A 57,671-nucleotide genomic window follows, 5' to 3' on the forward strand; every position below is an offset into this window, starting at 1 on the left:
CGACAAGGTCTGAGGCTGCCCGTCGGCGCCCTGTGTGCCATAGAGCAGATGCGGCCGGCCATTCTTGAGCGCCATGCCGGGATTGAGCGTGTAGAACGGCCGCTTTCCGGGTTCGAGCCGGTTCGGGCTTGCCGGATCGAGACTGAAGGCCGCTCCACGGTTTTGCCAGAGAATGCCGGTATCGCCGACGACGACGCCGCTGCCCCAGTCGAAATAGATGCTCTGCAACAGGGAGGCGCAACGCCCTTCCGCATCGACGGCACCCAGAAAGGCGGTGTCGCCCTGACGATGGACATGAGGCCAGGCCATAGCCTTGCCCGGATCGATCGATTTTGCCTTCCGCGACAGGATTTCATCATCTAGCAGCGCGGTCATCGCGGAATCTGTTGAGAAATCCGGATCGCCGATGCGATGCCGATCGAGAAAGGCCTGTTTCACCGCTTCCACAAGATGATGATAGTAGGCGGCACCGGAAGGCGGCAGATCGCCGATGGCAAGGTTCCCCAATACGCCCATGATGCCAAGCGTCGTCACGCCTTGCGTCGGCGGCGGTGGAGCAAAGAGATCCAGCCCCCGATAGGGCAGAGTTATGGGTGCCGCCTCACGCGTCTGCGTCCGGGCAAGATCGGTAGATGTCAACGGCGAGCCGACATCCGCCAATCCCCCTGCAATACGGTGGGCGATTTCACCCTCGTAAAAATCCCTCGCCCCATTCTTGGCAAGTGATCGAATCGTCCGGGCAAGCGCCGGCTGGCGCTGCTCCCCCTCGCCACGGAAAGTCTCGGCAAAACCCGGCCAGTTTCCGAGCTCGGTGCGCCGGAAATCATGCCAGAAGCTCTGGGACCGGCTCACGACAAAGCCGCCTTCGGCGATCTCGATCGCCTCGTCAAGAAGTGATGCGAGCTTCTCCTTTCCTTGCCAGTGGCTGGAGGAATGAGTGAGCACCTTCTCCCAGCTATCGGCAAGGCAAGCTGTCGTAAGCGTGGACTTTGGGCCGCGCAGCGGAATTTCGGTTATGTCGCTTACGGCCTCAGCAGCCTGCCCGATTCCCAGAAACGTGCGAACGTCACCGGACGCATCAGACACCATCCAGACAGCATCGCCCCCCAGCCCGCAGAAATGCGGATAGAGCACGGAGAGCGCCGCACCCGCGGCAACCAGCGCCTCGATGGCGTTGCCGCCACGACGCAGCACCGCCGCGCCGGCCTCCGTCGCGCGCCAATGCGGCGACGTCACCATGGCGGTGCGCGAAACCGCATTGGTGGTTGCGCCCTGCCTCACCTGCGCGGACATCAGCGCACCACGGCGCCATCCTGCGCCACAAGCCGGCCTTCTTTGAAGACCTTGCGGCCCTTCGGAATGGCAACGATAGCTTCCGGCACATGCTCTGCCGCGAGCGTCACGAAATCGGCCTTGGCGCCGAGAGCGATACCATAGCCTTCAAGACGCAGAGCCTTGGCGCCAGCCGCCGTCACCACGTCGAATGCAGCACTCAGCTCCTCGTCCGTATAAAAGCCAGACCGGTAGCCGATCATCATGGCACGGCCGAGCATGTCGCCATCGCCATAGGGCCACCAGCTGTCGCGGATATTGTCGCTGCCGCTGAACACGGTCACGCCCGCCTTGCGCAAAAGCGCCACGGGCGGGAAATTGTGATTGCCCGGCGCATTTGTCATGATCGAAACGCCGCTTTCGGCGATCAACGCCGCAATCTTCTTCGCCGCCTCCGGTGCAAGGTCGCCAAGACCATAGGCATGACTGACCGCGACATGCCCCTGCATGCCGAGCGCCGTCGTACGGGCGCAGATGTCCTCGATGGTGAAAGCGCCGAGCGATCCCGCGTCATGCAGATGGATATCGATATCGACGCCGCGCTTCTCGGCAATGCCGAAGACGACATCGAGATGACCCTTCACGTCCCGGTCGAAGCTGCCGGGATCGAGACCGCCAACCACATCCGCACCCAGCGCAATTGCCTCGTCCATCAGTTCCGGTGTGCCGGGACTTTTCAGGATGCCGCTCTGGGGAAAGGCCACGAGCTGGATGTCGATGAGACCCTTGTATTCCTCGCGCACTTTCAGGATCGTCTCCAGCGACGTCAATCCGACGGAACCATCGACCATCACATGGCTGCGCATCTGCAGCGTACCGTTCGACACGCAAAGCTCGAGCTGGCTGCGCGCACGCTCAATCATCGGTGCCGCCTGCGCCATGTTCTGAGCCTGAAATGCAACGCGCTCATGCACGTCGAAACCATTGGTGCAGGGTTTGTGAGGTATCCACTTGTCGCCGTAGAAGCTCGTATCGAGATGGATATGGCCTTCGACAAAACTCGCAACGAGCAGCGCCTCGGCGATATCGACGACCGGTGCGGTCGCGGGCTTGGCACCGGCAGGCTCGATCGACGCGATGCGGCCTCCCGAGACGCCTATGTCGCAAAGCCTGCCATCGGCCAGCTTGGCATTGGTAAAAACTGTATCGATCGTGCTCACCGGTTTCTCCATCTCTTGTCGTCATGCTGAAGGATGGCCGCTCCGTTGAGAGCGGCCATCCCAATTCTCTTTAGTTCTGGGGCAATGTGCCCTGAACGCCTTCCATCAGCCAAGTCATGCTCTTGATATCGGCATCGGCAAGCGACTGGCCAGCAGCGACCTTCACCGCGCCCGACTGGTCCTTGATCTCGCCGGTGAAGGGCTTGAGCTTGCCGCTGATGATGTCGGCTTCAGCTGCCTTCATCTCGGCCGCGACGGATTCCGGCAGTTCCGGGCTGCTTGTCGTCATCTTGACGAAGCCACCGTCACCGAGGCCGAGCCAGCGGCTCTCCGGCTTCCAGCTGTCGGCCATGACAGCCTTGGCCGCATTGATGTGAGCGGAGCTCCAATCGAGTTCGAAGGAAACCAGTTGCTTCTTCTTCACATAGGCCGAGAAGTCGCCGGTGCTGCCAATCGACCAGACGCCCTTCTCCTCGGCGGCCAAGCCCTGGACCGGCGTGTTCGGGCTGCCCGAAAGCACGTCCGCGCCCTGTGCGACGAGAGCCGCAACCGCATCCTTCTCCTTGCCGGGATCGACCCAGGCGTTGGCCCAGACGACCTTCAGCACCACATCCGGGTTGACGCTGCGGGCGCCGAGCAGGAAGGCGTTGAGGCTGTAGATAACCTGCGGAACCGGGAATGCACCGACCCAGCCGAGAACATTGGTCTTGGTCATACGGCCAGCCGCGATGCCAGTGAGATAGGTGCCTTCATAGTGGCGCGCTTCGAAGACGCCGAGATTGTCGCCCGCATCGATACCGGCGCAGCACTCGAAATGCGAATTCGGCAGCATCGGTGCCAGCTTCTTCAGCGAGGCATATTGCGAGAAGGTGGTGCCGAAGATCAGCTTGTGGCCCTGGGTGGAAAGCTGGCGGAACAGGCGCTCGCAATCCTGGATCTGGGCGATATTTTCCAGAACCGTAACCTTCACCTTGTCCGGAAACTCTTTTTCGAGCGCCCGCCAGGCATTGGCCTGGAAATACTCCCAGCCCGTATCGGAGATCGCGCCCATGTGGATCACGCCCACCTTCAGCACTTCATCGGCAGCAAGCAGCATCTTCGTGCCGCCGGCCATGACGAGCGATGCGGCTGCGCTGGTCTTCAGGAAATCACGTCTGGAAAAATTGCTCATTTCAGTTCCTCTCTTTTTGATTTCGTTATCGATCCGGCAAGCCGGGGCATCAGCCTTCCGCGGTGAAAGGCTTTCCAAGGGAAGCGGGAATGTTGAGGCGCATCAGCGCCGCATTGCGGGAAATCAGCACCAGCACGATGATGGTGACGAGATAGGGCAAGGCGGACATGAGTTCGGAAGGCAGGCCAATGCCGGCACTCTGGGCAAAAAGCTGCGCGATGGTCGCACCGCCAAACAGGTAGGCACCGAGAAAACAACGCACCGGTCGCCATGTCGCAAAGACCACCAGCGCCACGGCAATCCAGCCGCGGCCGGCGATCAGGCCTTCGGTCCAGAGCGAGGTGTAGACGATCGAGATATAGGCGCCGGCAACGCCCGCCATCGCGCCACCGAACAGGGTCGCGAGATAGCGGATCGCGCTGACGCGATAGCCGAGCGCATGGGCCGACAGCGGGGCTTCGCCGACAGCCTTGAGGATAAGGCCTGCGCGGCTGCGCTGCAGGAAGAACCAGACCCCGGCAAACAGCACCCAGGAGAGCCACACCAGCGGATGAAGCTGGCCGAGCACGCTTCCAAGCAGCGGAATGCGCGCCGCATAGGCTGTGAGCACAGACGGCTCCATGACGATCGCCATGCCGACATAGGACTTGCCGAGATAGGAGCCGAGGCTGGTGCCGAAGATCGTCAGCGCCAGGCCGACCGCCACCTGATTTGCCCGGAAGCTGACCGCCAGAACGGCAAACATCAGGGCAAGCAGCATCGCCGCCAGCATGGCCGCGATGATCGCGAGGAAGAGGCTGCCAGTGGTCATCATCACGATGAAGGCAACGACCGCGCCGATCACCATCATGCCCTCGACACCCATGTTGAGAACACCGGAGCGCTCGGCCACAAGTTCACCAAGGGCCGAATAGACCAGAGGCGTTCCGGCGACCAGAGTTGCGATCAGGATGGGGAGAAACTGGTTCATCATGCGGATGCACCTTCCTTGATCGGGCCACGCAGACGGATGCGGTATTGAACGAGGACATCAGTAGTAAGCAGGAAGAACAGGAGCGTGCTCTGCAGCAGGCCGGTGATCGAGGACGGCATGCCGAGCGACATCTGCGCGAGATCGCCGGCCAGATAGAGCAACGCCATCAGCAGGCCGGAAAGCAGAATGCCGATCGGGTTCAGCCGCCCGAGGAAGGCGACGATGATCGCCGAATAGCCGTAGCCCGGAGACGCCGTCGGGAAGATCTGCGCCAGCGGCCCGGCGATCTCGCCAACACCGGAGATACCGGCCACGGCGCCGCTCACCAGCATGCCGATCCAGACCGCGCGACTGATGCTGAAACCTGCATAACGGGCCGCCCCTTCCGAAAGCCCAGTAACCTTCAACTGGAAACCCGCGAAGGAGCGGCTGGCGAAGATCCAGCCCAGCACCACCGCAACAACGGCGAAGATAATGCTGGCATTGGCGCGCGTGCCTTCGATCAGTGTCGGAAAGAGCGCGGCCGGCGCCAGCGGCTCGGACTGGGGAAAGTTGAAGCCTGCGGGATCGCGCCAGGCACCGAAGATCAGCCAGGAGAGCCAGAGCGCCGCCACATAGTTCAGCATCAGGCTGACGAGGATTTCATTGGCGTTGAACCGTACCCGCAGCCAGGCCGGGATCGCGGCCCAGACCATGCCGCCGACAGCACCGGCAATGACCATCGCGGGTAGAACCCAGCCGCTGCCGCTTGGACCATAGTGAAGCGCAACATAGCCGGAAAAGATGACGCCGACCGTCAGCTGCCCCTCGGCGCCGACATTCCAGATACCGGCGCGAAAGCCGATGGCGAGGCCGATGGCGATCAGCACGAGTGGTGCGGCCTTGATCAGCAATTCGCCCAAACCGTAGAGATCGACCAGCGGGGCCGTCAGGAACGTCACCAGCGAGGCAAGCGGATCGAGCCCGGCGGAGGCGAAGATGATCATCGCGACGATCGCCGTCAGCGAAAGCGAGATCAGCGGCGAGCACCAGACCATGATGCGGGAAGGTTTCGAACGCAGCTCAAAGCGCATGGGCCATCTCCTGTGTCGTGCCCTCTTCGACCTTCAGTTCGCCGCCCGCCATGGCGATACCGATTGCATCCCGGTTCGCCGCTTCGCGCGATACGGCTTCGGTGAGACGCCCGCCGGCGATGACGGCGATGCGGTCGGCAATCTCGAACAATTCGTCCAGCTCCTCCGAAATCACGACGATCGCCGCACCCCGGTCGCGCAGGTCGAGCAGCGCCTGACGGATGACGATCGCAGCACCGACATCCACGCCCCATGTGGGCTGCGAGACGACGAGCACGCCGGGCTCCTGCAGGATTTCCCGTCCGATGATGAACTTCTGGAGGTTGCCGCCGGACAGGCTGCCTGCCTGCGCCTGCGGACCGGAGCATCGGACATCGAAAGCCTTGATGCAGCGCTCCGCAAAAGCCGTGACGCCACGAAAGCTGATCATGCCCTTCTCCACCGCACCCTTGCGATTGGCGGTGAGCAGCACGTTTTCGGACAATGGCAGGGATGGTACAGAGCCCTGGTGCAGCCGGTCTTCCGGCACCGAGCAGAGGCCAAGCGCCCGGCGACGCAATGGATCGAGGTGACCGACAGGCCTGCCATCTATGCGGATCGTCTGGCGCTGCGACAGCGTTGCCTCCCCCGAAAGGGCCGCCAGCAGTTCCGCCTGCCCGTTGCCCGACACACCGGCGATACCGAGGATTTCACCGCCACGCACCGAAAGGTTGATATCCCGTAGGGTCGTACCGAAGGGATCGTCGGTCGGCAGGTCGAGCTTCTCGACCTCCAGTCGGACTGGCTGCCCCTTCATCTGCCGGCGTTGGCGGACTGCGGCCAGATCGTTACCGGTCATCAGCCGCGCCATAGAGGCCGGGCTTTCCTGCCGGGGATCGCAAACCCCGGTCACCTTGCCGCCGCGCAGGATGGTGGCGCTGTGGCACAGCGCCTGGATCTCGTTGAGCTTGTGGCTGATATAGAGAATGCTGCATCCATCTGCCGCGATCTGGCGCAGGGTGACGAACAATGTCTCCACCGCCTGCGGCGTCAAAACCGATGTCGGCTCATCGAGGATCAGCAGTTGCGGATGCTGCAGCAGCGCCCGCACGATCTCGACCCGCTGCCGTTCGCCGACTGACATGGTGTAGATATGCCGGCGCGGATCGATCGGAAGGCCGTAACGCTCGGCCATGGCGCTGATATCACGAGAAAGCGCATCAAGCCGCGGCTTGTCCGGCATGGCAAGCGCGATGTTTTCAGCGACAGTCAACGTATCGAACAGGGCGAAATGCTGGAACACCATGCCGATGCCGAGCCGCTGCGCATCCGCAGGTGAAGCGATTTCCACTTCACGTCCATTCCAAAGCATATCGCCGGCATCGGGCCGAACCATACCGTAGATGATCTTCATCAGCGTCGACTTGCCCGCGCCGTTTTCACCGACGACGGCATGGATCTCGCCGGGTGCAACCCTGAGCTCCACACCATCATTGGCAATCACGGACGGATAGGCCTTGCGGATTCCGCGAAGCTCAAGGCGATATTCTGACGGTGCTGCTGCGCTTGATGACATGGGCAAATTCTTGGCTACATGATCTTGATAATCATGTATGCAAGACAGATGCCACGACGTATCGCAATACATCGAACCGATCACAAGATACAGCTAAACGGTAGGAATCATTCAATAAAAATCTCGATCACGGCCAACACGACGCAGGAAACTACTCGCAGCGTCTCCGCCATTGCGGCGACAACGTCTACATAAGATGCAAATTCTTGTATACGTGATCGAAAAAGCGGCAGATCAGCCGCGGCTGGTGTAGCGCGACAGGATCGTACCCAGTTCCGGCTCCACCGCGAGGTCTTCCTCGATTAGGGCGCGGCTTTCCACGGAGGAGAGATGCTCGTCCATAAGATGCTCGGCAACGGCGAGGTCGCCGGATTTCAGCGCACCGATCAGGGACGAATGCTCGCTGATCGCGCATTCACTGGAATGCGGACGGCTATACATGGCAAGGATAAGCGAGCAGCGGGATACAAGTTCGGACAGATAGCGTTCCAGCAGCGCATTGCCGGAAAGCTCGGCAAGCTTCAGATGGAACTCTCCGGCTAGGCGTGTAGAGAGACGCACGTCACCTTTTGCATGGGCCGCCTCTTCTTCCTGCACGTGCTCGCGCAGGATCTTTTCGATCACAGGGCTCCAGCGCTTCATGACGCTTTTCATCACCTCACGCTCAAGCGCACGACGAACAGCGAATGCGTCGCGAGCCTCTTCAAGGCTCGGCTGGGCAACGGTCGCCGTCCGCTTGTGGTAGGTATCGACAAGGCCCTGAGCCTGAAGCTTTGATAGCACGACACGCACGAGGGTGCGGCTCATCGAGAAATGCTGCCCGATATCGTCCTCCGGCAGCTTGGTACCGGCTTTCAATGCCTGCTCAATAATGGCCTGACGCAGGGTCCGGTGGGCAATTTCTACGCGGTCGGAATTTGACGACATTCTGCGGGTGCCTGCTTACGTATACATTGCCACGGTTCTATCCCGCCTTGACGTATACAGCAACCGCCCCCCTCGGCGCATGTCTGGCAAAGGCATATCGCAGCCAAAGCTTATATGTAGCATCCCTGCCACGCCGACGCAGATGTTGCCGCAGCTTTCCACAGTATGACGCGGATGTGATCACCGGCCGCTTGTCAGTATCGGCACTCTCTTCCTAGACCGGCAAGACCGGCACATCGCCGGACGCCTTTTGAAAGATACCGACGAAATGCCTCCAGAATACAGTCTTTCGCGAAGGACCTTCATCCTTGGCGCAGCCTCCATGACCACCCTGCTTGCCGGATGCTCCACCGTGCCCGGCGGCCGGTCCACGCCGGTGCCTACCCGCATCAGCCGCCCCGTCATTCCGCCGACGCAGGAAGAGCTCGTGTCGATGTATGGTCCGATTGAGGATGGCGGCTTCCTCATTCCGGCGATTCCCTTCGAGAAGATCGATCCGCGCTTCTATCGCCAGCGCGTCATCGACCCGACCGGTGAAACGCCGGGCTCGATCGTTGTCGATACTCCTTCGCGCTTCCTCTATGTTGTCGAACCGGGTGGCACGGCCATGCGTTACGGTGTCGGTATCGGCCGCGACGGTTTCGCCTGGCAGGGCGAAGGCGTGATCCACTGGCGACAGGCATGGCCGCGCTGGAAGCCGCCGAATGAGATGGTCGCCCGCCAGCCGAACCTCGAGCGCTACTCCATCGTCAATGGCGGCATGGAGCCGGGCCTCAAGAACCCGCTCGGCGCCCGTGCGCTCTACATCTTTCAGAATGGCCAGGACACGCTCTACCGACTGCACGGTTCGCCCGAGTGGAATTCCATCGGCAAGGCCGTGTCGTCAGGCTGCGTGCGCCTGATGAACCAGGACGTCATCGATCTCTATGATCGCGTGCCCTACAAGGCCCGCATCGTGGTGCGCCAGTAACGGGTGATAGGTATCAGACGCCTCCTCCATCTCGCAGGGAAGCCCTTGCGAGATGACGTTTCATCACGGCAGCTTGGAAAGATGCTCGTGAATGGCGAGCCAGCTGCCGTCTTCTGAACGTTCGAAGACGATCGTCTCGCGTTCAACTGACGTTACCGGCTCCCCGTTGAATTCCACCGTCGTTTCAACGCGATGCGAGAAGATCGCGACGTCACCGGCGAGGCGCACCGCGCGCTCGCTTGAGCGGCAGTCTTTCACACGAAAGCCATCGCGCTCCTCCCAGAGCCTCCATTCTGCGCGGTAGTCGGCGCGGCTCATGAGAACATGGTCGAGATTGTGGAAGATGAAGCTCGCATCCGGCGCGAAGGCGGCGAAGTAAGCATCCGTATCATGTCGGCCAAAAGCCTCGACCAACTGGTCGGCCGCAGCCAACACGCTCGACAGTTCGGTATCCATAGTTCCTCCCGGAGTATTTTTAGAAATTAGGTGTGCTGATCAGCGACGCCAGCGGTTTGTTCTGGCGCGCGACGTCATCCTTCAATCGCTCCAGCTGCATCGCCTCGTCGCGCACGAACTCCGTGAACATCATGTTCAGGTTGTTGAAGAACATCGCGCCAACGGCGACCGTATCGATACCCATGAGAACCGCACCCCGTTGCTGCAGCTTCTGCACCAGCGTCGAGACCTGCGTGCAAAGCCTGCGGTCGAGATCGGTATAGCGCTTGGAAAACGGTGTTTCGGGCTGCTGGATCGAAAGCGCCATGGCGGTGCGCCACATCTCCTTGCTGAGATAGACGAGAGAATGGTCGTAATACTGGTTGATGAGCGCCGTGAGTGCCGCCAGCACGCCGGCGGGAGGATTGGCGACGATCGGCTCGCCGGCCTCCAGCACCTCCTCCACCTCCATGGCGACCGTCGCAAGCAGCATGTCGCCCTTGTTCTGGTAATAATTATAGAAAGTGCCGACAGAAACCTCGGCGCGCTCGGCGATATCCTCGATCCGCGCAGCATCGTAGCCAACCTCCCGGAACAGCGTCGTCGCCGCCTCCAGGATGCGTCTGTTCTTGTCGGCCTTCTGTTTTGCGCGCAGCCCCGTCACCCGCGTTTTCCTTTTTCTGAATGCCTTCAGTTTTCATATTGACTTAAAAAATGAATTCACTCAATCTTTTTTCCAAGGCGCCAAAACGAGCGTTCAAACCAGAGGGCTAAAAATGAGCACATCGATTGCAAGCGGCGCGGCGCGCCGATTTTTCACATCCGTCGCAACCATCGCCCTGACGGCAATCACCGCCGGACAGGCCAACGCCACTGAAGAGCTGAACGCACTCGTCTGGTGCGACCATACCGATCCGGCCCTCATCGAGCCGTTCGAGAAGGCAAACGACGTCAAGGTCAATCTCAAGGAATACGAAGGCACCGGCGCCGGTATCTCGATCCTGGAACAGTCGCAACCGGGCGATTGGGACGTCATGGTCATCGACGCCGTGGACGTTCACCGGCTGATCGACATGGACGTGCTCGGCGAAATGCCCGCCAGCGCCCTGCCCAACGCCGATCTCTTCCCCGAACTGGTGATGGAAGCCAACAATGGCAAGGACGGCAAGACCTACGCCGTCACCGAAAAATTCGGCTACAACACCATCTCCTACGACAAGACCAAGGTCGACCCGAAGGACATGGAAGACCTCTCGGTCATCTGGTCGGACAAGTACAAGGGCCGCATCGCGCTCTATGACTATTACCTGCCGATGATCGGCCTCGTGCAGCTTGGTCTCGGCAAGAAGACCGCCGATCTCTCCGATGCCGACATGCCGGCGATCGAGGAGAAGCTCTCGGCAATGAAGGCGGCTTCCAAGCAGGTGAGCGACGTTGTTTCCTCCCAGACAGCGCTGGCAACCGGCGAAGTCGATATCCTCGTCGGCGGCGGCGAATGGATCACAGCCTCGCTCGCCAAGGACAAGCCCAACCTCGACTGGACAGTTCCAAAACAGGGCGCCGTGCGTTGGGCGCAGTCGATCAGCGTCATGAAGGAAAGCAAGAACCCCGAGCTGGCGCTGAAGTTCGTGCAATATATCCTGAGCCCCGAAGGCCAGGCGCGGCTTGCGACCTCTTCCTGCTACTGGGGCATGCCGACCAACCAGAAGGCCGGCGACCACCTCGATGCCGAGCAGAAGAAGGCCCTGCGCTGGGACGACCAGGCCGGTTACCTGAAGAATACCCAGCTCTACCCGATCCCGACAGCCGAACTCGACAAGAAGATGCAGGACGCCTGGACGAACATGATGCAGCAGTAGGAAAAGTTCCCTGCTCTTGAATGCGCACAATGGAGCCGCTGGCTCCCTCTTCTCCCCAGCGGGGAGAAGGTGGCGCTTAGCGCCGGAAGAGGGGGCGGCTGGCTCTGAACAAGTGGAGATACCCCTCATCGCCTTGCAAGCTCGGCACTTCTCCCCGCTGGGGAGAAGAGGGGGCAAGCGTCGATTTTCTTTATCCCAACTGCTTACTCTTTCCGTCAAACCAAAGACGACCGATCATCCCTCTTCCAACAACCCCGTTGAACGCCCATGACCACGATCACGCTTGAAGACAAGGAACGCCGCAGGGCGTGGGGTTTCGTCGCCCCGGCGCTGCTGTGGACGCTTGCCTTCTTCGTCGTGCCGTTCCTTTACATGGCCGCCCTCAGCCTCTGGTCGCGCCAGGGCCGCGATATCGTCCACGTCTGGAACTTCGACAATTATCTCCGCTTCTTCAGCGAAAATGCGCTGCTGCGTGGGTTGACTAATTCGCTCGAAATCACCCTGACCGTCACCATCCTCTCAGTGCTTCTCGCCTACCCGCTCGCCTGGATCATCGCCGAGCGTGTACCGAAGCGCCTCCAGCGCATGGCGCTGATCCTCGCCATCCTGCCCTTCTGGACCTCCTATGTGGTGCGCTCCTATTCCTGGCTGCTGGTGCTTTCCAAGGGTGGCGTCATCAATCAGGCGCTGATGGGCATCGGCCTGATCACTGAACCGCTGGAGATCGCCAGCAACCGCACCGCGACGGTCATCGGCTTCGTGCACTTCTTCGTCATGCTGCTGACGCTGACGATCTATTCGAACCTCGTCCAGCTCTCGCCGAACTATCGCCGCGCCGCAGCGGACCTCGGCGCCAACGCCTTCCAGACCTTCTGGCACGTGATCCTGCCGCTGACGCTGCCCGGCATAATGACCGGCGCCTTCCTGACCTTCGTGCTCTGCATCGGCGACTACATCACGCCGCAGATTCTCGGCGGCAACAACGAGCTGGTGCTGCCGCAGATCATCATGCTGCAGATCGGCCGGCGGGCAGATTTCCCGATGGCAGCGGCACTGTCGATCATCCTCATGCTGGCCGTCACCGCCGCCTATGTGCTCTGCGCCCGCTGGCTGCGGATAGAGAGGGCCTGATGCGCGATCTTCTTTCCCGCTCGTTCGGCTGGGGCTATCTCATCATCATCTATGGCTTCATCTTCCTGCCCGTCGCCGTGCTCGTACTATTTTCCTTTCAGGACGGCCGCCTGCCCGTTCCCCCCTTCAACGGATTTTCGCTGCAATGGTACGAGGCCGTGTTTGCCGATCGCAAGCTGATGGCGGCGCTCGGCAATTCCTTCCTGGTCGCCACTGGCTCTTCCACCGTCGCCTGCCTGCTCGGCTTTCTCGCAGCCTACGCCTTGGCACGTTACAAGCTTCCGGGCTCGGCCCTGCAGCGTGGTCTCCTCATCGCACCGATGACGGTCAGCTACCTGATCATCGCGCTCGGCCTGCTCGCCGTCCTCAATGCCGTGAAAGTGCCGCTCTCGCTCTGGACGGTCGGCATCGGCCATGTGGTGATCAACCTGCCGCTCTGCTTTGCCATCATCTATGCCTCGATGGGCGATCATCACATCAACATCGAGCGCGCGGCGCGCGATCTGGGCGCCAACGATCTGAAGGTCATGGCGCTGGTGACGGCACCGATGTTGATGCCCTCCATCCTTGCCGCCTTCTTCCTGTCCGTCACCTTCAGCTGGGACGAATTCATCATAGCTTTCCTGCTGTCGCGCTTCGACGTAACCTTGCCTGTTGAGATCTGGAGCATGCTGCGCTCCGGCCTCAATCCCAAAACCAACGCCATCGGCTCGCTGGTCTTCCTCGGCTCGGTCGCTGTATTGCTGGTGCTCGAACTCACCCTCTTTGGCAGGAACCGCAAGACATGACTGCATCCGTATCCGTCAGGGGCGCCACCAGAACCTTCGGTAGCTTCACGGCGTTGGACAACGTGTCGCTCGATATCGAAGCCGGCGAGTTCATCGTGCTGCTCGGCCCTTCCGGCTGCGGCAAGACTACGCTGCTTTCCATTCTCGGCGGGTTCTTGACACCTTCGTCCGGTTCGATCTCAATCGGCGGCAAGGACATGACAGGCGTGCAACCGGCTAAACGCCCGACCACCACCATGTTTCAGGACTACGCGCTCTTTCCGCATATGCGACTTGCCGACAATGTCGGCTTCGGGTTGCGCATGCGCGGCATGGGAAAGAATGAGCGGGAAGAAAAAGCACTCGGTTTTCTCGATCTGGTGGGCCTCAAGGCATCCGCCAACAGGAAGCCGCACGAGCTTTCCGGCGGCCAGCGCCAGCGCGTGGCACTCGCCCGCGCACTCGCAGTCGATCCGGATGTCCTCCTGCTCGACGAGCCGCTCGGTGCGCTGGATCTCAAGCTCCGCCGACAGATGCAGGACGAGTTAAAAGCCATCCAGAAGCGCGTCGGCACCACCTTTGTGCATGTGACCCACGATCAGGAAGAGGCGATGGCCATCGCCGATCGCATCGTCGTCATGAACCAGGGCAGGATCGAGGATTTCGGCCCGCCGGCCGATATCTACATGCGGCCGAAGTCGCTGTTCTCGGCAGGCTTCATGGGCGAGGTTAATCTGCTGCCCGGCCATGTTCTGGAGGTTGCCACCGACGGCGTGAAGATCGAAACGGCAACCGGCACGGCCGCATTGCCACTCTCACGCTTCACGCACGGCAAACCGAAAGCGGGTGACAAGGTCGTCATCTGCGTCCGCCCTGAACACATCCATCTAGCAACGCAAGAATCGAGCATTCGCCTCGGTGAGGCCGAAGTGACAGGCAGTGCCTTCTTCGGCACACATTTCCGTTGCCACCTGTCGCCCCTCGCCGCCCGCGATCTCTCGCTGATCGCCCACATGCCACAGTCGGCGCCCATAGCTCCCGGCGACAGGATCACGCTCGCGCTCGACCCCGCCGGCCTCACCGTTTTGCCCGCGGCCTAGGAGATCCGAACATGCAGCGTATCGCGCCCGCAGACTGGTATGCCGTCAAGCGTCTCGGCGACGATGTGACCTTCATCAGCGAGCCACATATCAAGGAGTTTTACCGCTGCAACATCTGGCACGTGCGTGGGCGTGACGCGGACATGCTTGTCGATAGCGGCATGGGTGTCGTCTCCCTGCGGCAATGGGTGCCGCTCGTCACCGAACGCCCCCTGACAGCCGTCGCCAGCCACACCCATTTCGACCATATCGGCTGCCACCACGAATTCGAATGCCGCGCCGTGCATGCGGAGGAAGCCGAACTGATGGCAGCGCCGACGCGGCTCAACACGCTTGCCGATCCCTACGTCACCGATGACATCTTCGACAGCCTGCCGCCGGAACCGTATTGCTCGGCCTGCTACGCCGTGAAGAAGGCGCCGGCAACGCGCATCCTTGTCGATGGTGACGTCATCGATTTGGGGGACCGTCATTTCGAGGTGATCCACACGCCCGGCCACTCCCCCGGTGGCATTGCCCTTTACGAGAAGGCGACGCAGATCCTGTTTTCAGGCGATATTCTCTATGACGGCCCGCTGATTGAAGACACCTATCACTCCGATGCCGAAGACTACCTGGCGTCGATGAAGCGTCTGCTCGACTATCCGGTCCGCATCGTCCACGGCGGCCATTTCCCGAGTTTCGATGGCGAGCGGTATCGCCACGTCATCCGCAACTGGATCGAGGAAAAGCAGAAGGCGTTCTAACAGGGACCAACATTTCAACCGGGCTTTCGATCCGGCAAGCCCGCCTTCCATCGATAGGGTCCTGGCAGCAGTGCCACCTTATACCAAGTCTGGATGATAGGAATCATCCGGACTTGGTATTGCGAGCCATTGTCCGCAACATCCCTGCATTACCGTCTTCTAACAAGATATCGCCAACTGCACATTTTGCGGCTACGGTCGAAAACGGGCAGTCGGGGCGGTTGCCGTGCAAGTTACTCTTGTAATCGATACGCCACTGCGGGGCATTCGGAATTGAGAAACATCCCGGTCAATCTCCGCTTCTTCGCCAATGTCGGGCTGTTGCTCTCCGTTCAGGTGTTCGCAAGAGCGCTCAATTTCCTCTACATCCTCTATCTGGCGAAATACGTGGGAGCCGAAGATTTCGGCTATCTCAATTTTGTTCTGTCCGTTGTCATTATTTTCGACGCGCTGGCCGACATCGGCCTGGGGCGATTTCTTCTTCGGGAGGCGTCCGTCGATATCAAGCGCGGGCAGGATTACGCGGCGGCATTCCTGCCGTTCAGGCTGGCAGCAGCAGCGGTTGCAAATCTCGCGGTCGTCCTGCTTTTCCTTGGTTTCGGATTCACAACGCCCGTTCCGCAGCTGGTCCTGGTGACAGGTTGCGGCCTCTATCTCACCGCGCTCGCCTCGGTGCTCGAAGCGCTGCTGCAGAGCCAAAGCCGATTTTCAACGATCGCGCTGGCACACCTGTCGCTCTCCGTCGCGCAGGTGGGTTTTGGCTTGTCGGCTATGGCTTCCGGAGGTGGCGTAATAAGCGTGGCCGCCGTCTTCGTTGCAGCCAATATCGCCTATGTCGCCGTTCTCTATACCGGCCTGCGCAAAGCCGGCATTGCGTTGCGTATGCGCCGCGACCTTGCGCTATGCCTCTCGGTTATTCCGCGGGCGCTCCCCTACGCGCTGGTTTTTGGCCTGTTCATCATTTCAGCGCGCGTGGAACTGATCGTGCTCGGCTGGTTCCATGCCGGCCCGGAACTCGGCGTCTATGGAGTGGCCGCCCGGATGATGGATGCCGCCGTGATCGCGCCGCTTGCCGTTGGGTCGGTACTCGCCCCGCGCTTCATCCAGTTCCACAGGGAAGAGGGTACCCAGCTCGCAGATCTCTATGCCTGGGCCTTCCGCCTCGTCCTGCTCGGCGGGTTTCTGGGAGCAGTCCTGAGCGTGGAATTCGCTGCGCCGATCATGTCGATCTTGCTGTCGCGCAGTTTCGAAGGTGTAGAGAAGCTGATCGTTATTCTGTTTGCCGCCTACCCGTTTGTGGCGATCTACTATCTCAATCTCGCTTTGCTGCTCGGAGCAGGTGAACAGCGGCACACTGTTGCCGTCGTGCTTTCGCTCGTGACGAGCCAATCCTTGCTCGGCCTCTCCATCATCCCCGTCCATGGCGCCACCGGCGCCGCCACCGCATTTTGCCTGTCCTCGATCTGCGCGGCTGTTGTCTCCACCGCCATGATCCGCCGGAAATATGCAAGCAATGCGCCACTTCTGCGCGCGGCGGCCCCTGCCGTTCTCGGCGCCGCTCCCTGTCTATGGCTGACCTTCGAAAACGGGCTGGCGGTCGATATTGCAAGGGATGGACTGGGCCTTCTTCTCTATGCAGCAATCAGCTTGGGATTGATGCGCGTGCTCAAGCTCAGAAACCCGATTTGAGCCGTAGCGTGGCCTCGGAGGGCGGCTCGATCGTGGCAATCGCGGATGTCGTCTCTTGCCGCTGGCGCAGCAGGTTCAACGCCAGCGTGGCGATTGCAGCGAGAACCAGGGAAACCACCAGGGCTGCAATGGCCCAGATCAACCGGCTCGCACCAAGTGGGCGGATAGGCTGGCTCGGGGCGTCGATCGTCTGCACATGCACGATCGTCTCGTGAGCAAGCATATTCTGCCGGTCACTCGCCACTTTTCGATAGGTCTGATAGGCCTGCGTGGCGAGCTCGATATTGCGCTGAATGCGGTTGTTGGATTGCTCCGCGCCAAGCAACACCTGCAACCGGGTGTGCGAGGCCTTGATCGCTGCGCCAACAGCCGCATTTTCCTCGACCATCGCCTTCTTCGTTTCAGAGATCTGGCGATCCAGCTCCTGCACCGTCCTGTGTTCGGGCGTAAAGGAAGCCAGAGCCTTCGCCCGTTCTTCATTGAGCGTATAAAGACGCGAACGCAGTTGCGTCAGTTGCTCGCCAGCACCCGCGATATCGCTTTGACCGGTGGGGGGGGCGGTCGCTGTTTCACCCAGGCCAGCGTCTGTGCGCATTGCCGTCAGCCGGTCGATCCGGTCAATCAGCATCTGCTTTTCCCGCGCCAGATCGGCGATGTCATGGGTTTGGTCAAACGCGCGCGCTTCCGCCTCCGCCTTCTCCAACGCTTCCGCCGCCTGCGTCACCTGATCCGAAAAGAGCACATACTCACTTCTGATGCCGTCCAGCGTTTTGGATTTCTCATTGAAAAGCTCCAGCAATGTGCTCAGAGCAAGTGACGGGATGGCGGGGGTGCGCCACCGCAGGCTCACGACGATGACCTGGGATTGGCGGACGGGAAAGACGCGGATCGAGTTGCTGAGCTGTTCGATCAACGCATCACGTTCGCCGACCGGCTGCACAAGGCCCAGCGTAGCCAACGCATTGCCGACGCCGCGACTGACGGTTTCCAACGTCTGAACGGCAGCGCGCACGATTGGATTTTTCGGCGGCGGGGCACGGAATGTGTCCATGCCGAGACGATCCACCAGTTCGACCACCAGATCGCGCGACGTCAGAAGCTCGATCTGCGACGTTACGGCCTCAACGGCCTGAACCTGCGGACCTGTCGCGGGAACTTCCGCCTGCGACAGCGATACACCCAGCCCCTCCATGTTCACCATCAGCTTGGCGGAGGATTCAAATGTCGGCCGCTTCAGATAAACAGCACCCACCCCCCCGATGAAAAGGACCAGGAAAAAGATCGTGAAAAGACGACGCTGCTGAAGAAGTATGGAATAGGCATCGAATACAGTACGCATGCTCGGCCTCAACGTTAACGCTCTGCGTCCTGAAATCAGTTTATTCGAAAATTCTATTTTAAAAATATCAAAACAACCACAAATCGCATTATATTATATAGCTCACGTGCCGTCACGCTGAGCGGCGGCAATGGCCGGAGGCAGGAAGACCACATCGATATTGCTGTCTCGGGAGAAGTCTATCTCCCACTCAACCAGCGTGTTCTTCTGCTCATCCCAGGCGAAGGTCCTGTAGGAAAGGCGGATGAAAATCTCTGCCAGCTCGATCGGCTTCGCCCCCATCGCCGCCAGCCGCTCCGGGTTGATTTCGCAGCACACCACCGGCATGACCTGTGCCAGAAACGCGCTCGCGCCCTTCAGGACCAGCAGCTCCGCACCTTCCACGTCCAGCTTGACGAGACTGACGTCGGGGCATCCATGCGACCGCCAGACATCATCAAGACGCCGCATCTCCACGCTGGTGACCTCGGTATCGTCGCCATGGGCCGCAAGCGATCCCGAACCGACATCGTGCGGGAGATGCATGTCGACCCGACCTTCTCGATCGCCCAGGGCAAATGCGCAAATACCGATGACGCAACCGGACAGCGCTGCGTTGGCTTGGAGGCTGCTGATATTGTCGGGGATCGGTTCGAAAGCAAAGACCTGCCCGTGCGGGCCTGCCCTTTCTGCCATGCGCAGCGACCACAAGCCCTGGTTGGCACCGATGTCGTAGCAGACAGAGCCGGGACCAACGAAACTGTCGATGGCAAATCGAACCGATGGCTCATACGCTTCGCGAAAAAGGAAGATGCTTGTGCGGATACCGTGATCACCGGATCTGGCGTGAAGCCTCATCCGGCTGGACACATGCACCGGAACAGTGCCGTAGCCGTTCATGCCCCGAAGAATTTTCCAGCGAACAAGCCGCCACAGAAGCAGAGGCAGGGGTATGGTCGGCGCCTGAACCGAGATTTCGCGCAACTGTCGACGATAGTCTCCCAACAAGGCCATCCTCTTTCAACCCGCCGCTTTGTCATTATGCCAAAGCCGCTTGGACGCCAGCCCCCTATAGAAATAGGAGGCATGGCAGATCGCAAAAATCCGATCGGCAGCAAGACGGCGCTCACAGAAGGCAGCGAGCGGCCGATACAGGAAACGACCGGCCAGAGGATGCAGCAGAATGCTCAGCATTTTGGCGAGCAGTGGCCGATGTTCGTAACGATCGGCGTTGATCATGCGCCGGAAGTTGGTCGGGCTTACCTTGGCCAAGGCTTCCGTGGAACGGCCAAGAGCGACCATGCGGCTCAGCGACGACGATAGCGAAACGGGATGAAAATGTTTGGCCCGCGCTTGTGCATTGTAGCGCAGTTCAAAACCCCATTGCGCCAGGCGCAATCCCCACTCGGAATCCTCGCAGAACCGCAACTCTTCGCAAAACCGTTCACCGGTTCGCTCGAGGAAGGCGCGCTTCACGGAAACATTGCAGGTGTAAAGGCAGCCATAGTCCAGCACCTGGCCGTGAACCATCCTGCCATAAGCAAACTGCGTGCCTTCTGTTTCCAGCCAACGCATAAGCGGTGTTGATCCAAGCTCTTCAGACCATTCCACCCGCCCCAAGACTCCGGCACGTTCATCTGGATAGACTTCCCTGTGCCACACAAGATGCTGTTCGAGAAAATCGCGTTCCGGAAAAATGTCGTCGCCCACAAAGACGAGAATGCTCCCCCGCGCCAGCATCATCGCCCGATTTCTGGCCACCGACGGCCCGGCATTGTCGGCCAGCCGGCTGTAAATCAAAGCGAAGGCGCATTGCGTGGCAAAGTCTGTGACCGCCGCCTCGCTGCCATCCGTCGAACCGTCATCCGACACGATGATCTCGTATTGCGCGCTGGCAAGGGTCTGATTGCGGTAGAGATCGAGGGTACGCAGCAGCACGTCCCGCCGGTTATGGGTCGGCATAATCACGGAAATCGTGGGAACAGACATGCTCATGCTCTTCGACACTCGCGCTGAAAACACTTCCGAAGCAGGCATTTGACCGCCGCCACCTCAATTAAAATTAGCTTAGACTCATAAAGCTGTTGTGCAAAATGAAAAGTGCAGGCATTGTAGAAACATTCAGAAACATTGAACAGCGCCTGGATAAACTTTCTCGGAAAGCAACGTACACGTGCTCGTGTGTACGCTCCCAAGAGGCGTGGCCAAATATCAAAATATAGGAATTTCTTAGTCAGCTTTATTCGCAAAAAATCTAACAGTCTCACCAGAGTAACCATCATGGCACCGACGCAGAGTAATTCCGTCACCTTGGGGTTTGTCGCGATCCTTTGCGATATAGTCTATCTGCTTACCGCACTCGTCGTCGCGGATGCGATCGCTCAGATTGCATTCTCGAGCGCGCCTGAAAGCATTCCCCCTGCGTTGAACCTCCTTGTCGTCGGGTGCGCCATCATATGGGCCTATGCGATGGGGCTTTATCGCCTGGAGAGGCTTGTGGCGCGCGAGATGATCGTTCCGCTCCTTGTCGCTTTCACACTCGTTACCCTCTGCGCGATCGTCATCATGTCACTCGCCGGTTTTCGCGAGACGCTGCAGGGACGCTGGCTGAGCGCCCTGCCGCTCGCTTTCACGATGATGTTCATCGGGCGGCTCGCGGCGGCATCGATATTTCACCTTGATGAGGCGGCGGCGGTCAGGGCCAAAGAAAATAGACAGGTGCGCCTAGAAGCACTGCGGGCGAACAATCTTGGCTCTGCCTTCTGCAATGAACGCAGCCTGTTCAGCAACACCGTGAAACGATGCATGGACATCGTGCTCTGCACACTCTTGCTGGCCTTTACCTTACCCGTCACTCTGCTTGCTGCACTGGCAATCCTGATCGAGGATGGCCGTCCGATCTTTTATCGGCAAGAGCGGGTGGGCCGTAACGGCAAGCCGTTTCTCCTCTACAAATTTCGCAGCATGTATGTCTCCGCCGAGGCCGATGGCATTGCACGCTGGGCGCAGGTCCATGATTGCCGCGTCACGATGGTAGGGAAATTTCTACGACGCAGCCGGATTGATGAATTTCCGCAGTTCATAAATGTTTTGCTTGGCGACATGAGCCTTGTTGGCCCCCGCCCGGAGCGCCCAACCATTGCGGCAATGCTGGAAAGCGAGATCCAGAATTACCGCTATCGCTACCGCGTCAAGCCCGGAATAACTGGCTGGGCGCAGGTCAACTATCCCTATGGCGCTTCACTGCAGGATGCCCAGGAAAAGACGAAATACGATTTCTTTTATCTGGAACATGGCAGCATCATTCTCGATACGAGAATCCTGCTTCAGACAGTGCGTGTCATCCTTATGGGCGAAGGCGCCCGCTAACGCCGAGATCTCAGGCGAAGGCGAAAACCGCAACGGCAAGCCAGAAAAGCGCGGACAATCCGAGAACCACGAAAGCACAACGGCGGACCGTCCAGCGCTCCATTGCAGGAGGCATGCCGCCAATGTCGATCGCGTGGTTAGCCGTTTCTTTCATTGCAACTCCAGTCCCATGTTAAGCCCTCAGGTCTTAACGGACCATGAATCTCGTTTGTAAGCGCCACAATCAACACCAGCATGCCGATCGAATCTCTTTGTTACATTGATAACAGCGCTGACGCCTCCTGCGCAAACACGAGGTCTCAGGAGAGATGTTATTTCCACGACATTAGTTCCGGAAAGCGCCGCCCGGGCGACAAATTTTCAATGATTGATGGTGGCATGACTGGCTTACGCGGGCCTGACCGTTTTGAAATCGCCTCGCCGCACCACATCACGCTCAAGGATCAGTGCGAAGGGAAAAAGTACGCCAATGAAGAGGCTGGTCGAGGTAAAGTGGGTATAGGCGGTAATCGTCAGGCCGTTGACGAGGTATGCGAGGCCGCCGAGCCCGACCGCAATCGCTAGATTGCGTGTAAGAGGCTCCGTGGCTCTTAGCGCGGTTACGATCACCAATCGGAAGAAGGCAAGGACCAGAAGGACAGCGCACGAAAACCCGAGAACGCCCATCTCCGCAAGCATCTGGAGATAGGTATTCTCCGCCACCCGAATGTTTTCCACGGCGTCATCTCCAAACTCGAAAAAAGGCCCTATCTCATGCTGCCGGGCCGCTTCGATGTAATATTCCGGAAAATTGCCAATGCCGACGCCATTGATCGGATGATCGGTAAACACAGCGAACGCCGTCTGCCAAAGCTTGAAGCGCAACGTCACGTTATCGACATCCCCGAGACGGTCGCTGATGCCTGCCCCGAGAAACGGCCAGGCTGCGGCTGTCAATAGAACCCCCGCCGCCATCAACATCACAAGAGCGCGTCGCAGCGACCGATAGCTCAGGCCGATTATGACGGAGCAGATAAACAGCGCAAGCAAGGGCCCGCGAGAAAAGGTGAGCGCGGCACCGAGAGCGCAGAGACCACCACCCAATGCATAGAACAGTCGCTGCCAGGAATGAGTGCTCGTCGCCATCCGGATGACAGCATAGGGAAAGATCATCCCGAGACACGTGGCATATTCGATCGGCTGCGTGAAAACGCTGAAGGCGCGATAGGCAAGCGCGGACCCTAGCTCTTCGGCCTTGAAATAAACGACGTCGGTTTGCCCATCGTAGAACTCCAGCAACGGATTGTATCCCAGCACCGACTCCAGCAGTGCGTAGAGCGCGCAGGCGGAGCATGCGGCGAGCAGACAGCGAAATATCCGATCCACATCACGCATATTCGACAATCGGAACAGAAAAACCCAGAGGATCGCGCCGGGGATCACGAAAACCTTGACCCACATGCTGATGCCCTCCGCCGCAGTGCGCTCGTCGATCAGCGAGAGCAGGGCTACAGCGGCAAACAAAAGGAACAACTTTAGGAGAGTTGGCCCGAACGAACCAAGAGACCGGCCCTTTTCGCCCGTCAGCCATGCGAGTATCGACGTCGAGACAATCACCGCAAGCATGGCAGCAGCAACCGGCATTGGCGGAATGGGACCTATCGGCGGCAAACGAGCGTAAAGCGGAAATGCAACCAGAAAAAACACAAAAATGCCCACAGATGCAACCGGAAACTGCAACGAGAGAAACGCAAATGTGCCCCCCGCCAGAAGAGCGACCAACAGCGCCGGTGCCGCAAGAGCGGTGAAGCCGAAAACGGTCAGAAAAACCAAAATGGCGACAAACATGATCGCCGTGAGTGAGCGCCCCATGCGCTGGCGCGACGGGCCTTCAACCCCGGCGATAACAGGGCCTTCATCCCCCTCGCCCATGCAGCTTCACCTCAGTTTGTGGTTTCCTATCCATGTTGCTGCCGAAGTACCATAGGATCCCGCAAGGAAGGCCGCTCCAGCAGGCGTCGGCTCTCTACGACGAACGACATGCCATGCCAGCCGATTGGCAGATAGGGCAGGAAACTGAAATCCCTCATCTCCTCGATAAACTCGAGCAGGGCCAGCCTTTCGCCCGATATCGTATCCTCGGAGGTGCAAAAATAGTCATCGAAGGCTATCACCATGCCGTGCCTGAGGCGGGGGGCGATAAAGCGCAGGACATCGATCGTCGAGCTGTAGAGATCACAATCGATATAAACCAGAGAGAGCTGATCGGGGCGGCCGGGCGCACTCATCGCCGTGGCTTTCAGCGTATCGCCGTAAAAGCCCTTTACGGTCGTGAAATCCCGCTCGGTCATTCCCGCACTTCTGCAAACCGCGCGAAAGTCATCCAAGGACATGCTCATATCGCCTTCCACCCACATGGGATGGGAATCCTCGCTTCCGGCTTGCGGCGGCAATCCCTGAAAGGAATCGAAGGCCCAGAAATGCGCTGAATGTCCGTTCTGACGCGCGGCTTGAAAGGCAAGGCTGAAAGTCATGGCCCCGCAACAGCCGAACTCGGCATAACCGCCGGAAATCCCGTTGAATTGCAGCCCCCGGAAAGCCTTCTGAAAGAACTCACTTCGGCCGCGACGCTCCTGATAGGCACTGTCCCTGCGCCAGGCGTGGATGGCATTTGACCGCAGAATACGCAGCTTGACCGGTACCAGCCTCTTCAACTGCTGTGAAAAGCCCATGAAACGCACCACCATAACAAAAACATACAAAATGTTACGCGCGAAATTATGTACGCGGCCCAATTATTTTACAAAGCCGCGCGTCAGACAACACAAGATAAATCTATACATCGAATAAAATATTGTCAAACAAACTTAGATAAACTATGATGAATGGTAGAATTTCTTATATATACGACAGGAAAATGAAAAGACATAGAAATATACAAATCACGCATACGTGAAGACTTCAGATAAATCATACTTGAAAATTATCTGTATATTTCATATTCATTTAATATAAAATTCTGATCGTCTGATGAGCGGGGAACAGCGGGCGGTGAAACATTCAATAGGTGCTGCATTTTTCCTTTTGAGTCTGATCTTGAGCGCGGGAGATGGTCTTTGCGCCGAGGTTGGCGTCGCGGGTGTGCCCAAGTATATCGGTGCATCCAGAGACTACGAAACCATGTTTGCCCAATTGAGCGCGGCGGGTATCGATATTTTCTTTCCGGTATTCCAGTACCAGGAGGCGCCAGCGCCCGCGACGCTCGGTCACGAGGCGGATTTCGTCCCCCCTTGCGAACGCACCTCTCCCGCATTTGCCGCCCTGCGGCGTCACAAGATACGGCTTGTTGTGCCCGGCGGGCTGATTTATCCAACCTCCGGAGCGTTTCCGAGCATTGAACTCGATCCGCTCAATGCGCTTCTCGCCTGCGCGGGACGCGAAGCAATCTACGGCGTGCTTGGCTTCGACGAACCCGCGCTGAACGGAATAGGCCTCGACGCATCACGCAAGCTGTACGAGCGTGTAAAGGAGATCGATCCATCCCTTCCGGTTCTGATGGTACAATCGCCGATGGTCATCGAGCCCGGAAGGCAGGACAGCGATGCGGCCCGCACCCAATACATGGAGCAGGTGCGCCAGCAGAGTGAGTATGCCGATATCGTCGGTTTCAGCCTCTACGCCATTCCCGCCGCCATCGCCAAGCTCGGCAGCCCCGGACATGGCGACGAGATCGTCGATTATCCCACTGCCATCGACGGTTACATGGGCTGGCTTTCTGATAACCTGCCCGGAAAGCAGACAATGGCGGTGTTGCAATCCTTTGCCTATGCCGACCAGTTCGAGCACGCTTATCTGACCCAGGTCGCGCCCCCGGAAATGATTGCCGAAGCCCGTGATCCGACAAAACAGGAACTGAAGACCATGGCACAGATCAGCATCGATCGCGGCGCGCAGCTGATCATCTGGTATGGCTCCGCCTTTAAAGCAGATCCTGCGAGCCCGTTATGGGACGACGTATTGACGGTGAGCAAGGCGCTGCCGCGTTGACAGATCGACCGGCGAAAAGCCTCACGAGAGTGGAACCGGACGGAAGCGAGGGATAAAATGGTTCAGTCAGGACCGCGACGAAAGCAAGAAAGACAGCAAAGGAGCCTGTTACGACGCTTTGCGACGCTCATTCTGCTTCTCCTCGCAATGGCTGTCCCTCACGGTGGTCTCGCGGCTGCCGAGCCCTACAAACTTGCCGCTGGCGACCAAATCCGCGTGGTCATTCCCGAGGCGCCTGATCTGTCGGGAACCTATGTCCTTGGCGAAGATGGTGGCGCAGCGATACCCATCGGAGCGCCGCTCATACTCGAAGGCATGTCGATTGCGCAGGCGGGAGACGCGATACGCCGCGCGCTGGAAAAAACCCTCGTGAGCCCCACCGTGATGGTCGAGCTTGCACAGCTGCGGCCATTCTTCATCCTCGGTGATGTCAACAATGCCGGCCCCTACCCCGCCCGGTTCCGACTGACGGTAGTGAAGGCCGTCGCGATTGCCGGAGGCTTCAAGGGGCAAAGCGACCCCTATACCGCGACTGTCACCGGTATTCGCGCCTCCGAAACCATGCAGGTCGGCGCCCGGCAGCTCCTGGAAGCCCGTGTCGAATACGCCCGCTTGCAGGCCGAGCTCTCGGGCGCAGAAACCTTCGATGCATCCTCGGTATCGGCGACTGGCGCCAACGCCCAGGATCTTGCGGCGGTCGTCACGCGGGAAACAGACATTTTCGAAACCCGAAAGGTTGGCCTGCAGCGCCAGATCGAGTTTCTGGCCAAGGAAGCGGGTATCCGCAACGATGAAATTGCCGCGCTCACGGCGCGCATCAAGGCAACGGATGCACAGCTCGAGGCATTGAAAACCGAGATCGGCAGCACGGAGGAGCTGGTAAAGAAAGAGCTGATGCTGCGCCAGATGATATTCCAGCTGAGGCGGGAAGAAGGCCAGGTGCTCAGCACCAACCTGCAGACGGCAGTTTTGCTCAACCAGGCCCGCCAGGCCAAGACCCAGCTCGAAATCCAGATGATGAATATTTCTCGAGACCGCAAGCTGGAGGTTCTCGACCGGATCAAGGAAGTCAACGCGACGATCGAGCGACTGGGACGACAACTGTCTGCAGATCGGGCCGTCATTGTCGAGTCAGAATCGAGCACATCTCCGAGGCAACAAAGCGATGTGCTGACCACCTACAGGATCACACGCGAAGACGGCACGGTGCTCGATAACATCAGCAGCGAGACGGAACCAGTGCTGCCCGGAGACGTGGTGGAGGTTCGCCGAAAGCTGGCCGATATGCCTCAGAACTGATGAACCAGAAACGATGAGCAGGTGAGAATGTCTGTCGATCTTCACAAGCAAAAGGCTCCGCTCTCCGGACATGGCTTCCGGTGGGATACATCCCTTGTACCGGTGGCAGCCAGTCAGACACATTTTCACCTTCTCTCGATCGTCAACACCGAGATTTCCCGACGAAATCCCTCCGCTGGAGAAATCATCCGGGTACTGGATGTCGGCTGTGGTGACGGGATGCTGCTGATCTATCTATCAGGAGCGCTGCAGGCATGCTGGCCTTCGCTCACCTTCGAACTCTATGGCTTCGATGTTGGCGATCATGGCCTGCAGGCCCCGAGTTTCTTCCGCAACGCGCTGGCCCGCCTCGATGCCGCCGCCCCTTCCGGCCGATGGCGCGAGAGGCTTGCCTTGATCTCCGAGAACGACCCGTGGCCCTACGAAGCAGGTTTCTTCGATGTCGTCGTTTCGAACCAGGTGCTCGAACATGTGCGAAATCAGACACTGTTCTTCTCGGAACTTGGCCGTGTGCTGCACGACCAGGGCTTTTCCGCGCATCTCTATCCGTCCGGCCACTGCCTGGTCGAGCCGCATCTGCATGTGCCGTTTGCACACTGGATCCGCGATGTTGAGCTCCTCGGCGCGTGGCTTCGGCTCTGGAGCAAGATCGGCTTCTCCAATTACCGAGGCTGGGCGCGGACACGCCGCAACATGAAGCCAGCGCTGGACGATAAGCTCGACACCTATGTTCGCGAACACACCAATTTCCTTGCCCACCTCACAAATTACAAGACACAGGGCGAGATGCACGTCCTTGCCAAGGCAAGCGGCCAAGGCTCGTCCTTCTGCTACACCCCCCACTACTACACTGGCAAATTGCGAAGCATCCTCGGGCGCGAGCAAATAGCCCGCTATCCTGCGGGATCACCCTTCGTGGCGATGCTCTCAAACGTCCTGCTTCGTTATGTCTCGAGCGTCACGCTGCTGACATCAAGCGACCCAAACCGCCAGTCTGCTGAAGTACCCGCAGCAGCCAGCAGCCAGTCATCGCGACAGCGTTCCGCATGAAAGGAGAGGATGCCATGTTGACGCCGCTCCCAGGAAACGCAGCGTTCCCCGTTCCCAATGCCATGAGCGTCGATGTCGAAGACTATTTTCATGCGGCAGCCCTCGGCGCCGCTGCTCCCAGGGATCGCTGGGACACCATGGAATCCCGCGTTGAGGCCAGTACGAACAGGACGCTTGCGCTTTTCGACGAGGCGGGAGTTAAGGCAACGTTCTTCACCCTTGGCTGCGTTGCGGAACAGTTTCCCGGGCTTGTACGAAGCATCTCGGATGCCGGCCACGAAATTGCCAGCCATGGTTATCGACACCACCGCGTCGGAGAACAATCGAAGCCGGAATTTGCAAAGGACGTGAAGGATACGAAAAGCCTGCTCGAAGACATCTGCGGAAAAGCTGTCATCGGCTACCGGGCTCCCAATTTTTCCATCGGCGGCGAAACCTGGTGGGCCTATGAACAGCTCTCGCAGGCGGGATATAGATACAGTTCGAGCGTCAATCCGGTTCCCCACGATCATTATGGCGTGCCATCGGCGCCCCGCCTGCCGTTTCGCCCCGGAGTCGAGGGGATTGTGGAACTGCCGCTGACCAGCCTTCTCGTCGCCGGTCGACGCTTCCACGCTTCGGGAGGTGGGTACTTTCGCCTGATGCCCTACGCGCTCTATTCGCTGATGTTACGGCATATCATCCGCACCGAAAGCCAGCCGGCGCATTTCTACTTCCACCCATGGGAGATCGACCCGGGTCAACCACGACTTTCGGTAAAGGCCCGGTCGCGATTTCGCCACTATGTCAATCTTTCGGCGATGGAAGCGAAACTGCGGCGGCTGCTTGCGGATTTCTCCTGGGCACGGGTGGATGAAGTCTACGCGCGGGAAATCAACACGGACACTGCAAACCGCGTCTGCATCGAATGGAACGCCGCATGACCATCAGAACCGCATATCGCGTTTGAGGAAGGAGACCACCTTGGGGCCGGCACTTTCCGCAGCCCGGATCGGCTTGAAACGGTCATTGAAGACCGTTCTTGGCTTGCCCGGTCTCTTTCTTGGCCGCAAGGAGCCGTGCCTGCGCGTGCTCTTCTATCACCGGATAAATCCCTACCCTTCCGAAGGGCTCGGTCCGGTCTCCCGCGAAATCACCGTTCGTCCCGAAGAGTTTGCGTGGCAGATGGAATACCTCGCCGGGCATGGCTTCCACGTGGTGAACTTCGAGGAGTTCGAGGAGCTGCGTGCAAAACGCAAACAGCTGCAACAGAATTGCGTTCTTATCACCTTTGACGATGGCTACGAGGACAACCTGCTCTATGCCGCACCTGTCTTGAAAAAGCATGGCTTTCCAGCCCTTGTTTTCGTCGTTGCCGATTTCATCGGCAAGCAGAGCGCGGATATTCTCCCCTATGCTGACGAGAGGCAGTATGGCCGGTTTCTCTCGCAGGAGCAGATAGGCGAACTGATGACAGTCGGCATCGACATAGGGTCGCATACCCTCAGTCATCCGCTCCTGACGTCCCTTGATGCTGCACGTCTCCAGCAGGAGATCACGGGTTCGCGCGAGCGCCTTGAGCAGATGTTCGGCACCGCCGTGAAGAGCTTTGCCTATCCGGGCGGAGATTTCGACCAACGCGTCGAGCAAAGCGTCGCCCGGGCGGGATATTCGGCCGCCTTCACGACGCTCACGGGGGCGACCCCGATTGATGAACCCATGACAACGCTCAGCCGCACGGAAGTCTCTGCAAGCGACAGCAAGCTTGTCTTCAGAATGAAACTGCGTGGCAGCCTCGATTGGCTGGCCGTCAAGGACAGAGGGCCAATTCGCCGACTGCTTGCGGCATCGAACCGTATCCTCATGCCACTGGCAAAGGGGACATCATGATCCCGCACGCCCCTTCTCCTTCTCAGGGCCACAAGCTTCGGATCGCGCAGGTCGTGACGCGCATGGATATCGGCGGCGTGCCGGACCATGTGATGACGCTCGTTCAGGGATTGAGCAACCATGCCGAGGTCACCGTGATCGGAAGTTCGATCGATCCCCAGCACGAGCGAGCGCTCACCAACCTTGGAGTTCCATTCTTACCTGTTCCCATGGAACGGTCCCTCTCACCCCTTTCCGACATCAGGAGCTTCGGGAAGCTGCGCAAGGCGCTGCGCGATGGCGCTTTCGATATTGTTCATACCCATATGTCCAAGGCAGCCATGTTGGGTGGATTGGCGTCCGCGACAAGCGGCATTCCGGTGACCATCAACACGGCCCACAATCTCGGCTTTCTCGCCTTGTCGAACCCGGCAGCAAGGGGCCTTTTCTGGATTTACGATCGTTTGCTCTTCGCCCTGACGACCGACGCCGTGATAACCGTTTCCGGGAGGGTGCGGGATGGGATCATACGAAGCGGAATAGCACCGGGCGACAAGGTCGTTTCAATCCACAACGGCATCGAGGCCGGACGGTTTCCGACCGACCGGGATCGCGCATCCGCAATCCGTCACACGTTCGGTATCGAGGATAGCCACCCGCTGATTGTCACGGTCGCGCGGCTTGTCTGGTTCAAGGGGTTGCATGACCTCATCGACGCGGCCGCACTCGTGCTGGAGAAAGAGCCCAACGCACGTTTCCTGATCGTTGGATCAGGTCCCCAGCTTGATGAACTCAGGGCAAAAACCGTAGCGCTTGGTATCGCCGACCGGGTCATCTTTGCGGGGGAGCGACGCGATGTGCCGGACATCCTCTCTGCCGCCGACATTTTTGCGCTGACATCCGTTTCCGAAGGCCTGCCGATTTCCATACTCGAAGCAATGGCCGCGGGTTTGCCCGTGGTTGCAACGGATGTCGGCGGAATTTCGGAACTCGTCGCAGAAGGCGAGACCGGCTTTCTCGTGCCAGCGCGGGAACCACGAGAGATCGCCAACCGAATACTGCGACTGACCGCGGACGCGGGGCTGCGCCAATCATTCGGCACGGCCGGCAGGGACAGGGTGACCAAAGCCTTCTCGCCAGAACAGATGGTGACGCAGACAACTCGTCTCTACCATCAACTACTTGCCGCCAAGGCCGCCGGGCGGGAGCCTCGCTATGCTGAATGAGCTACCGCGAGACGGCGTTGTCCAGCCCTATCGCCTGGGAACGGACGACCCCGATGTGCTGCGCCTTCGCGCCGCCGTATGGGGCAAGGATCACCCACACACGGACGAGCGTTTCTTCGAATGGTTGCTGCGCCGCAATCCGGTCGAGGCCGGATCGGGTTCGTTGATCCGGCAGGCAGGTCAAGTTGTTGCTTTTGCAGGTCTTAGCCCGCGTATGTTGCTGATGAACGGAACGCCGCTTCGGACAGCCCATGGTCTTGACCTGATGGTCGATCCCGATCTTGGCGGAATGCTGTCAGGGCGATACGGATTCAAGGTTAGCGATGCTTGGGCCCGCCAAGCCCGAGAGGCCGGTTTTGCCTTTGGCGTTGTCTTTCCCAACGTGAACTCCTTTCGCCTTCTGACATCAGGGCGGTTGAAGTGGCAAGTGGTGCTCGAGCCGCATCTGCGGGCACGGCCGCTGCGCGGCTTTGCTTCAAAGGAGACCATTCTCGCACGTATCCCCGCCTGGATGACACATGTGTCTACGACCACGCTGGTTGCCGGTCTCGATGTCCTGCAGTCGCTCAAAAGAAATCCGAAAGGCCGTGCCATCGATCTCGGCCAGGCGGATGAAAGGCTGGATGCGCTATGGCAACGAGCAGCCGGTCATATCCAGACCGGCTTCGTGCGCGACCAGGCCTATGTAAACTGGCGATATTTCGCACATCCTCTTTATAAATACAGAGTCCATGCCTGGGAGGTGGACGGGCGGTTGACAGCCTTCCTCGTCACCACGACCCGTGAGATCCTCGGGCTGAAATCCCTTTTGATCGTCGATGCCTTGAGCGAAGACGGCAATCCCGCCGCCCTTTCTGCCCTGATCCGCCATGCATCCCACAAGGGCGCGCGGGAGGGGATGGAACTTTGTGTCGCGCAATCCTGCCAGGGCAATCTCCTGGATCGCGCACTCGCCAAAAGCGGCTTCTTCGCAGTGCCGCAAAAATACAATCCCAAGCGCTTCTTCCTTGCCGGCCTCGTACTGTCACCGGAAGCCGAGGGGGCGCTTAAAACGGGGGGCTGGCATTTCACCTGGGGGGACATGGATGTCGTCTGAAGCGATCGATCCCGACAATACTTCCTCGCCTCTGGTCCGCATCGATTACCGCGCGCGGTATCACGACCTGCTGCGCGATCACCTGCCCGAAAAATTCCGCCCCTTCGCCCCCTTCTTTGCCAACACACGTCGGCTCGAAACGATGGCCGGCATGTTGCAGCGAAATTTCGGCGGAACCGGCAAGGCCGTCCTGAACGCCGGATGTGGGCCTTTTGCGAGTGAAATATTCGTCGGCGCCCTCCAGCACCAGCAGATCGAGGCCTTTGACTACACCCCGGAATTTGCCGCCTTCTTCAATATTTTCCGGCAGGAAGGCCTGCTTGCCGACGTCCGTTTCTTTCACGCCGATGCCATGACCGTGAGTTACCCGAACGCTCGATTCAACCTGCTTGTCATGCACGATCTCCTCTACGAAACCGCGCTTGACCTGGAAACCATGCTGGCCCGCTATATCCCCTTCGTTGCTCCGGGTGGGCTTGTCTATTTCGACTTCATGAATGCACGCCTGCGCACGCTTTGGCGGCTGCTCGGCAAGGAGAAGCAATATCGCCGATATGATCCTGACGAGGTGCGCAGCTTGCTCGCGCGCCACGGATTGACGGTGCTCGAATGGCAAGCAGTTCGCTCCGGCTCCAAGGGACCATCTGCCGGTTTCCATGCTCTGCTGCGAGCCTTGGGAACGGCCAATGCATTTGCCGTCATGGCGCGTATCGAGCCGGAGGCATCCTGATGGCCCGAGCCTCGATCATTATTCCCAATTGGAACGGCGCACATCTTCTGCCGGCATGCCTGGAGGGATTGCGCAGCCAGACATTTCGCGACTTCACCATCCTTCTCGTCGACAATGGCTCTGCTGATGGCTCCGTGGAGCTGCTGGCATCGCGCTTTCCCGAAGTCCGTGTGTTGCGTCACACGGAAAATCTTGGATTTTCCGCCGCGATCAACACCGGCATCGCCGCCGGTGACACCGACTATGTCGTGGCTTTGAACAACGATACCGAGATCGATCCCGGCTGGCTCGCAGCCCTGGTCGAGACAATGGACCGCCATCCCGACGTCGGGCTTGCAACGTCTAAGATCCTCGATTTCCGCAATCGCAGCATCATCGACACCGTTGGAGACGGATATTCGCTGAGCGGCCTTTCCTTCAAGATCGGCTCTCGCTGCAAAGACGACGGGCTGGACCACGAGCCATTCGATGTCTTCGGAGCCTCGGCCTGCGCTGCCATCTACCGACGCAGCATGCTGGACCATATCGGCGTCTTCGATGTCAATTTCTTTGCATACATGGAAGATGTCGATCTCAGTATCCGTGCTCGACTGGCCGGATATCGCTGCCTTTCCGTTCCCGCCGCCAAGATCTATCATATGGGCAGCGCCTCCACGGGAGGAACGGCCAGCGCCTTCTCCGTCCGGTTGACGACACGCAATATTCTGGCGATCATCATCAAGGATATACCGCTGGCGTTGCTGCCGCAGGTTCTGGTGAAAACGACCGTCCTGCAGTTGGGGGCGCTCTTCCAATGCCTGTTCATGAAACGCCATCCCTGGCTGCGCAGAAACCTCAAAGCCTATGCACAGGGCCTGGGCGAAGCCATCGGCTACATGCCGGTCATGATCCGGCAACGCCGTGAAGTGCAGAAGCAGAGGCGAATTTCAACAGGAGATTTCAAACGGTTGATCTCGGACAGCGAGCGGCTGAGACGGCACTATGTCAGTCGCCCCATTCCGGCCTCGGCATCAGCTTCATGACGCAATTCGCAAGGCATTCGACATGACCATAGACCCTGCCCTGAAAGATGCATCATCTCGCAAGCTGCGCGTGCTCTTCATTCTCCCCCACCCTATCGAGGGACCGTCGAGCCGCTTCCGCGTCTACCAGTTTCTGCCATTCCTGAAGGAACACGGTATCGAGGCCACCCTGTCTCCCCTTCTTTCTTCCGCCCTTGCTCCCCTGATCTACGAGAAGGGCAAGACATTTCGGAAAGTTCTATTGACCTTCTACGGCGGCCTCCGACGCATCTACGACGTGCTGCGATCTCCGCGCTATGACGTCGTCTATGTGCTGCGGGAGGCCTTTCCCTTCGGTCCGCCCTGGCTTGAAAGGCTCATGGCCGCCGGCTCGGGTCGTATGATTTTTGACTACGACGACGCGATCTATGTTTCTTCCACCGCCTACGACAACCCGCTCGACCGGTTTCGCGATTTCTCCAAGACCGAAAAGCTGATCCGGATGGCAGACCATGTTTCAGCCGGAAGCCGCTATCTCGCAGCCTTCGCTGCAAGACACAAACACACGCCTGGCACGATCTCCGTGGTGCCGACCGTGGTCGGTACGGCCGATTTCCGGCCTGCCCCGCCCGGGAACGACGACCATTTCACCATCGGCTGGATCGGAACGCCGCGGGGGACAGCCTACCTGCGCTCCCTGCGTGACGCGATGACCATGGTGTCGCAAGCACTGCCCAAGGCGCGGTTCGTTTTTGTCGGGGCCGAACCGTTCGAATGTGGCTCCGTCCCGGTGGAATTCAGGAAATGGCGGCTTGAACAGGAAGTTGCCGATATCCAGTCCTTCGACGTCGGCATCATGCCCCTGTTCGATGATGAGGAAGCCCGCGGCAAGTGCGGGTTCAAGCTCATCGCCTATATGGCCGCCGGCTTGCCGGTTGTCTGCAGTCCGGTCGGCGCCAACACCGACATCGTCGTCGAGGGTATCAGCGGCTTTTTCGCAGAGACAGCGGAAGAGTGGGCGCGGGCGCTCATCAGGCTTGGCGAAGACAAGGAACTGCGTCAGAACTTTGCGAAAAATGGCCGAAAACGGGTCGAGGAAAGCTTCTCGCTTGCCGTCGTTGCGCCCAAGGTACTGAGTATTCTGCGCGGCGCGTCTTCAGAAAAAGCCGTTTCAGCCGTGTTGATGACGGAAGGACCTGAGCTTTGAGCGATCATCATCATTCCAATACCGACCGCTGGAAACATGACGGCATCCGCGTCATCAAGGGCGACCAGCTCGATCCCAATACTGCCCAGACCCCCGGCATGTTCCGCCAGGCGGCCATCAATCACGCCCGCGTCGGTGCCCAGAAGATATGGGCCGGCACCGTCGCAATCGAGCCCAATGCGAAGACCGGTGTGCATCATCATGGCGCGCTGGAAAGCGTGATTTTCGTCATCCGTGGCAAGGCGCGGATGCGCTGGGGCGATCGGCTGGAATATGTGGCAGAGGCCGGCCCCGGCGATTTCATCTTCGTGCCGCCCTATGTGCCGCATCAGGAAATCAACGCCGATCCGGACAACGTGCTGGAATGCGTTCTTGTCCGTTCGGACAATGAGGCCGTTGTCGTCAACATAAGGGATGTGGACCCGGTCGAAGCCCCGGAAGAAGTCTATTGGGTGGACCCCATTCACAAGAAGCCGGATTGACCGGCTTCTCCACCTCGTTTGTAAACGTCGATCTCGTCGCAGCGAAATGGACGTTCGATCAATCGATCTGCGTTCGGATCGCGAACTTGCGCTTTTCGAGTTCGGGGAAATATTCCACGACATCGAAATAGGACTCTGGCGCAAAGACGCCGGGTTTCCGTGGCTTCGCCAGAATGAGCTGGGCAGCAATCGATGCGTTCATCGAGGTGCAGGCGTCGATGTAGGAACCGTAGAGCGGATCAGGTGAAACGGTGACTTCAACGCGCACAGTGCGCGCCACGCCATCCTTCCGGCCGCGGCCGATGGCGAAATGGATCTCGTAACTGTCCTGCTGGGGGATTTTCTCGGCGTTCTTGCGGACGTTGCGCTCGATGACCTTGTTGAGCACATCGAGCGGCTTGACGCTGACGCCGCCGATCTCGACCGGCTCGGCAAAATCGCCGAAGCCGGCCTTGACCAGACCGACCCAGGCCTCGTGCTCGCGATGCGGCAGATGCAGCTTCCATGAAAATTCGTTGATGCCCTTTTCGCGGATGCCGTCAGCCAGCGGCACCGTCAGCTGCTCGGAATGCGGAGAATGCATGAATTCGCAACGCCCCCAGGGTTCCGGCAGGTCGAGGAATTCGCGGCCACTCATCGGCGGGCATTCGACGTGGCGGCCATCGTAGAACTGCGTGCTGGGATTAGCATATTCGGCAAGCACGGTGGAGACGCTATAGGGCGGCACCAGCACGGGGTTTTCATCGCCGGTCAGCTCGGCTGCCCAGTAGAGATTGATGCTGTCGATCTCGTCCAGTTCTTCGGCGACCGCACGGCAGATGACATTGGACATGCCGGGATCGGCACCCACGCCGATGACGGCGGTCACGCCAGCTGCTTGAAAACGCTCGTGCTCGGCGAGTTGCTTGACGGTGAAGGTGCCGAGACCACCGAGATCGACATAGGCAACCTTTGCCGCAAGGGCGGCTTCGAAGATCGCCATCTGGAAACCGAGCAGGGTCGGTACGCAGTTGATGCAGATATCGGCGCCGGAAATCGCAGTCGACAGGGCCGATGGATCGGTGACATTCAGCGACACGATCTCAATGCGCGGATCGCCGAGTTCTGAGGCCAGCGCCTCCATCTTTTCGCGCGAGGCATCGCAGAGGCGGATTTTCGTGATGTTGACGATCGCGCGGTCGGAAACGAGATCGCGAACGATACCGGCGCCCATGAAACCCGCGCCGCCAAGAAGGGTGATGATCATGATGTTTTTCCTGTTCTTCTGTTCTATCCGGCTTCACACATGCTTGCGCCCGTCCGCGTCGTAGAACCAGTCGTCGGGATAGGGATACCACCAGTCCTGAACGACCGGCTTGTGATCGATGATCACCATTTTCGAGCGGCGGAATGTGTCGAGCCCGAGGCGGGACAGCTCCCGGCCCAGCCCCGATTTCTTCCAGCCGCCGAAGGGCAGCGCATCGTTGTCGATCAGTGGATTGTTGATCCAGACCATGCCGGCTTCCAGCCTTTCGGCCGCCTCCATCGCCTCTTCGAGCGAGGTCGTGAAGATGGAGGCGCCAAGGCCGAACTCGCTGTCGTTCGCGCGTTCGATCGCCTCGTCGAAATCCCTGACCCGCATGACGGCTGCGACCGGACCGAAGCACTCCTCGCGCAGGATCGCCATGTCGGGCGTGCAGCCGGTGAGGATGGTGGGCTCGTAAAACCACCCCTGCGGCTCCGATTCCGGTATCTTGCCGCCGAGCACGACCGTCGCGCCCTTGGCTTTGGCGTCCTCAACGAGACGGATGACCTTGTCGCGCGCAGCCTTGCTGACGAGCGGGCCGATTTCCGCCTTGGTCAACCCGTTGCCGATACGCAGCCTGCGGGCCTCTGTAGCAAAACGCGCGATGAAATCGTCATGCACGGCATCGACCACAAAGAAGCGTTCCGCCGATGTGCAGACCTGGCCGGACATATGGAAGGCCGCCGTGACCGCACCGGCCGCGGCGACATCGAGCGGCGCATGGGCGGTGACAACAAGCGGATCGCTGCCACCTGCCTCGATGACGGCGGGCTTCATCTGCGCGGCAGCCGCCATCGCAACGGCGCGACCGGCAGCAACCGAGCCGGTGAAGGCGACGGCATGAGTCTTCTCGGAGGCGATAAGTGCAGAAGCAAGCTCGGCTCCACCCGGCAGGCAGGCGATGAGACCTTCCGGCAAAGCTTCAAACACGGACATGAATTCGAGTGTCGACAGCGTGGTGGCCGGCGCCGGCTTGATGATGCAGCCATTGCCCGAAGCCAGCGACGCCGCCACGGTCCAGCACATCAGCAGGATCGGAAAATTGAAGGGCATGATGTGGACGCTGATGCCCAGCGCATCATAGCGCGCGTGCTGGAAGGAGCCCGCCTGCGTCGTACCGGCCACCTTGCCGCCATCGTCCCGCGCCATCTCTGCAAAATAGCGAAAAGCACCAGCACAATTGGCGACCTCGCCGATCGCTTCGGGATAGGGTTTTCCCATCTCCCGCGACATCAGCTCGGCGCAGCGGCGCATGTCCGTCGCCTCGATCCGGTTGGCGATCCGGTGCAGCATAGTGGCGCGGCTCTTGGCATCGAGCTTGCGCCATTTCCGCTGGGCGGTCGTTGCCGCATCGAGCGTCGCCTCCATCTCCGCCGACGTGGTATCAGCGATGGTTCCGACGGTCGCAAGCGTTGCCGGATCGATCACTTGATGACGCTCGCCGCCCGCCGGAACGTAAGTCGGATGCCGGTAGAATACGGGTTCGGCTGAGTTGAACATGGGAATTTTCCTTGGCGTTATGCTAATGGATCGGTTGCCTGCCCGCTTCTCTCACGCGGAATGAGAGGGACTCGGGATCATGTGGCACATCCCTTCTCCCCGCCTGCGGGGAGAAGGTGGCCGACGGGCCGGATGAGAGGCCTCCAGTCAGCGGATCATGTAAACCTTCTTCACTGTCTCGTGGACGGTGCATTCGCCCTGCCAGTCCTGCGGGAAGAAGGCGGCAGTATCCGGCGTGATCTCGATGACTTCGCCGCTTTCGTGGACATAGGTGCAGCGCCCCTCGAGGAAGTGGCAGAACTCGTCGCGTGTGACGTGGCAGAACCATTTGCCGGGCGTGCAGATCCACAGGCCGCATTCGGACTCGCCGTTCGGCCCCTTGTAGATCAGCTTGCCGGATGTACGGCTTTCGCCCTCGATCATGGTGGGAATGATGCCCCAGTCCTTCAGATCGGCCTCATCAAGCGGTTTGCGCATCAGCGGTGTCGCGGTCATGGTGTTTCCTTTCGATTTTGTTGTCTAGACCAGCATGTAGATATTGCGCATGGTCTCTATGACCGTGCATTCGCCCGTCCAGCCGCCCGGAAACATGACGACCGTTCCGGCCTCCACCTCTACGACCTCACCATCATCGGAGCGATAGACAGCTTTGCCGGCAACGAAGTGGCAGAATTCATCGCGCGGGATCGACAGCCGCCAGCGACCGGGCGTGCAGACCCAGATGCCGGATTCCGGCTGGTTGTTCGGCCCCTTATGAACGAGCCGGCCGGAGGAATGGGACTGGCCTTCGAGGCTGTCCGGCTGGTTGCCCCAATCGACGAGATCGTCGTAGGTGGTGGCGTTGTAGATATGGGGGGCAGACGAGTGGACTGACTCAGCCATGATGATCTCCGGTCTTCACCAGCTCATCCAGAATTCCTGCCGCCTTCTTCGGCCCGCTGCGCGCCTGCATGTGGGCACTGGTCGCAGCAAGCTTTGCCTTCATGGCGGGATCGTTGACGCATTGCTCAAGCTTTGCCGCAAGCTCCGCATCCGTCCAGTCGTAGCGCGGCATCTTGAAGCCGTGGCCGGTTTCATCGACGCGGGTCGCGTTGTCGTGGCCGTCCCAGACATAGGGCATGATGATCGCCGGTTTGCCGAAGTAGAGGCATTCCGTGAACGAGTTGTTGCCGCCATGATGGATTGCCGCATCGATCTGCGGGATGACGGAAGGCTGCGGAAACCAGCTGTCAATGATGACATTGTCGGGAATATTCTCGTAGATATCCTTGTAGTCGCCGACATTGACGAGAGCCCGGTAGGGCAGCTTGCCGATCGTCTCGATCAGCCGCTTCAGGAGGTCGGTATCCCCTGCCCCGAGCGAACCGAAGGAAATGTAGATCAGGGGCTTGTCGTTGTACTCCTTGAAGGTCGGGACCTCGTAGGGCTTTTCGGTACGCACGCAGCCTTCCAGATACTGGAACTGCTTCGGATCGAGCGGATGTTCGCGATCGAACTTCACCGATTCCGGATAGAGCAGCAGGTTCATGAAGGGCGACGCCTCGAAGAACTGGCCGATCGGATAGGCCGCCTCGTCGTTCTCCGCCAGGAAGCCATTGAAGTCGTCATGGATCGGCTTGATCACGTCGTTGAAATGCTGGCGATAGGCTTCGTGACCGGCAAAATCCTTCTCGCCGCAGCCGGAAAGATGCGGTGGGATCTTCGGGTCCTCGATCTCGTTTTCCGAGCAGGAGATGATGCGCACCCACGGCGTGCCGTATTGCTTGATCGCGGGAAAGAGGATGACGTTATCGACGCAGATCAGATCCGGCTTGATCTTCGCCAGCACGCCCGGCAGGTCCTTCTGCGCCCACTTGGCGCTGTCGACGATCGCCGTCCAGCAATCCTTCACATAGTTGTCGACCTGATCGTAGGGCGATTTGCGAAAGTTCGGGATGTGGCCGTTGATGAAATCTTCCCAGAATTTCGCCATCTGCTCCGGCTGCATCGGCTCAGACAGGTTCACCGGATGCGCCTCGAAACCATAGCCTTCATAGACCGAGACGAAGCCGGGATCGGAGAGGAAGACCGCCTTGTGGCCGAGCGCCTCGACGGCCTGGGCGATGCCGACGGAGTTCAGCGCCGGTCCGAATGCCGCCTCGGGAAAGAATGCGATTGTCTTTGACATGGTGTTCCCTTTTCTTATTGGTTTCCGATCGCGCCGGTTCAGCTTTGGAACAGCCGAACCTTCGCGGGGTCGATGGTAAGTCCCACCGTATCGCCGGAACGGTGGCCGGCATCGGCCGGCACCCGCACCTGCAAGGGTTGGACGCAGGCCGGCGTCCTGACATGCAGCACGCGGTCGAGCCCGTGATAGGCGATCTCCTCGACGACGCCGCCAAAGGCCCCACCTGCCGCTGAAACCACGATATGCTCCGGCCGGACGGCAAGGCTCGCCTTTCCGCTGCGGACGCCCGCAAGGGCGAGCGCAAGACCCGGCGCTTCGAACACGCCGGCTTCGCTGACGCCCCCGTCAATGAAATTCATCACACCAATGAAATTGGCGACGAAGGCATCGGCGGGCTGCTCGTAGATTTCCTCTGGCGTACCGCATTGCAGAAGCTTGCCATCCTTCAGGATCGCCATGCGGTCGGCCATGACCAGGGCTTCTTCCTGATCGTGGGTAACGATGACGAAGGTGATGCCGGCCTCGTGCTGCATGCGCTTCAACTCGAGCTGCATCTTCTCCCGCAGCTTCTTGTCGAGCGCGCCGAGCGGCTCATCGAGCAGCAACACCTTCGGCCGTTTCACCAGCGCGCGAGCGAGCGCCACGCGCTGCTTCTGTCCACCGGAAAGCTGCTCCGGCTTGCGATCGGCAAAGCGCACGAGATCGGTCATCGACAGGATGTCGTCCACGCGCCGGTTGATTTCGCCGCGCGCAAGCTTCTCCATCTCAAGGCCATAGGCGAGGTTCTTGCGCACGCTCATATGCGGAAAGAGCGCGTAGGACTGGAACATCAGGTTCAACGGCCGCTTTTCCGGCGCCAGCGGCGAGATGTCCTTGCCTTCAAGCAGCACGCGGCCAGCGGTCGGGGTCTCGAAACCGGCCAACATACGAAGGAGAGTTGTCTTGCCACAGCCGGAAGGACCGAGCAGCGCGAAGAATTCCTTCTCGCGGATATCGAGCGAGACGTGATCGACCGCCGTGATCGGCCCGTAGTTCTTGACGATCGCCTCGATCTTGAGGATCGGCGCGGCGGAGGGTGTGGCAGCGGTCATTGGATCTGTTCTTTATTGAGCCATTGCGAAAGCAAAAGCGCCGTGGCGCTGACGGCCATGACGATGGTTGCGAGCGCATTGACTTCCGGCGTGATGCCGAACCGGATCATCGAATAGATCTGCATCGGCAGCGTGATCGACGAGCGGCCGGGACCGGCGGTGAAGAAGGCGATGATGAATTCATCGACGGAAAGGGTGAAGGCGAGAAGCGCGCCGGCGATGATCGATGGCAGGAGCACCGGAAAGGTCACCCGCCAGAAGGTCGTCCAACCCGAAGCGCCGAGATCGCGCGAGGCCTCGACAATCGAAAAATCGAAATGCTTGAGGCGGGCCCGAACCACCGAACAGACGAAGGCCAGATCGAAGATCACGTGGCTAAGAATGATCGTGTGCAGGCCTGTAGCCACATTGAGACGTGAGAAGAATGTGAGCAGCGCCACGGCCAGCACGATGTCGGGAATGACCATCGGCGCGAAAGCGAGCGCTTCGAGCCCATTGCTCTTGCGGGCGCGCGTCTCCATGCCAATGGCAAGCAGCGTGCCGAGCACCGTCGAGATCAGTGTGGCGAAGATCGCGACGACCAGCGTGTTCCAAGCCGCATGCAGGATTTCGCTGTTTCCCGCGAGCGAAACGTACCAGCGCGTCGAAAAACCGGACCACGAGGTCGGCAGGCCGGACTCGTTGAAGGACAGCATCACCAGCACGGCGATCGGCAAATAGAGAAAACCGAAGACGACAAGAAGGACGATGCGCCCCGGAAGGCGATTTTTTGCCATGCCGCTCATGTCGCCTCTCCCTGACGCTCGCCGCTGGCATGGGAGGTGGCGCGCGCCTGGAGGAAAAGCAGCGCGACCATGATGGCAATCAGCGCCATGCCGAGAGCCGCGCCGAACGGCCAGTCGTTTGCCGTCAGGAATTGGTCGTAGACGAGATTGCCGATCATCTGGAACCGGCCGCCGCCGAGCAGTGCGGGTGTCACGAAATTACCGATCGACAGCACGAAGACGAAGACACCGCCCGCTGCCACTCCCGGCAGCGTCAATGGTAGCGTCACCCGCCAGAAGGTTCTGATAGCACCTGCACCCAGATCGCGCGAGGCCTCCATCAGTTCCGGGTTCAGCCGCGACAGGGTCGAATAGATCGCAAGGATGACGAAGGGCAGATAGTTATACACAAGCCCGATGATGACGGCCGTCTCGGTATAGAGCAGCGACAACGGCTCGCCTTGATAACCGAGAAACGAGAGAAATCCGTTCAGCAACCCCTCGCGGTTGAGCAGCACTATCCAGGCATAGGTGCGGATCAGGTAGTTGCTCCAGAAGGGCAGGACGGCGAAGAATAGCAGCATGGGCTGGCGCACCCGCGGCGCGCGGCTGATGGCATAGGCCGCCGGATAGGCGATGAGGATGGCAAGCACCGTCGTCGTAAGGGCAATGCGTGCCGAGTTCAGGAAGATCTTGGCATACAGCGGATCGAAAACGTGGGCGAAATTATCGAGCGTGAAGGTGTATTCAATCCCGCCCCAGGTGCCACGCTGGAAGAAGGCGTAACTCAGAACCAGCAGGCATGGCATCACCATGAAGGCAAGAAGCCACAGCACGGCGGGCGCCGCCAGCATGTTCGGTCTTGTCGTTTGATAGGCCACGCAAAGCTCCGGCGCCACCGGTTACTCCGGCCGCATCCACTGTCAACTGTTCATCTTAACTGTAGGTCCCCGTGGCGGCGGGCCGCCACCCAGCCGCCACGGGTTGGCCGGCGATGCAGCCGCCTGTTGGCGTCGCACCACCGAACTCTTCGGCGCCTAGTTGGCCGCCTTGATCTCGCTCACCGCGCGGGAATAATCCTTCTGCGCGTCGCCGAGGTCACGAAGGAGCTCGTATTTGGTGAGCTCGGCCGGAGACATGCCCATGTTCGGATACTGCTCGATCAGCTTGGGATCGAGGCTTTCCATGGCGGCCTTGTTCGGCACCTTGTAGAGGATGTTTTCCGCCGCCCAGGCATGGTTCTTGGCATCGAGAATGAAGTTGATGAACTTCATCGCCTCGGCCTGCTTTTCCGAGTTCTTCATGACGACGATCGTGTCGACCCAGAGGTCGGAGCCTTCCTTCGGCACGACGAACTTGATGTCCTTGTTTTCAGTGATGCCGTAGTTGCACCAGCCGTCCCAGGCGTGGACAAGCGAGGCTTCACCCGAAACCAGCTTCGAATAGAAGGTGGTGTCGTCATAGGCGAGCAGCGTCTTCTTGGCTTCGATCAGGAGGTTCTTCGCCTCGTCGATCTTGGCCGGATCGGTTTCGTTGACCGAATAGCCCTTGGCCAGCAGCCCGGCGGCCATCAGCCAGCGGTCGGTGGCAAGCATAGTCGTCTTGCCCTTGATGTCGTCCGAAGGCTGCAACAGGTTCATCCAGCTATCCGGCGCAGTCTTCACCACGTCCGAGCGATAGCAGAGCCCCGTCGTGCCCCAGGTATAGGGAACGGAAAACGCATTGCCTGGATCGTAGGCCAAGGCCGCAGCCTCCGGATAAAGATTGGCAAGGTTCGGCACGGCGGCCTTGTCGATCGGCGCCAGCATGCCCTGATGGTTGAGGATTTCCGCAAAGGGCGAGGAGACGAACACGACGTCATAGCCCTTGCCCTGCCCTGCCATGAGCTTGCCCATGACCTCTTCGTTGGTCGCGTGGTTGACGACCTCGATCTCGAGCCCGGTCGCCGCCTTGAAAGTCTCGGCGATGTCCTTGGCCATATAGCCGTCCCAGTTCGATATCACGAGGTCGGCGGACGATGCCGTCCCCGCCGCAAGGCTTACAGCCAAGAATGCGGCCGTCGCATACGACGTCGCCTTTCCGTTTCGCGTTTTCACGGAAAACTCCCTTGTTTTCGATTGTTCAACCTCTGGTGCACAGTCCCTGCCGGTATTCCGGTCTCATTGCCGTGCGAGTGGCAGTATTATTTATAAAAAAAATACGTCAATAGGCTTCGTGTCGATTTGCGCATTTTCGAAAATTCTGTTCGATCGGCCTTGCGATTTCCTCAAACAGAAGGCAGCATTGTGCCTAACTGGAGGCACGCTTCGCATGAGTTCCGAAACACGACGGACCCACCACCGTCATGTCGAATTGGCGCAAAAGATACTGGAGATAGCCAGCGAACGCGGCATGCGCCCCGGCGACCGGTTGGCCGAGCAGGCGCTCGCTTCTCTCTGCAATGTCTCGCGAACCCCGATCCGCAAGGCGCTTCAGGTATTGCTCGAACGCGGCGTCGTCACGACGGAGACAGAAGGCGGCTATGCGCTGTCTGCCGATCCCGCGACCATGCCGCGGCTCGAAGGCGCAGCCGAAAGCGAGGGCGAGAGTGACATCCATGCCGCGATCCTGCGTGATCTCGCCGCCGGCCGCATCTCCGACCAGCAGACCGTCGCCTCCTTGCAGCGCCGTTATGCTGTCTCCCGGCAGACGGTACAGAATGCAATGATGAAACTGGCGGACGAGAACATTGCCGAGCGGGCCGCGGGCCAGCAATGGGTGCTGAAGCAATTCGCCGTCAGCAGCGACGCGGTGGCAAAGAGCTACGAATTTCGCCTCGCGACCGAGCCGCTGGCGCTGATCATGCCGGACTTCAAGCGCGATATCCCGGCAATTGTGTCGCTTAGGCAATCCATGCTCATCCTGCGCAGCATGAGCGAAGCCAGTTTCGACCAGAAGCTCTTCGAGCGCACGGATTTCGACTTTCACATGCTGATCGCCAAAAGTTGCGGCAATCCCTTCATGTCCGAGGCGCTGACCAACCACCACCGCCGGCGGCGCAGCAACCCGGTTTCCGGCCACGCCAATCTCTTCCGGCTGATGCAATTCAACCTCGAACACATGCAGATCCTCGAACAGGTCGAGCGCGGTCAGATGGAGCTTGCCGCCGACCTGATGCGCGTTCATATACAGCTCTCCCAAAGCCAGCGGCCACGACTTGCCGGTCGCGGCGTTCCACCCGCCTTCAAGCTTGTTTCGCGTTGAGATCGATGACGCCGGCAAAGACTATCGCCCTGTTTCCGGAAGCCAGCTACGGCGCTGCGCTGAACTGCGTCGGCATCGCCCAGGAATTGCGGCGGCTGGGTGCAACGCCCGTCTTCATCTGTCACCCCGGCTTCAGCGGTATCTTCGCCGACTACGGTTTTGCCGAATACCAGCTTGGTGACGACACCTCCGCGCCGGCAACCGACTGGACCGACTTCATCGAACGACATCAGGATGCCTTCCGCCAGTGCCCGTTCAACCAGCTGCAAAGCTATGTCGGACCGACATGGGACGCGATCGTCGACACGGCCATCCGCGTGGAGGAGCCACTGAGGCAAGTGCTCGCCCGATTGCAGCCGGATGCCATCGTGCTCGACAACGTCGTAATGTTTCCGGCGATCGCCAATGCCGGCGTGCCGTGGATAAGGGTTGTTTCCTGCGCCGAAACCGAGATCCCCGATCCGCTCGTCCCGCCCTATCTTTCCGGTTGCAGCGACACGCCCGGCGGGGAATGGGATCGGTTTTCCGAGCGATACCAGGAAGTAACGTCTGCGGCCCACAAGCGCTTCGCGGCATTTCTCAACCAGACTGGCCTGAACGCGCCGTCCGCACCGAATTTCCTCGATCCGTCGCCCTATCTCAACCTCCTGCTCGCACCGAACATCATCCGCCACGAACGCCGCAATGCGCTCGATGAGGACCTGTTCGTTTTTCTCGACGGTTGTGTCCGGCACGAAGCAACCTATGTGCCGCCACGCTTTGCCAGCCACAACGAAGAGCCGCTTGCGCTGGTCAGCTTCGGCTCGCTCGGCGCGATGGACGTGGCGATGATGAAGCGGATGATAGCGGCCTTTTCGACGTTGCCCTATCGTTTCCTTGTCAATGCCGGCCACTGGCGCGACGAGTATCGCGACGTGCCGGACAACGTTTTCATCGACGCTTGGTTTCCGCAACCTTCGGTGGTCGAGCAGGCGAACCTCTTCATCCATCACGGCGGCAACAATTCCTTCTGCGAGGCGCTCTATTTCGGCGTGCCTTCGATCGTCATGCCCTATTGCTGGGACGGCCACGACAACGCCCGCCGCGCCGAAGAAGCCGGCGTCGGGCGGCATCTCGGCCGCTATGACTGGAGCGAGAGCGAGCTTGCCCGCGCCATCACCGACCTGATGAGCGACGAGGCGATGCGGGCGCGACTGAAGGGCAATGCCGTCCGTATGCAGAAAGCTGCCGGCGTAAAGCGTGCGGCCGAGGCAATCCTCAAGGTTGCAACTGCCGCGCCAAACACCAGACTATCCGGATAAAACCAGGGAGCGACAATGCGCGACAAACTCTTCATTGACGGCACCTGGCTCGCTCCGGCAAAAGGCGGCAGCTTCGAGGTCATCAACCCGGCTACCGAAGAGGTGATCCACCACGCCCCGGCCGGCACGCAAGAGGATATCGCGCTCGCAGTTGCCGCCGCCCGCCGCGCCTTCGACACCGGCCCCTGGCCCAAGATGAGCGGCAAGGAACGCGCCGCCATCCTGCGCAAGATCAGCTCCCTTATCCTTGAGCGCAAGGAACACCTCGCCCGCCTCGAAGTCATGGACAACGGCAAGCCGTTTCCCGAAGCCGTCTGGGACATGGAAGACACGGCCGGCTGCTTCAATTTCTATGCAGGTCTTGCGGAAGAAATGGACGCGCATCCGGAAGAGCCGATCGCGCTTGGCGACACCCGTTTTTCCGCGAAGGTGGTGCAGGAACCGATCGGCGTCGCCGGTGCCATCATCCCCTGGAACTACCCGTTGCTGATGGCCTCCTGGAAGGTCGCCCCGGCTCTCGCTGCCGGCTGCACCATGGTCCTCAAGCCTTCGGAACTCACCCCAGTCACCGCACTGGAACTCGGCGCCATTGTCGAGGAAGCAGGCCTTCCTGCCGGCGTTCTCAACATTGTCACCGGGCTGGGCGCAGAGGCCGGCAAGCCGCTCTCCGAGCATCCGGATATCGACAAGCTCGCCTTCACCGGCTCGGTTCCGACCGGCGCGAAGATCATGGCGGCGGCGGCGCGCGACATCAAGAATGTCAGCCTCGAGCTCGGCGGCAAATCGCCCTTCATTGTCTTTGCCGACAGCGATATCGAAAAAGCCGTCGAGTGGATCATGTTCGGCATCTTCTGGAACCAGGGCCAGGTCTGCTCGGCAACGTCGCGTGTGCTTGTCGAGGAAAGTCTTTATCCCGCGCTGATCAATCGCCTGATCGAAGAAGCCGCCAGGATCAAGATTGGCGACGGTCTCACTGAGGGCACACTTCTCGGACCGCTGGTCTCGAAGAGCCAATACGATAAGGTTCTGGCTGCCATAGACCGCGCCCGAACCGATGGCGCCACCGTCGCCGGTGGTGGCAAGCGCCCCGCAGGCTTCAACACCGGTTATTTTCTGGAGCCGACCATCATCACCGACATGGCGGAAGACAGCTTCGTCTGGAGGGAGGAGATTTTCGGTCCGGTCGTCTGCGTCAAATCCTTCGAAACCGAGAAGGATGCGATCCGCCTGGCCAATGACAGCCGCTTCGGCCTCGCCGCTGCCGTGATGTCGAAGGACAAGGCCCGCACCGAGCGCGTGGCGCGTGCGCTCCGCGCCGGCATCGTCTGGATCAACTGCTCGCAGCCGACATTCACAGAAGCCCCCTGGGGCGGCTACAAACAATCCGGCATCGGCCGTGAGCTCGGCCGCTGGGGGCTGCAGAACTATCTCGAAACCAAGCAGATCACCGCATTCGAGGCGGACGAACCGTGGGGCTGGTATCTCAAGACATAGGCTTGCATGAACAGTTCGTCATGTCTTTGGAAATAGCGATGTATTTCCAAAGAAACGCAGCTGATTGCCGTGACATCCGCCTCCCCGTTTGAAACTGCATTGATATTCACCGGATGGCCTCCACGAAGGCGCGGAACAGGTTGTAGCCAGGAATTGCTGCCCGGTTCGTTGATCGCGGCACCACAGCTCCTCGATTCACTGGGCATTGACGATATCGACGGTGGAATTCAAAGCCTAGAAATCCAAGTTTTCACCATTCGCTCGGCTGTATAGCCAACCTGGAACCAGCGTCTCTCCCAGAGCGGGTTGCGTTCCCTTGATAGGTGATGCAAACATCCGGAAAGGCAAAGGAAGGTAGGGAATTTGCGGTCTTCACTGGCAAAACGTCTCTTCGTACTGATGCTGATGTGCATAGTGCCGTTGGCTGCGATCCTGTTTTACAATCTGTATGCCCTCTGGCAGTCCCAGGAACGTAGCGTCCACGACGAAGCGTATCGTCTCGGGCAGGTTGCATCCCTTGAAATGGCGCGAATCATGGGCGGCGTCGAGGATACGCTGCTTGCCGTGGCCGCAGCGCCGATTGTCCGCGACTTTCAGGCCGACGCCTGCAACGCCTACATGGCACGTGTCACCAAGGCTCTCCCGCAGTTTTCGGGGATTGCCGTGCTCGACGGCAGCGGTGTCATACGGTGCCTGCAAAACCCCGCGGGCATCGGGGTCTCCCTGGCGGACAAGGCCTATTTTCAGGATAGCATGCGTACCGGCGCGACGGTCATCGGCCGGTTTACAGAAGGCCGCGTCAGCAAGGAGCTGGTTCTGCCCGTCGCCGTTCCGATCCGCGATGAAGCCGGGAAGGTCCTCGGCGTCGTCGCCGGATCCATCAGCCTGAAATGGCTCGAACAAAAGCTGACAGAACGCAATTTCGCAAAGAGCAGCTCCCTGACTGTGGCGGATGCAGATGGCACCATCATCGCCCGCTATCCCGAACCGGAGCGCTTCGTGGGAACGCAGATCCCGGAACGATACCGCCACCTCGTGCGCGCTGTTGCCCCCGGGACCACGGAACTCACCAGCCAGGACGGCACGCACCGAATACTGGCTTATTTTCCACCCTCCAGCCCCTCCACTGGCCTTTACGTCAGCGTTGGATTGTCGACAGCGGAGGAATACGGCGAGATAACGAAAGCGCTCGTTTCCGGTATCGTGGTTACGCTGGGCGCCACCATCGTCGCCTGCCTCCTTGCATGGATCACGGGGCGATACGCGATCCGCCGCCCCGTCGACAGGCTTGTCTCCACCGTGGAAGCATGGCGTCACGATCAACCCGGCGCAAGAACGGGTTTGAGCGAAGCCGACGGCGAGTTCGGCGTTGTCGGAAAGGCAATAGACGACTTCATGGACGAGCTTGCCGATGCGCGCGGCAGAAGCGAAATTCTGATGCGCGAACTCGATCATCGGGTCAAAAACCTGCTGGCAACGGTCCAGGTGGTTGCCCGGCAGTCCCTCAAATCCGCCAATATCGATGCCAAAGTCCTTCGGGCGCTCGACGCCCGCCTGGCCGCCATGTCGGACGCGCATTCCGTTCTGATGGGCAACGAGAAGCAAAAGGCGAAATTCGTCGAAATCGTACGATCGGCTATCCATCCATTCGACAAGCCGGAGGCAACGGCCTTTGAGATATCCGGCCCGGATGTCGTGCTCGGCTCCAAGGCGGCCCTTGCCTTCAGTATGGCGCTTCACGAACTCTGCACCAACGCTGCAAAATACGGAGCCCTGAGCGCCGAGGGAAAGGTGTGGATCAAATGGGATGTCAGGCGGGTGGAAGACGCCGACATGCTGATCTTCCATTGGAGAGAAATCGACGGACCTACCGTATCAACGCCGACTTCGGAAGGCTTCGGCGGGCTGATGATCCGCCGGATGCTGCCCGACCAGCTGCGCGGAACGCTCTCCATTACCTACGCGGTCAGCGGCCTTGATCTTCGTTTCGAAGTTCCCGTTGGCAATCTCGCTATCTAAGACGAAGACCTTGCCGAGAGATCGAGGGCTACCGGGCATCCCCCCAGCCCCTCGATCCCGCCGGTGTCGTGCCCCGTTCAGCTTTCGCGAAGTTTAAGGCATTTCACTTAAAATCGGTTCAAGAGGCATGGGTTCGGGATGAACAGTTTTCAGGGGGCTTTGAAAGCGCCATTTGCCCGCTCCGGACGTGAGCACAAGCCCGTGATCTTGGCAAAACGTGTTGACGGCGCGGACCACGCCCGGCCAATCGCTGGAGTAGTCGTCCCCGAACATCACGCCGCCCGGGCGCAAAACATCGTAGTAGAGCTTGAGGTCAGTGGCGACCTCGTCCTCTTCATGTCCGGCGTCGACATAGATCGCGTCGGCCACGAGGCCAAGCCGCTTGAGCAGATAGGCACCGCAGGTCGAGGTCATGGGTAGCGGAAAGATGCGATCGACCGCGCCGTTCTTGGTGATGTTGTAGATGAATTGCCGGAACATGGTTGGATAGCCGTGCTGCAGCATCAGGCTCTTTCGGAAATCCGTATCGATCCAGAGTGTATCGTTTGAGCCAAGCCACGTATCGACGCAAACGAACAAGGTGTCGCAGCCAAGCTTCCTGCTAAGCGCATCCATGTGCAGAACCGAAGCGCCTTTCCAGGTACCGACCTCGAAAACAATCTTCGGGCGGACGTCCTGGAAGACGGTTTCGAAAACTTTGTGGCGGCTCTCCCATCCCTGAACGTCTTCGACGACGCCGCTGAAGTCCATGGTCGAATAATCCTTGTCGATCCCCACCCGGCGAAAAACATCCGCCAACTCATTCTCTCCCCTCAATGCCGCCTTCTTTGGGGCTGCGTGATCGGCGCGTCGCATTCGCGCGGCGGTATACCGCGCAAACAATGTCCCGCAATGCCGGACGCCCGGAATCTTCGCTAGGTAGTTTCGACCGAATGACTGCACTGCGGTCCCTCCTGTGATGGATACTGGATCGTTCGGCTTTGGCTTCTTGTTCAGCTGCGGATTTCAATAGACGCCGGGCGTCGCAACACTTTCCTCTGCGCTTCGGGATTATCGTGCATCCGATCGGCGATGCGTCCTGCGCTGTTACCAGACGGTGATCGAAATTTGCGGCTCAGTCAAAAAAGGAAGTAAAATCGGATTTGTCTTTCAGAAACCTCTAACATTTATTACCGAACAACTCACGTACTATTTGGGTTAAAATCGGGTCGCGGAAAGTGTTGGCTTTGGATAGACGTTGGCCAGAAAATTGAATCGACCGACCGGCGAGAATCGTGACCTTCTCCTGCCAAGTTGACCCCCATCGTATTCGACAGGACCGGTGTTCCAGCAACTCCGCCTGGGCAGCAGCAAAGACAGATCAAACGACCTATCGGACCGATGCCTGGCTTCAGTTTTACAGATCCAAAGCCACGACTCGTTTCGCCTCGACATGTCTATGTACTGCGCCGGCACCAAGATGATGAGCGCACCACTCCATACCACGGCTATCGCCTGAGAACGCGGCCTGCGGTTCTCCCGCGGGATACGAGAAACGCGCTCTCAGATGCCAACCGATCCAGCCCACGCGCATTCGAACGCAGGTATCGGCATGGAGAACCCCTTCAGTTGCAGTCGGGCGACTTCCACAAAAGTGGCGCCACTGTCCTGATCCCGGAACACACTCTCGGATACCAGAATCTGATCAGACGAGGCCGCAGAACACAAGCGGGCAGCCAGCTGAACTGTCCTGCCAAAAAGATCGTTGCTGTCCTCGACGGGTTCTCCGCAGTCAATGCCGATCCGAATATGTATAGGCTCGGCGTTGCCTCGGTTATAGCGGTGGAACCCCTGATGAATGGCGGTGGCGCAATCAACGGCCTGCGTAGGGGATACGAAGGACGCCATTATGCCGTCGCCGGTGTGCTTCACCTCGCTCCCGCCATGCTCTTTCAAGCATCTTCGAACGACGGAATCGTGCGCCCTGACCAGTTCCGTGCCCATGCGATCGCCGAGGCGGGCGGTCATTTCCGTCGAGCCCACTATATCCGTGAACATGATCGCGCGGTGGGCGCCATCTTTCGTTTGTGATTTTCCGGCAAGAGGTTCGGGATCGTGGATACGGCCAAGAAAAGCCTCCACAGCGGAAAGTGCCACCTCGACAACCTCGCCCGCGACATGGCCGTGCGCCACGCGATGGACGCACTGAGCCGTTTCCTTGTCTGGTGCATCTATCAGGCAAAACGCAGTACCGCGCTGATGGTCGAACCAGTACGTCAGGAACTTCACTCCATACTCGTCCTGGACTTCGAGATCCTTCCGATGTGCCTCGGCAACGTCTACGGCGCTATATCCTTTGAGATCGTGACGATCCATGAATATGGCCATCATCTTCTCCTCCCCGGTCTCCAGGAAGTGTATGCCCGATCGGAATTTTGGGCAATCGATCGAATACCTTTCAGTTTAATGTGCTCGCGTTTTGGCAAATGCCGCCGCCGGGGGAACAACTGCTCCGCCGAAAGGCCATGCCGCCTCCACAGCGAAAACCATCCCGTCGGCCGAATAGCTTTCGGCGACAATCTGTGCCTGCTCCTCGTTGCTCCGATCGCGATTGCGTCCAGTTCCTGTCACGCCGGGACAGCAAGGTTTTCTTACAACCGGTTTTAAAATGGAGAAACGAAGGAGTTTTTACAGGCGTCTCGTCACTGGGAAACAGCCTCCCCGACCATTGGTCAAACAGCGATACCGTTCCCATTGACACCCATACCTATCCATTCCGGGTTTCCACACCCCAACACATCGCGTAACGCGCTAATTTGTACCTTTTAGGAATGGAAGGCTTTGGAAGCGACCCCTGCGGACATAACACACCGCATCGTAACTTCGCGAAGTACGTCGGATTGAACGTAAGCGCGCAGGCGACCCCACGTAGCGGGGGGGGGCGTAAAATGGCTCATTTTCGGCATGAATCATGCGGAGAATCCTATGAGCGACAGTGTGAATCAGGCTCGTGCCTTTGAGGTTTTGACAGCAACACCGGTACGGTCGAGACGTAAGCCGCGCGATTGGCCGGATGACGAGAAGGCGCGGCTGATTGCCGAGACGTTTCTGCCGGGGGCGAATGTCTCGGCTATCGCACGCGCTGCAGGACTGGATGCTTCGCAGCTTTACGGCTGGCGTCGCAAGGCATTGGCCTCGGGATCGGTGGTGCCCCTTTCGAAAGAGGCTAATGAAAGGGTTAGTTTCGCGCGCGTCGAAGCTGTTGCAAGTTCACCGGTGGAGATCGTCATGGGTGACGTCGTGGTGCGCGTTGCCGGAGATATCGAGCCGGATCATCTTGCCAAGATCCTACGGGCGGTGCGCAGGGCATGATTGCGTCTGGCGTTGTCGTTTACGTCTCCTGCCAACCGGTCGACTTTCGCAAGGGAGCGGCTTCGTTGATGGCTTTGGTCAGGGATGGCGGTCTAGATCCTTTCAATAGCGCCCTTTACGTGTTCCGTTCCAAACGGAAGGACCGTGTCCGGATCGTGTGGTGGGATGGCAGCGGGGTCTGTCTCTATTCGAAAGTTATCGAAGGAAATGGCTTTTGCTGGCCGGCAGCGACGGCGGCGCGCATCCGTCTGGATCATGCCCAGCTCATGGCCCTACTGGCCGGAATGGATTGGAAGAAGATCCGCCCGGCGACAATCAGGAGGCCGCTTTCGACGGGTTGAACCCATCCAAAAAATCTCACGCATGTTACTGTAAACGCTAGGAAAAGATCACTATTTGTGATCTACTTCCTGCTATGATGTTCTCTGCTTCGGACCTTCCTGACGACGTTGATGCACTCAAGGCGATGATCGTCGCCATGAGTGCAGAAGGCGCCGCTGCCCGAGCGGAGATCACCCGGCTTGAGGCATTGAAGAAAGACACTGACGAGCGGATCGCCACCCTCACTGCGATTGTGAAAGTTCTACAGCGTGCTCAGAAAGGCACCCGCTCAGAACGGCTTCGGTTGGGAATCGACGATGATCAGATCGACTTTGCGTTCGAGGAGGTCGAAACCGGCTTAGCGACGATCGACAGCGAGCTCGACCAGTTACGGAAAGACAAGCCGAAGCGGGAGGCTCGCCCGCGCAAAGGCTTTGCCGCTCATCTCGAGCGTATCGAGGAGGTCATTGAACCTGAAATCCCTGAAGAGTGCCAAGGGTTGGAAAAGGTTTTGATCGGCGAAGACCGATCCGAGCGGCTCGATGTCATCCCACCGAAGTTTAGGGTTATTGTCACCCGCAGACCTAAATACGCGTTTAGGGGCCGTGACGGCGTGCTGCAGGCTTTGGCACCTGCCCATATCATCGAAGCTGGCCTGCCGAGCGAACGGCTCCTGGCCTACATCGCCGTATCCAAATACGCCGACGGCCTTCCGCTCTACCGTCAGGAAACAATCTACCTGCGCGACAGCGTGGTACTGAGCCGCTCCTTGATGGCTCAATGGATGGGACATCTCGGCTTCGAGCTCAAGATCCTGGCCGATTACATCCTGGAGAGGATTAAAGCAGGTGAAAGGGTCTTTGCCGACGAAACGACATTGCCGACCCTGGTGCCTGGTTCGGGAAAAACAATGACGGCATGGCTGTGGGCCTATGCACGTGATGATCGGCCGTTCGGGGGATCAGGGCCACCAATGGTCGCCTACAGATTTGAAGACAGCAGAGGTGGGCGCTGTGTGGCCCGTCACCTGAGCGGCTTCAACGGCATTCTCCAGGTTGATGGGCACGGCGCCTATACGAGCATGGTCAAAGAGCAGGTCAAGGCCGGCAGCAACGAAACCATCACGTTGGCAGGGTGCTGGGCGCATGTCAGGCGCAAATTCTACGAACTCCATGTGGGGGGTATCAATCACGCCGCGACAGCCTCGGTGAAGGCGATGAGCGAGTTGTGGAAGGTCGAGGACGAGATCCGGGGAAAGGATGCCAACATCCGTGCTGCCGCACGACAAGAGCGGTCTGCGGCCATTGTCGCCAACCTTTTTGACATCTGGGAAAAGGAGCTCGCGAAAGTTTCTGGCAAGTCCAAGACCGCGGAAGCGATCCGCTATGCAATGACCCGCCGACAATCTCTGGAACGCTTTCTCGGTGACGGCCGCATCGAGATTGACTCCAATATCGTCGAGCGCGCAATCCGTCCCCAAACGATCACACGGAAGAATAGTCTATTTGCCGGAAGCGAAGGCGGTGGCAACACATGGGCCACGATCGCCACGCTTTTGCAGACAGCTAAAATGAACAACGTCGATCCGCTCGCCTGGCTGACACAGACTTTGGCCTATCTGCGCTGCATCCTCACAGAATTGCCGCAGCGCGCGCCAGATGCCGACATTGCCGATTTGCTACCCTTCAACTTCACAAAAACCGCCGCTGCCTGAGCCGATGCAGCCGTCGCACAGCGACCCCAGTCAAACAGGCCGCGTCAACGTGTCAACGCGCATGGAAATGAGCGCTTACCGTGTAAGGGCTGCTATCTGGCTCAGAGCGTAATAGGAACGTCTTTATACATCTTGGCCGATGGAGTGATCCGCAGATGGTCCCGAGCAAGATGAATCTCCCCGAAAGCGCTCAACCTTTCCTAAGTGATGGCGAGATTGTACTAGGCAAGGAGAACAATCTGGGCTTTTTGCCCTTCACTTATGCCTGGCTCGCGGAATAGGCGTGCAATCGATAGCCGCGCAGGACCTGGCTGCAACGGTTGCTGGCCCGCAATATATCTCATCACGAAACAGGGCCATCAACATTGGCTCCAGCGACGAACGGTTGACAGCACTCCCCGCCGCCCCGCTGTTATTTGACGAAGGAGTGGCAGGTATCCTGGCAGCCTAAAAAATGCGGACCGACCGCTTTTGGGAAGCCAGTCCGGCAGCGTAAACGACGCATATCAAGGCGCATTCCTGTCACAAGATTCGTCGCTTCTTGGCCAAAACACCCAGCTTCCAAGCTAAGCTGGAAAGCCGTCACGCCATCTCAAGGTGCGAGGATTCCGTTCCCTGCGCGATAAGCGGCGCGGGAGACTTCGAATGCGGGTGGGAAGCGTTAAGTCGCCGAGCCACGATATCGTGGTTGAGCCACAGGACGGGACCGGAAGGTTCTGAAGATTCGCCAAAAATGAGCTGTCCAGTTGCCTTCACCACGAGACTGCTCAGGAGGTCGCTGATCATCAACTTGCTGTCCCGATGCATCTGGGTGATCTCGTTGGACGTGCCGATGGTCAAATCGGCCTGTGTTTGGCTGTTCGCCATGGGCCATTTCGAAAAGTCATAGAACGGACGCATGACCTCGCTGGCCTGCATGTCGGTGATCTTCTGGAACACATCCTTCATGGTTAAGCCGTCTGCCAGAAGCTGCTGGCAGGCCTGCCACTGTTCGTCCGCCCATTGGCCACCGTTTTCTTTCTTCAAGGCAAGCAGCAGCGGTATCAGGGGCAACTCTATACCCGTGAACACATCGGACGAATTGGTCCGGATTTCGGGACAGTTATAGACAGTTGCCTTGATCCCTGTCGCCCAGGCTTCCTCTGCAATGCCTTCGAGCCGCATTTTCGCATAACCCTGGGTGTAATTGGTGTAGGTCTGCCAACGATAGCTTCCGTCAATGAGGACCGCCGATCCGTGGTAACCATAGGCCGTATATCGCACTTGACCGCCCGAAGCTTCCACGCGCTCGCGGATCGCCGCGCTGAAATCAATGAGATGGCGAAAGGTGTTTGCGGAGACGTCGTCAAAATTCTGCAGGATGAGTTTTCCCATGTCACTGTCGAGCAAGGTCTGCGACGACATGTGGCGGGTTCCGACCCCCTTGTAGATTCGATTGGCGACGACCAAGAATACCTTCGCCTTCGGGATGCCCCCTGCCATTGTGTGGGCGAAGAGAACATTGCGGCCAGCGGCGATCATTCCGTCGAGAACGGTCATGACTTTCGAAAGCGACTCCGTAAAACGCGCAGTGGCGATGTCGCGGCATTGCCCAACATAGTCCCAGTCGAGCTTGTCGTGTTCCCAGCTCTCAAGCGTCATCTTTGCCAGGAGATCGGTGGGAGTTGGGCCGTCTGCAGGCGCATCGAGATCGAAACCCGCCATAAGAGGTATGTTGATGATCCTACCGCCCAGCCGGGCCTCCGCCGAAGACAGCTCCTCGGCGTCAAGCGGCCGCAGCGCATTGTTCTCGTCGCGCCGCCCGACGGTGATTCCCACGATCTCCATTCCAGCCCGTCTGGCGTCCTCGAGCAAGCCAGTGGCGTATCCGCGACCGAACAG

Annotated in this window: 53 protein-coding genes (2 of these 53 cut by a window edge); 26 read left to right on the forward strand and 27 right to left on the reverse strand. The window is 59.3% G+C overall.

Translation table 11 applies throughout. From position 1 onward, the window contains the following. From QO002_RS15945 to QO002_RS15975, 7 genes are all read right to left on the reverse strand, one after another. A protein-coding gene (locus QO002_RS15945) for a gamma-glutamyltransferase family protein (RefSeq protein WP_307231384.1) crosses the window boundary here: on the reverse strand, positions 1-1,293 show its 5' portion. Its footprint begins 303 nt before the window's first position; the window shows 1,293 of its 1,596 coding nt (coding positions 1-1,293); the start codon lies at positions 1,291-1,293; its stop codon lies off the left edge, out of view. After that, the gene (locus QO002_RS15950) at positions 1,293-2,504 is read right to left on the reverse strand and encodes an amidohydrolase family protein (RefSeq protein ID WP_370878506.1); all 1,212 of its coding nucleotides are present in this window, start codon (positions 2,502-2,504) and stop codon (positions 1,293-1,295) included. The genes QO002_RS15945 and QO002_RS15950 overlap by 1 nt, the downstream gene beginning before the upstream one ends. Positions 2,505-2,562: 58 nt before the next feature. After that, positions 2,563-3,663 (reverse strand): BMP family ABC transporter substrate-binding protein, encoded by a 1,101-nt coding sequence (locus QO002_RS15955; RefSeq protein WP_307231388.1) that lies wholly within the window; start codon positions 3,661-3,663, stop codon positions 2,563-2,565. 49 nt (positions 3,664-3,712) lie between these two features. Continuing rightward, on the reverse strand, positions 3,713-4,633 hold the full coding sequence (locus QO002_RS15960; RefSeq protein ID WP_307233447.1) for an ABC transporter permease: 921 nt from the start codon (positions 4,631-4,633) through the stop codon (positions 3,713-3,715). Further along, the gene (locus tag QO002_RS15965; RefSeq protein ID WP_307231390.1) at positions 4,633-5,709 is read right to left on the reverse strand and encodes an ABC transporter permease; all 1,077 of its coding nucleotides are present in this window, start codon (positions 5,707-5,709) and stop codon (positions 4,633-4,635) included. Before QO002_RS15965 ends, QO002_RS15960 begins: the two co-directional genes overlap by 1 nt. Continuing rightward, positions 5,699-7,264 (reverse strand): ABC transporter ATP-binding protein, encoded by a 1,566-nt coding sequence (locus QO002_RS15970; RefSeq protein ID WP_307231392.1) that lies wholly within the window; start codon positions 7,262-7,264, stop codon positions 5,699-5,701. Before QO002_RS15970 ends, QO002_RS15965 begins: the two co-directional genes overlap by 11 nt. 234 nt (positions 7,265-7,498) lie before the next feature. Continuing rightward, on the reverse strand, positions 7,499-8,191 hold the full coding sequence (locus QO002_RS15975; protein ID WP_307231394.1) for a GntR family transcriptional regulator: 693 nt from the start codon (positions 8,189-8,191) through the stop codon (positions 7,499-7,501). Between the two features lie 268 nt (positions 8,192-8,459). Here QO002_RS15975 and QO002_RS15980 point away from each other — a divergent pair, with 268 nt between their 5' ends. Beyond that, entirely contained in the window at positions 8,460-9,161 is a 702-nt protein-coding gene (locus QO002_RS15980; RefSeq protein WP_307233449.1) for a L,D-transpeptidase, read from the forward strand. A 63-nt stretch (positions 9,162-9,224) separates the two neighbouring features. Here the strand turns inward: QO002_RS15980 and QO002_RS15985 are convergent, their stop codons facing one another. Continuing rightward, positions 9,225-9,617, reverse strand: coding sequence for a YybH family protein (locus tag QO002_RS15985; RefSeq protein ID WP_307231397.1), 393 nt, complete (start codon positions 9,615-9,617; stop codon positions 9,225-9,227). Positions 9,618-9,636: 19 nt separating this feature from the next. Further along, complete coding sequence (locus QO002_RS15990; RefSeq protein WP_307231400.1) at positions 9,637-10,260, reverse strand: TetR/AcrR family transcriptional regulator; 624 nt, start codon at positions 10,258-10,260, stop codon at positions 9,637-9,639. Between the two features lie 112 nt (positions 10,261-10,372). Between QO002_RS15990 and QO002_RS15995 the strand changes: the two genes are divergently transcribed. The 6 genes from QO002_RS15995 (at position 10,373) to QO002_RS16025 (ending at position 16,888) form a co-directional block, all read left to right on the forward strand. Next, positions 10,373-11,455, forward strand: coding sequence for a polyamine ABC transporter substrate-binding protein (locus QO002_RS15995; RefSeq protein WP_307231402.1), 1,083 nt, complete (start codon positions 10,373-10,375; stop codon positions 11,453-11,455). A 267-nt stretch (positions 11,456-11,722) separates the two neighbouring features. Then, positions 11,723-12,586 carry an ABC transporter permease gene (locus QO002_RS16000; protein ID WP_307231404.1) on the forward strand — a complete coding sequence of 288 codons (864 nt, stop codon included), beginning with the start codon at positions 11,723-11,725 and terminating at the stop codon, positions 12,584-12,586. Then, the gene (locus QO002_RS16005; protein WP_307231406.1) at positions 12,586-13,374 is read left to right on the forward strand and encodes an ABC transporter permease; all 789 of its coding nucleotides are present in this window, start codon (positions 12,586-12,588) and stop codon (positions 13,372-13,374) included. Before QO002_RS16000 ends, QO002_RS16005 begins: the two co-directional genes overlap by 1 nt. Then, positions 13,371-14,453 (forward strand): ABC transporter ATP-binding protein, encoded by a 1,083-nt coding sequence (locus QO002_RS30900; RefSeq protein ID WP_370878507.1) that lies wholly within the window; start codon positions 13,371-13,373, stop codon positions 14,451-14,453. The genes QO002_RS16005 and QO002_RS30900 overlap by 4 nt, the downstream gene beginning before the upstream one ends. 11 nt (positions 14,454-14,464) lie before the next feature. After that, on the forward strand, positions 14,465-15,199 hold the full coding sequence (locus tag QO002_RS16020) for an MBL fold metallo-hydrolase (protein ID WP_307231408.1): 735 nt from the start codon (positions 14,465-14,467) through the stop codon (positions 15,197-15,199). A 273-nt stretch (positions 15,200-15,472) separates the two neighbouring features. Further along, the gene (locus QO002_RS16025) at positions 15,473-16,888 is read left to right on the forward strand and encodes an oligosaccharide flippase family protein (protein ID WP_307231410.1); all 1,416 of its coding nucleotides are present in this window, start codon (positions 15,473-15,475) and stop codon (positions 16,886-16,888) included. Here QO002_RS16025 and QO002_RS16030 read toward each other — a convergent pair. The 3 genes from QO002_RS16030 to QO002_RS16040 all read right to left on the reverse strand — a co-directional run bounded on the left by QO002_RS16030 (position 16,872) and on the right by QO002_RS16040 (position 20,195). Then, positions 16,872-18,227, reverse strand: coding sequence for a GumC family protein (locus tag QO002_RS16030; protein ID WP_307231412.1), 1,356 nt, complete (start codon positions 18,225-18,227; stop codon positions 16,872-16,874). The genes QO002_RS16025 and QO002_RS16030 overlap by 17 nt on opposite strands. A 102-nt stretch (positions 18,228-18,329) precedes the next feature. Further along, positions 18,330-19,211, reverse strand: coding sequence for an FkbM family methyltransferase (locus tag QO002_RS16035; RefSeq protein WP_307231416.1), 882 nt, complete (start codon positions 19,209-19,211; stop codon positions 18,330-18,332). Positions 19,212-19,226: 15 nt separating this feature from the next. Then, positions 19,227-20,195 carry a glycosyltransferase family 2 protein gene (locus tag QO002_RS16040; RefSeq protein WP_307231419.1) on the reverse strand — a complete coding sequence of 323 codons (969 nt, stop codon included), beginning with the start codon at positions 20,193-20,195 and terminating at the stop codon, positions 19,227-19,229. A 141-nt stretch (positions 20,196-20,336) separates the two neighbouring features. Here QO002_RS16040 and QO002_RS16045 point away from each other — a divergent pair, with 141 nt between their 5' ends. Next, positions 20,337-21,575 (forward strand): exopolysaccharide biosynthesis polyprenyl glycosylphosphotransferase, encoded by a 1,239-nt coding sequence (locus QO002_RS16045; RefSeq protein ID WP_307231421.1) that lies wholly within the window; start codon positions 20,337-20,339, stop codon positions 21,573-21,575. A 10-nt stretch (positions 21,576-21,585) separates the two neighbouring features. On the opposite strand, the gene QO002_RS16050 is transcribed toward QO002_RS16045, so the two are convergent. The 3 genes from QO002_RS16050 to QO002_RS16060 form a co-directional block, all read right to left on the reverse strand. Next, complete coding sequence (locus QO002_RS16050) at positions 21,586-21,729, reverse strand: hypothetical protein (protein ID WP_307231423.1); 144 nt, start codon at positions 21,727-21,729, stop codon at positions 21,586-21,588. Between the two features lie 233 nt (positions 21,730-21,962). Next, complete coding sequence (locus QO002_RS16055) at positions 21,963-23,486, reverse strand: O-antigen ligase family protein (RefSeq protein WP_307231425.1); 1,524 nt, start codon at positions 23,484-23,486, stop codon at positions 21,963-21,965. Positions 23,487-23,512: 26 nt separating this feature from the next. Beyond that, on the reverse strand, positions 23,513-24,349 hold the full coding sequence (locus QO002_RS16060; protein ID WP_307231427.1) for a TylF/MycF/NovP-related O-methyltransferase: 837 nt from the start codon (positions 24,347-24,349) through the stop codon (positions 23,513-23,515). A 301-nt stretch (positions 24,350-24,650) separates the two neighbouring features. Between QO002_RS16060 and QO002_RS16065 the strand changes: the two genes are divergently transcribed. The 11 genes from QO002_RS16065 to QO002_RS16115 all read left to right on the forward strand — a co-directional run bounded on the left by QO002_RS16065 (position 24,651) and on the right by QO002_RS16115 (position 35,540). After that, positions 24,651-25,601, forward strand: a complete 951-nt coding sequence (locus tag QO002_RS16065; RefSeq protein WP_307231429.1) for a hypothetical protein — start codon at positions 24,651-24,653, stop codon at positions 25,599-25,601. A 147-nt stretch (positions 25,602-25,748) separates the two neighbouring features. Continuing rightward, entirely contained in the window at positions 25,749-26,900 is a 1,152-nt protein-coding gene (locus QO002_RS16070) for a polysaccharide biosynthesis/export family protein (RefSeq protein ID WP_307231431.1), read from the forward strand. A 27-nt stretch (positions 26,901-26,927) separates the two neighbouring features. Next, positions 26,928-27,950, forward strand: a complete 1,023-nt coding sequence (locus QO002_RS16075; RefSeq protein ID WP_307231433.1) for a class I SAM-dependent methyltransferase — start codon at positions 26,928-26,930, stop codon at positions 27,948-27,950. Positions 27,951-27,964: 14 nt separating this feature from the next. Then, positions 27,965-28,873: an XrtA system polysaccharide deacetylase gene (locus tag QO002_RS16080; protein ID WP_307231435.1), complete on the forward strand. Its 909-nt coding sequence runs from the start codon at positions 27,965-27,967 to the stop codon at positions 28,871-28,873. A 40-nt stretch (positions 28,874-28,913) separates the two neighbouring features. Continuing rightward, complete coding sequence (locus QO002_RS16085) at positions 28,914-29,819, forward strand: polysaccharide deacetylase family protein (RefSeq protein WP_307231436.1); 906 nt, start codon at positions 28,914-28,916, stop codon at positions 29,817-29,819. Next, a complete protein-coding gene (locus tag QO002_RS16090) occupies positions 29,816-31,024 on the forward strand; it encodes a glycosyltransferase family 4 protein (RefSeq protein WP_307231438.1) in 1,209 nt (402 codons plus the stop codon). Before QO002_RS16085 ends, QO002_RS16090 begins: the two co-directional genes overlap by 4 nt. Then, the gene (locus tag QO002_RS16095) at positions 31,014-32,120 is read left to right on the forward strand and encodes a hypothetical protein (RefSeq protein ID WP_307231439.1); all 1,107 of its coding nucleotides are present in this window, start codon (positions 31,014-31,016) and stop codon (positions 32,118-32,120) included. The genes QO002_RS16090 and QO002_RS16095 overlap by 11 nt, the downstream gene beginning before the upstream one ends. After that, positions 32,110-32,850: a class I SAM-dependent methyltransferase gene (locus QO002_RS16100; RefSeq protein ID WP_307231441.1), complete on the forward strand. Its 741-nt coding sequence runs from the start codon at positions 32,110-32,112 to the stop codon at positions 32,848-32,850. Before QO002_RS16095 ends, QO002_RS16100 begins: the two co-directional genes overlap by 11 nt. Next, complete coding sequence (locus QO002_RS16105) at positions 32,850-33,872, forward strand: glycosyltransferase family 2 protein (RefSeq protein ID WP_307231443.1); 1,023 nt, start codon at positions 32,850-32,852, stop codon at positions 33,870-33,872. Before QO002_RS16100 ends, QO002_RS16105 begins: the two co-directional genes overlap by 1 nt. A 22-nt stretch (positions 33,873-33,894) precedes the next feature. After that, on the forward strand, positions 33,895-35,058 hold the full coding sequence (locus QO002_RS16110; RefSeq protein ID WP_307231444.1) for a glycosyltransferase family 4 protein: 1,164 nt from the start codon (positions 33,895-33,897) through the stop codon (positions 35,056-35,058). Then, entirely contained in the window at positions 35,055-35,540 is a 486-nt protein-coding gene (locus QO002_RS16115; protein ID WP_307231446.1) for a cupin domain-containing protein, read from the forward strand. The genes QO002_RS16110 and QO002_RS16115 overlap by 4 nt, the downstream gene beginning before the upstream one ends. 58 nt (positions 35,541-35,598) lie before the next feature. Here QO002_RS16115 and QO002_RS16120 read toward each other — a convergent pair whose 3' ends face one another. The 9 genes from QO002_RS16120 to QO002_RS16160 form a co-directional block, all read right to left on the reverse strand. Continuing rightward, positions 35,599-36,786, reverse strand: a complete 1,188-nt coding sequence (locus tag QO002_RS16120; RefSeq protein WP_307231448.1) for a saccharopine dehydrogenase family protein — start codon at positions 36,784-36,786, stop codon at positions 35,599-35,601. A 33-nt stretch (positions 36,787-36,819) separates the two neighbouring features. Beyond that, the gene (locus QO002_RS16125; RefSeq protein WP_307231450.1) at positions 36,820-38,325 is read right to left on the reverse strand and encodes an aldehyde dehydrogenase family protein; all 1,506 of its coding nucleotides are present in this window, start codon (positions 38,323-38,325) and stop codon (positions 36,820-36,822) included. A 147-nt stretch (positions 38,326-38,472) separates the two neighbouring features. Continuing rightward, positions 38,473-38,820 carry a cupin domain-containing protein gene (locus tag QO002_RS16130; protein WP_307231452.1) on the reverse strand — a complete coding sequence of 116 codons (348 nt, stop codon included), beginning with the start codon at positions 38,818-38,820 and terminating at the stop codon, positions 38,473-38,475. Between the two features lie 24 nt (positions 38,821-38,844). After that, complete coding sequence (locus QO002_RS16135; protein ID WP_307231454.1) at positions 38,845-39,207, reverse strand: cupin domain-containing protein; 363 nt, start codon at positions 39,205-39,207, stop codon at positions 38,845-38,847. Further along, complete coding sequence (locus QO002_RS16140) at positions 39,200-40,492, reverse strand: nucleotide disphospho-sugar-binding domain-containing protein (protein WP_307231456.1); 1,293 nt, start codon at positions 40,490-40,492, stop codon at positions 39,200-39,202. The genes QO002_RS16135 and QO002_RS16140 overlap by 8 nt, the downstream gene beginning before the upstream one ends. Positions 40,493-40,530: 38 nt before the next feature. Continuing rightward, complete coding sequence (locus QO002_RS16145; RefSeq protein WP_307231457.1) at positions 40,531-41,583, reverse strand: ABC transporter ATP-binding protein; 1,053 nt, start codon at positions 41,581-41,583, stop codon at positions 40,531-40,533. Next, the gene (locus tag QO002_RS16150) at positions 41,580-42,368 is read right to left on the reverse strand and encodes an ABC transporter permease (RefSeq protein ID WP_307231460.1); all 789 of its coding nucleotides are present in this window, start codon (positions 42,366-42,368) and stop codon (positions 41,580-41,582) included. Before QO002_RS16150 ends, QO002_RS16145 begins: the two co-directional genes overlap by 4 nt. Then, positions 42,365-43,201, reverse strand: coding sequence for an ABC transporter permease (locus QO002_RS16155; protein ID WP_307233453.1), 837 nt, complete (start codon positions 43,199-43,201; stop codon positions 42,365-42,367). Before QO002_RS16155 ends, QO002_RS16150 begins: the two co-directional genes overlap by 4 nt. A gap of 183 nt (positions 43,202-43,384) precedes the next feature. Further along, positions 43,385-44,443: a polyamine ABC transporter substrate-binding protein gene (locus tag QO002_RS16160; protein ID WP_307231462.1), complete on the reverse strand. Its 1,059-nt coding sequence runs from the start codon at positions 44,441-44,443 to the stop codon at positions 43,385-43,387. Between the two features lie 214 nt (positions 44,444-44,657). Between QO002_RS16160 and QO002_RS16165 the strand changes: the two genes are divergently transcribed. From QO002_RS16165 to QO002_RS16180, 4 genes are all read left to right on the forward strand, one after another. Further along, complete coding sequence (locus tag QO002_RS16165; RefSeq protein ID WP_307231464.1) at positions 44,658-45,590, forward strand: GntR family transcriptional regulator; 933 nt, start codon at positions 44,658-44,660, stop codon at positions 45,588-45,590. Between the two features lie 5 nt (positions 45,591-45,595). Further along, positions 45,596-46,891 (forward strand): glycosyltransferase, encoded by a 1,296-nt coding sequence (locus QO002_RS16170; RefSeq protein ID WP_307231466.1) that lies wholly within the window; start codon positions 45,596-45,598, stop codon positions 46,889-46,891. 15 nt (positions 46,892-46,906) lie between these two features. After that, positions 46,907-48,385, forward strand: a complete 1,479-nt coding sequence (locus tag QO002_RS16175) for an aldehyde dehydrogenase family protein (protein ID WP_307231469.1) — start codon at positions 46,907-46,909, stop codon at positions 48,383-48,385. 363 nt (positions 48,386-48,748) lie between these two features. Beyond that, positions 48,749-50,404, forward strand: coding sequence for a sensor histidine kinase (locus QO002_RS16180; RefSeq protein WP_307231471.1), 1,656 nt, complete (start codon positions 48,749-48,751; stop codon positions 50,402-50,404). A 93-nt stretch (positions 50,405-50,497) separates the two neighbouring features. On the opposite strand, the gene QO002_RS16185 is transcribed toward QO002_RS16180, so the two are convergent. Beyond that, positions 50,498-51,202 (reverse strand): class I SAM-dependent methyltransferase, encoded by a 705-nt coding sequence (locus QO002_RS16185; protein ID WP_307231473.1) that lies wholly within the window; start codon positions 51,200-51,202, stop codon positions 50,498-50,500. Between the two features lie 744 nt (positions 51,203-51,946). After that, on the reverse strand, positions 51,947-52,771 hold the full coding sequence (locus tag QO002_RS16190; protein ID WP_307233455.1) for a nickel-binding protein: 825 nt from the start codon (positions 52,769-52,771) through the stop codon (positions 51,947-51,949). A 597-nt stretch (positions 52,772-53,368) separates the two neighbouring features. On the opposite strand from QO002_RS16190, the gene QO002_RS16195 reads away from it, so the two are divergent. The 3 genes from QO002_RS16195 (at position 53,369) to tnpC (ending at position 55,790) form a co-directional block, all read left to right on the forward strand. After that, positions 53,369-53,755, forward strand: a complete 387-nt coding sequence (locus tag QO002_RS16195) for a transposase (protein WP_307225521.1) — start codon at positions 53,369-53,371, stop codon at positions 53,753-53,755. Continuing rightward, positions 53,752-54,096, forward strand: coding sequence for an IS66 family insertion sequence element accessory protein TnpB (tnpB, locus tag QO002_RS16200; RefSeq protein ID WP_037098231.1), 345 nt, complete (start codon positions 53,752-53,754; stop codon positions 54,094-54,096). Before QO002_RS16195 ends, tnpB begins: the two co-directional genes overlap by 4 nt. 74 nt (positions 54,097-54,170) lie before the next feature. After that, on the forward strand, positions 54,171-55,790 hold the full coding sequence (gene tnpC, locus QO002_RS16205; protein WP_307231474.1) for an IS66 family transposase: 1,620 nt from the start codon (positions 54,171-54,173) through the stop codon (positions 55,788-55,790). A 582-nt stretch (positions 55,791-56,372) separates the two neighbouring features. Here the strand turns inward: tnpC and QO002_RS16210 are convergent. Continuing rightward, positions 56,373-57,671, reverse strand: partial view of an enoyl ACP reductase FabMG family protein gene (locus tag QO002_RS16210; RefSeq protein ID WP_307231476.1) — the 3' portion only. 81 nt of this gene lie beyond the right edge of the window; 1,299 of the gene's 1,380 nt are visible here — the last part of the coding sequence; its start codon lies off the right edge, out of view; the stop codon is at positions 56,373-56,375.

Origin of the sequence: Pararhizobium capsulatum DSM 1112 (assembly GCF_030814475.1) — a bacterium.
GTDB lineage: Bacteria > Pseudomonadota > Alphaproteobacteria > Rhizobiales > Rhizobiaceae > Pararhizobium > Pararhizobium capsulatum.

What these genes read in the sequence shown, in the direction of transcription:
- QO002_RS16100 (WP_307231441.1), top strand. Translation starts at nt 32,110, where the DNA reads ATGTCGTCTGAAGCGATCGATCCCGACAATACTTCCTCGCCTCTGGTC.
- QO002_RS16095 (WP_307231439.1), top strand. Translation starts at nt 31,014, where the DNA reads ATGCTGAATGAGCTACCGCGAGACGGCGTTGTCCAGCCCTATCGCCTG.
- QO002_RS16020 (WP_307231408.1), top strand. Translation starts at nt 14,465, where the DNA reads ATGCAGCGTATCGCGCCCGCAGACTGGTATGCCGTCAAGCGTCTCGGC.
- QO002_RS16190 (WP_307233455.1), bottom strand. Translation starts at nt 52,771, where the DNA reads ATGGCCATATTCATGGATCGTCACGATCTCAAAGGATATAGCGCCGTA.
- QO002_RS15980 (WP_307233449.1), top strand. Translation starts at nt 8,460, where the DNA reads ATGCCTCCAGAATACAGTCTTTCGCGAAGGACCTTCATCCTTGGCGCA.
- QO002_RS16150 (WP_307231460.1), bottom strand. Translation starts at nt 42,368, where the DNA reads ATGAGCGGCATGGCAAAAAATCGCCTTCCGGGGCGCATCGTCCTTCTT.
- QO002_RS15955 (WP_307231388.1), bottom strand. Translation starts at nt 3,663, where the DNA reads ATGAGCAATTTTTCCAGACGTGATTTCCTGAAGACCAGCGCAGCCGCA.
- QO002_RS16155 (WP_307233453.1), bottom strand. Translation starts at nt 43,201, where the DNA reads ATGCTGGCGGCGCCCGCCGTGCTGTGGCTTCTTGCCTTCATGGTGATG.
- QO002_RS16120 (WP_307231448.1), bottom strand. Translation starts at nt 36,786, where the DNA reads ATGATCATCACCCTTCTTGGCGGCGCGGGTTTCATGGGCGCCGGTATC.
- QO002_RS16145 (WP_307231457.1), bottom strand. Translation starts at nt 41,583, where the DNA reads ATGACCGCTGCCACACCCTCCGCCGCGCCGATCCTCAAGATCGAGGCG.
- QO002_RS15950 (WP_370878506.1), bottom strand. Translation starts at nt 2,504, where the DNA reads ATGGAGAAACCGGTGAGCACGATCGATACAGTTTTTACCAATGCCAAG.
- QO002_RS30900 (WP_370878507.1), top strand. Translation starts at nt 13,371, where the DNA reads ATGACTGCATCCGTATCCGTCAGGGGCGCCACCAGAACCTTCGGTAGC.
- QO002_RS15960 (WP_307233447.1), bottom strand. Translation starts at nt 4,633, where the DNA reads ATGAACCAGTTTCTCCCCATCCTGATCGCAACTCTGGTCGCCGGAACG.
- QO002_RS15970 (WP_307231392.1), bottom strand. Translation starts at nt 7,264, where the DNA reads ATGTCATCAAGCGCAGCAGCACCGTCAGAATATCGCCTTGAGCTTCGC.
- QO002_RS16175 (WP_307231469.1), top strand. Translation starts at nt 46,907, where the DNA reads ATGCGCGACAAACTCTTCATTGACGGCACCTGGCTCGCTCCGGCAAAA.
- QO002_RS16105 (WP_307231443.1), top strand. Translation starts at nt 32,850, where the DNA reads ATGGCCCGAGCCTCGATCATTATTCCCAATTGGAACGGCGCACATCTT.
- QO002_RS16005 (WP_307231406.1), top strand. Translation starts at nt 12,586, where the DNA reads ATGCGCGATCTTCTTTCCCGCTCGTTCGGCTGGGGCTATCTCATCATC.
- QO002_RS16090 (WP_307231438.1), top strand. Translation starts at nt 29,816, where the DNA reads ATGATCCCGCACGCCCCTTCTCCTTCTCAGGGCCACAAGCTTCGGATC.
- tnpB (WP_037098231.1), top strand. Translation starts at nt 53,752, where the DNA reads ATGATTGCGTCTGGCGTTGTCGTTTACGTCTCCTGCCAACCGGTCGAC.
- QO002_RS15965 (WP_307231390.1), bottom strand. Translation starts at nt 5,709, where the DNA reads ATGCGCTTTGAGCTGCGTTCGAAACCTTCCCGCATCATGGTCTGGTGC.
- QO002_RS16050 (WP_307231423.1), bottom strand. Translation starts at nt 21,729, where the DNA reads ATGAAAGAAACGGCTAACCACGCGATCGACATTGGCGGCATGCCTCCT.
- QO002_RS16110 (WP_307231444.1), top strand. Translation starts at nt 33,895, where the DNA reads ATGACCATAGACCCTGCCCTGAAAGATGCATCATCTCGCAAGCTGCGC.
- QO002_RS16125 (WP_307231450.1), bottom strand. Translation starts at nt 38,325, where the DNA reads ATGTTCAACTCAGCCGAACCCGTATTCTACCGGCATCCGACTTACGTT.
- QO002_RS16000 (WP_307231404.1), top strand. Translation starts at nt 11,723, where the DNA reads ATGACCACGATCACGCTTGAAGACAAGGAACGCCGCAGGGCGTGGGGT.
- QO002_RS16165 (WP_307231464.1), top strand. Translation starts at nt 44,658, where the DNA reads ATGAGTTCCGAAACACGACGGACCCACCACCGTCATGTCGAATTGGCG.
- QO002_RS16070 (WP_307231431.1), top strand. Translation starts at nt 25,749, where the DNA reads ATGGCTGTCCCTCACGGTGGTCTCGCGGCTGCCGAGCCCTACAAACTT.
- QO002_RS16040 (WP_307231419.1), bottom strand. Translation starts at nt 20,195, where the DNA reads ATGTCTGTTCCCACGATTTCCGTGATTATGCCGACCCATAACCGGCGG.
- QO002_RS16140 (WP_307231456.1), bottom strand. Translation starts at nt 40,492, where the DNA reads ATGTCAAAGACAATCGCATTCTTTCCCGAGGCGGCATTCGGACCGGCG.
- QO002_RS16075 (WP_307231433.1), top strand. Translation starts at nt 26,928, where the DNA reads ATGTCTGTCGATCTTCACAAGCAAAAGGCTCCGCTCTCCGGACATGGC.
- tnpC (WP_307231474.1), top strand. Translation starts at nt 54,171, where the DNA reads ATGATGTTCTCTGCTTCGGACCTTCCTGACGACGTTGATGCACTCAAG.
- QO002_RS16055 (WP_307231425.1), bottom strand. Translation starts at nt 23,486, where the DNA reads ATGGGCGAGGGGGATGAAGGCCCTGTTATCGCCGGGGTTGAAGGCCCG.
- QO002_RS15975 (WP_307231394.1), bottom strand. Translation starts at nt 8,191, where the DNA reads ATGTCGTCAAATTCCGACCGCGTAGAAATTGCCCACCGGACCCTGCGT.
- QO002_RS16195 (WP_307225521.1), top strand. Translation starts at nt 53,369, where the DNA reads ATGAGCGACAGTGTGAATCAGGCTCGTGCCTTTGAGGTTTTGACAGCA.
- QO002_RS16080 (WP_307231435.1), top strand. Translation starts at nt 27,965, where the DNA reads ATGTTGACGCCGCTCCCAGGAAACGCAGCGTTCCCCGTTCCCAATGCC.
- QO002_RS16030 (WP_307231412.1), bottom strand. Translation starts at nt 18,227, where the DNA reads ATGCGTACTGTATTCGATGCCTATTCCATACTTCTTCAGCAGCGTCGT.
- QO002_RS16130 (WP_307231452.1), bottom strand. Translation starts at nt 38,820, where the DNA reads ATGACCGCGACACCGCTGATGCGCAAACCGCTTGATGAGGCCGATCTG.
- QO002_RS16170 (WP_307231466.1), top strand. Translation starts at nt 45,596, where the DNA reads ATGACGCCGGCAAAGACTATCGCCCTGTTTCCGGAAGCCAGCTACGGC.
- QO002_RS15995 (WP_307231402.1), top strand. Translation starts at nt 10,373, where the DNA reads ATGAGCACATCGATTGCAAGCGGCGCGGCGCGCCGATTTTTCACATCC.
- QO002_RS15985 (WP_307231397.1), bottom strand. Translation starts at nt 9,617, where the DNA reads ATGGATACCGAACTGTCGAGCGTGTTGGCTGCGGCCGACCAGTTGGTC.
- QO002_RS16135 (WP_307231454.1), bottom strand. Translation starts at nt 39,207, where the DNA reads ATGGCTGAGTCAGTCCACTCGTCTGCCCCCCATATCTACAACGCCACC.